Origin of the sequence: Denitromonas halophila, from assembly GCF_007625155.1 — a bacterium.
GTDB lineage: Bacteria > Pseudomonadota > Gammaproteobacteria > Burkholderiales > Rhodocyclaceae > Nitrogeniibacter > Nitrogeniibacter halophilus.
Window position 1 is genome coordinate 115344 of record NZ_VMNK01000015.1, and the last position, 56087, is coordinate 171430.

Annotated in this window: 51 protein-coding genes and 1 tRNA gene (3 of these 52 running past the window's edge); 29 read left to right on the forward strand and 23 right to left on the reverse strand. The window is 62.9% G+C overall.

All coding sequences use genetic code 11. The annotated features are described in order from the left end of the window. The 4 genes in view from FHP91_RS15020 to folE are tightly spaced (at most 11 nt apart) and all read right to left on the reverse strand, a layout consistent with a single transcriptional unit that may run on beyond the window. Nucleotides 1-329, reverse strand: partial view of an NYN domain-containing protein gene (locus FHP91_RS15020; RefSeq protein WP_222105222.1) — the 5' end (the start) only. The gene continues 424 nt to the left of window position 1, outside the view; only the first 329 of its 753 coding nucleotides appear in the window; the start codon lies at nt 327-329; its stop codon lies off the left edge, out of view. Further along, a complete protein-coding gene (locus FHP91_RS15025; RefSeq protein WP_144310362.1) occupies nt 329-1234 on the reverse strand; it encodes a histone deacetylase family protein in 906 nt (301 codons plus the stop codon). The genes FHP91_RS15020 and FHP91_RS15025 overlap by 1 nt, the downstream gene beginning before the upstream one ends. 11 nt (nt 1235-1245) lie before the next feature. Next, nucleotides 1246-2466, reverse strand: coding sequence for a DUF1615 domain-containing protein (locus FHP91_RS15030; protein WP_144310363.1), 1221 nt, complete (start codon nt 2464-2466; stop codon nt 1246-1248). A 4-nt stretch (nt 2467-2470) separates the two neighbouring features. Then, entirely contained in the window at nt 2471-3103 is a 633-nt protein-coding gene (folE, locus tag FHP91_RS15035; RefSeq protein WP_144310364.1) for a GTP cyclohydrolase I FolE, read from the reverse strand. A gap of 186 nt (nt 3104-3289) precedes the next feature. Between folE and FHP91_RS15040 the strand changes: the two genes are divergently transcribed. The 4 genes from FHP91_RS15040 (at nt 3290) to FHP91_RS15055 (ending at nt 7563) form a co-directional block, all read left to right on the forward strand. Continuing rightward, nucleotides 3290-3556 (forward strand): DUF4212 domain-containing protein, encoded by a 267-nt coding sequence (locus FHP91_RS15040; RefSeq protein ID WP_144177089.1) that lies wholly within the window; start codon nt 3290-3292, stop codon nt 3554-3556. 12 nt (nt 3557-3568) lie between these two features. Beyond that, on the forward strand, nt 3569-5347 hold the full coding sequence (locus tag FHP91_RS15045) for a sodium:solute symporter family protein (protein ID WP_144310365.1): 1779 nt from the start codon (nt 3569-3571) through the stop codon (nt 5345-5347). Nucleotides 5348-5497: 150 nt separating this feature from the next. Continuing rightward, complete coding sequence (locus tag FHP91_RS15050; RefSeq protein ID WP_144310366.1) at nt 5498-6184, forward strand: response regulator transcription factor; 687 nt, start codon at nt 5498-5500, stop codon at nt 6182-6184. A gap of 14 nt (nt 6185-6198) precedes the next feature. Then, nucleotides 6199-7563, forward strand: coding sequence for a sensor histidine kinase (locus FHP91_RS15055; RefSeq protein WP_246116327.1), 1365 nt, complete (start codon nt 6199-6201; stop codon nt 7561-7563). Here the strand turns inward: FHP91_RS15055 and FHP91_RS15060 are convergent. From FHP91_RS15060 to FHP91_RS15070, 3 genes are read right to left on the reverse strand one after another with little or no spacing between them, the layout of a single operon-like run. After that, nucleotides 7560-10022 (reverse strand): EAL domain-containing protein, encoded by a 2463-nt coding sequence (locus FHP91_RS15060; protein WP_144310367.1) that lies wholly within the window; start codon nt 10020-10022, stop codon nt 7560-7562. The two genes, FHP91_RS15055 and FHP91_RS15060, sit on opposite strands and share 4 nt — an antisense overlap. Next, nucleotides 10019-10462: a response regulator gene (locus tag FHP91_RS15065; RefSeq protein ID WP_144310368.1), complete on the reverse strand. Its 444-nt coding sequence runs from the start codon at nt 10460-10462 to the stop codon at nt 10019-10021. Before FHP91_RS15065 ends, FHP91_RS15060 begins: the two co-directional genes overlap by 4 nt. Further along, the gene (locus tag FHP91_RS15070) at nt 10459-14802 is read right to left on the reverse strand and encodes a PAS domain-containing protein (RefSeq protein WP_144310369.1); all 4344 of its coding nucleotides are present in this window, start codon (nt 14800-14802) and stop codon (nt 10459-10461) included. The genes FHP91_RS15065 and FHP91_RS15070 overlap by 4 nt, the downstream gene beginning before the upstream one ends. Before the next feature lie 332 nt (nt 14803-15134). On the opposite strand from FHP91_RS15070, the gene FHP91_RS15075 reads away from it, so the two are divergent. Genes FHP91_RS15075 through FHP91_RS15085 form a run of 3 tightly spaced genes read left to right on the forward strand, consistent with a single transcriptional unit; the run spans nt 15135 to nt 18968 of the window. Continuing rightward, a complete protein-coding gene (locus FHP91_RS15075) occupies nt 15135-15980 on the forward strand; it encodes an SH3 domain-containing protein (protein WP_144310370.1) in 846 nt (281 codons plus the stop codon). A gap of 2 nt (nt 15981-15982) precedes the next feature. Continuing rightward, nucleotides 15983-17935, forward strand: coding sequence for a hypothetical protein (locus tag FHP91_RS15080; RefSeq protein WP_144310371.1), 1953 nt, complete (start codon nt 15983-15985; stop codon nt 17933-17935). 16 nt (nt 17936-17951) lie between these two features. Beyond that, nucleotides 17952-18968: a hypothetical protein gene (locus tag FHP91_RS15085; protein WP_144310372.1), complete on the forward strand. Its 1017-nt coding sequence runs from the start codon at nt 17952-17954 to the stop codon at nt 18966-18968. A gap of 11 nt (nt 18969-18979) precedes the next feature. Here the strand turns inward: FHP91_RS15085 and FHP91_RS15090 are convergent, their stop codons facing one another. Beyond that, the gene (locus FHP91_RS15090; protein WP_144310373.1) at nt 18980-19375 is read right to left on the reverse strand and encodes a thioredoxin family protein; all 396 of its coding nucleotides are present in this window, start codon (nt 19373-19375) and stop codon (nt 18980-18982) included. Between the two features lie 110 nt (nt 19376-19485). Between FHP91_RS15090 and FHP91_RS15095 the strand changes: the two genes are divergently transcribed. Next, nucleotides 19486-20661 carry a methyltransferase gene (locus FHP91_RS15095; RefSeq protein WP_144310374.1) on the forward strand — a complete coding sequence of 392 codons (1176 nt, stop codon included), beginning with the start codon at nt 19486-19488 and terminating at the stop codon, nt 20659-20661. Between the two features lie 9 nt (nt 20662-20670). On the opposite strand, the gene FHP91_RS15100 is transcribed toward FHP91_RS15095, so the two are convergent. The 4 genes from FHP91_RS15100 to FHP91_RS15115 all read right to left on the reverse strand — a co-directional run bounded on the left by FHP91_RS15100 (nt 20671) and on the right by FHP91_RS15115 (nt 25062). Beyond that, nucleotides 20671-22470 carry a DEAD/DEAH box helicase gene (locus FHP91_RS15100; RefSeq protein WP_144310375.1) on the reverse strand — a complete coding sequence of 600 codons (1800 nt, stop codon included), beginning with the start codon at nt 22468-22470 and terminating at the stop codon, nt 20671-20673. 190 nt (nt 22471-22660) lie between these two features. Further along, on the reverse strand, nt 22661-24073 hold the full coding sequence (locus FHP91_RS15105) for a PhoH family protein (RefSeq protein WP_144310376.1): 1413 nt from the start codon (nt 24071-24073) through the stop codon (nt 22661-22663). Nucleotides 24074-24139: 66 nt separating this feature from the next. Beyond that, entirely contained in the window at nt 24140-24595 is a 456-nt protein-coding gene (locus FHP91_RS15110; protein WP_144310377.1) for a peroxiredoxin, read from the reverse strand. Between the two features lie 83 nt (nt 24596-24678). Further along, on the reverse strand, nt 24679-25062 hold the full coding sequence (locus tag FHP91_RS15115) for an Mth938-like domain-containing protein (RefSeq protein WP_144310378.1): 384 nt from the start codon (nt 25060-25062) through the stop codon (nt 24679-24681). A gap of 140 nt (nt 25063-25202) precedes the next feature. Between FHP91_RS15115 and FHP91_RS15120 the strand changes: the two genes are divergently transcribed. From FHP91_RS15120 to FHP91_RS15135, 4 genes are all read left to right on the forward strand, one after another. Beyond that, nucleotides 25203-26510 (forward strand): pyridoxal phosphate-dependent aminotransferase, encoded by a 1308-nt coding sequence (locus tag FHP91_RS15120; RefSeq protein WP_144310379.1) that lies wholly within the window; start codon nt 25203-25205, stop codon nt 26508-26510. Between the two features lie 126 nt (nt 26511-26636). Then, the gene (locus FHP91_RS15125) at nt 26637-27950 is read left to right on the forward strand and encodes a homoserine dehydrogenase (protein WP_144310380.1); all 1314 of its coding nucleotides are present in this window, start codon (nt 26637-26639) and stop codon (nt 27948-27950) included. 51 nt (nt 27951-28001) lie between these two features. Next, a complete protein-coding gene (gene thrC / locus FHP91_RS15130; protein ID WP_144310381.1) occupies nt 28002-29459 on the forward strand; it encodes a threonine synthase in 1458 nt (485 codons plus the stop codon). Nucleotides 29460-29461: 2 nt separating this feature from the next. Further along, nucleotides 29462-30091: a class I SAM-dependent methyltransferase gene (locus FHP91_RS15135; RefSeq protein ID WP_144310382.1), complete on the forward strand. Its 630-nt coding sequence runs from the start codon at nt 29462-29464 to the stop codon at nt 30089-30091. 66 nt (nt 30092-30157) lie between these two features. Here the strand turns inward: FHP91_RS15135 and FHP91_RS21175 are convergent, their stop codons facing one another. Further along, entirely contained in the window at nt 30158-30295 is a 138-nt protein-coding gene (locus FHP91_RS21175) for a hypothetical protein (protein ID WP_186300281.1), read from the reverse strand. A 31-nt stretch (nt 30296-30326) separates the two neighbouring features. Beyond that, nucleotides 30327-31175: a carboxylating nicotinate-nucleotide diphosphorylase gene (gene nadC, locus FHP91_RS15140; RefSeq protein ID WP_144177038.1), complete on the reverse strand. Its 849-nt coding sequence runs from the start codon at nt 31173-31175 to the stop codon at nt 30327-30329. Nucleotides 31176-31300: 125 nt separating this feature from the next. Here nadC and FHP91_RS15145 point away from each other — a divergent pair, with 125 nt between their 5' ends. Further along, the gene (locus FHP91_RS15145; protein WP_144310383.1) at nt 31301-32821 is read left to right on the forward strand and encodes an FMN-binding glutamate synthase family protein; all 1521 of its coding nucleotides are present in this window, start codon (nt 31301-31303) and stop codon (nt 32819-32821) included. Here FHP91_RS15145 and FHP91_RS15150 read toward each other — a convergent pair. Further along, nucleotides 32779-33723, reverse strand: coding sequence for a LysR family transcriptional regulator (locus tag FHP91_RS15150; protein WP_144310384.1), 945 nt, complete (start codon nt 33721-33723; stop codon nt 32779-32781). The two genes, FHP91_RS15145 and FHP91_RS15150, sit on opposite strands and share 43 nt — an antisense overlap. Nucleotides 33724-33875: 152 nt before the next feature. Here FHP91_RS15150 and FHP91_RS15155 point away from each other — a divergent pair, with 152 nt between their 5' ends. The 6 genes from FHP91_RS15155 to rpoS all read left to right on the forward strand — a co-directional run bounded on the left by FHP91_RS15155 (nt 33876) and on the right by rpoS (nt 39715). Continuing rightward, nucleotides 33876-35060 carry an acyl-CoA dehydrogenase gene (locus FHP91_RS15155; RefSeq protein ID WP_144310385.1) on the forward strand — a complete coding sequence of 395 codons (1185 nt, stop codon included), beginning with the start codon at nt 33876-33878 and terminating at the stop codon, nt 35058-35060. Between the two features lie 8 nt (nt 35061-35068). Further along, entirely contained in the window at nt 35069-36304 is a 1236-nt protein-coding gene (locus tag FHP91_RS15160; protein WP_144310386.1) for a CaiB/BaiF CoA transferase family protein, read from the forward strand. Between the two features lie 125 nt (nt 36305-36429). Beyond that, nucleotides 36430-37170, forward strand: a complete 741-nt coding sequence (gene surE / locus FHP91_RS15165; protein ID WP_144310387.1) for a 5'/3'-nucleotidase SurE — start codon at nt 36430-36432, stop codon at nt 37168-37170. Beyond that, on the forward strand, nt 37167-37832 hold the full coding sequence (locus FHP91_RS15170; protein ID WP_144310388.1) for a protein-L-isoaspartate(D-aspartate) O-methyltransferase: 666 nt from the start codon (nt 37167-37169) through the stop codon (nt 37830-37832). The genes surE and FHP91_RS15170 overlap by 4 nt, the downstream gene beginning before the upstream one ends. After that, on the forward strand, nt 37829-38767 hold the full coding sequence (locus FHP91_RS15175; RefSeq protein ID WP_144310389.1) for a peptidoglycan DD-metalloendopeptidase family protein: 939 nt from the start codon (nt 37829-37831) through the stop codon (nt 38765-38767). Before FHP91_RS15170 ends, FHP91_RS15175 begins: the two co-directional genes overlap by 4 nt. 12 nt (nt 38768-38779) lie before the next feature. Continuing rightward, nucleotides 38780-39715, forward strand: coding sequence for an RNA polymerase sigma factor RpoS (rpoS, locus tag FHP91_RS15180; protein ID WP_144177021.1), 936 nt, complete (start codon nt 38780-38782; stop codon nt 39713-39715). A 113-nt stretch (nt 39716-39828) separates the two neighbouring features. On the opposite strand, the gene mltB is transcribed toward rpoS, so the two are convergent. Genes mltB through FHP91_RS15200 form a run of 4 tightly spaced genes read right to left on the reverse strand, consistent with a single transcriptional unit; the run spans nt 39829 to nt 44705 of the window. Continuing rightward, nucleotides 39829-40869 carry a lytic murein transglycosylase B gene (mltB, locus tag FHP91_RS15185; protein ID WP_144310390.1) on the reverse strand — a complete coding sequence of 347 codons (1041 nt, stop codon included), beginning with the start codon at nt 40867-40869 and terminating at the stop codon, nt 39829-39831. Further along, a complete protein-coding gene (locus FHP91_RS15190) occupies nt 40869-42815 on the reverse strand; it encodes a transglutaminase TgpA family protein (protein WP_186301573.1) in 1947 nt (648 codons plus the stop codon). The genes mltB and FHP91_RS15190 overlap by 1 nt, the downstream gene beginning before the upstream one ends. After that, complete coding sequence (locus tag FHP91_RS15195) at nt 42799-43794, reverse strand: DUF58 domain-containing protein (protein WP_246116328.1); 996 nt, start codon at nt 43792-43794, stop codon at nt 42799-42801. The genes FHP91_RS15190 and FHP91_RS15195 overlap by 17 nt, the downstream gene beginning before the upstream one ends. After that, nucleotides 43791-44705, reverse strand: coding sequence for an AAA family ATPase (locus FHP91_RS15200; protein WP_144310392.1), 915 nt, complete (start codon nt 44703-44705; stop codon nt 43791-43793). The genes FHP91_RS15195 and FHP91_RS15200 overlap by 4 nt, the downstream gene beginning before the upstream one ends. Nucleotides 44706-44815: 110 nt before the next feature. Here FHP91_RS15200 and FHP91_RS15205 point away from each other — a divergent pair, with 110 nt between their 5' ends. From FHP91_RS15205 to FHP91_RS15220, 4 genes are all read left to right on the forward strand, one after another. Then, a complete protein-coding gene (locus FHP91_RS15205) occupies nt 44816-45742 on the forward strand; it encodes a histone deacetylase family protein (protein WP_144310393.1) in 927 nt (308 codons plus the stop codon). Nucleotides 45743-45860: 118 nt separating this feature from the next. Beyond that, on the forward strand, nt 45861-46739 hold the full coding sequence (gene dapA / locus FHP91_RS15210; RefSeq protein ID WP_144310394.1) for a 4-hydroxy-tetrahydrodipicolinate synthase: 879 nt from the start codon (nt 45861-45863) through the stop codon (nt 46737-46739). Nucleotides 46740-46759: 20 nt separating this feature from the next. Continuing rightward, complete coding sequence (bamC, locus tag FHP91_RS15215; RefSeq protein ID WP_144310395.1) at nt 46760-47899, forward strand: outer membrane protein assembly factor BamC; 1140 nt, start codon at nt 46760-46762, stop codon at nt 47897-47899. Beyond that, on the forward strand, nt 47896-48669 hold the full coding sequence (locus tag FHP91_RS15220; protein WP_222105223.1) for an MBL fold metallo-hydrolase: 774 nt from the start codon (nt 47896-47898) through the stop codon (nt 48667-48669). Before bamC ends, FHP91_RS15220 begins: the two co-directional genes overlap by 4 nt. Before the next feature lie 52 nt (nt 48670-48721). Here the strand turns inward: FHP91_RS15220 and FHP91_RS15225 are convergent, their stop codons facing one another. Next, nucleotides 48722-49126 carry a hypothetical protein gene (locus FHP91_RS15225; protein ID WP_144310396.1) on the reverse strand — a complete coding sequence of 135 codons (405 nt, stop codon included), beginning with the start codon at nt 49124-49126 and terminating at the stop codon, nt 48722-48724. A 330-nt stretch (nt 49127-49456) separates the two neighbouring features. Between FHP91_RS15225 and rlmD the strand changes: the two genes are divergently transcribed. From rlmD to FHP91_RS15255, 6 genes are all read left to right on the forward strand, one after another. Next, nucleotides 49457-50758 (forward strand): 23S rRNA (uracil(1939)-C(5))-methyltransferase RlmD, encoded by a 1302-nt coding sequence (gene rlmD, locus FHP91_RS15230; protein ID WP_144310397.1) that lies wholly within the window; start codon nt 49457-49459, stop codon nt 50756-50758. A gap of 67 nt (nt 50759-50825) precedes the next feature. Then, nucleotides 50826-50913: transfer RNA gene (locus tag FHP91_RS15235), tRNA-Ser, on the forward strand. Between the two features lie 179 nt (nt 50914-51092). Then, a complete protein-coding gene (locus FHP91_RS15240) occupies nt 51093-51614 on the forward strand; it encodes a hypothetical protein (protein WP_144310398.1) in 522 nt (173 codons plus the stop codon). Then, nucleotides 51611-51961: a hypothetical protein gene (locus FHP91_RS15245; protein WP_144310399.1), complete on the forward strand. Its 351-nt coding sequence runs from the start codon at nt 51611-51613 to the stop codon at nt 51959-51961. Before FHP91_RS15240 ends, FHP91_RS15245 begins: the two co-directional genes overlap by 4 nt. 109 nt (nt 51962-52070) lie before the next feature. After that, the gene (locus FHP91_RS15250; protein ID WP_186301574.1) at nt 52071-52646 is read left to right on the forward strand and encodes a PEP-CTERM sorting domain-containing protein; all 576 of its coding nucleotides are present in this window, start codon (nt 52071-52073) and stop codon (nt 52644-52646) included. Between the two features lie 66 nt (nt 52647-52712). After that, nucleotides 52713-53615: a hypothetical protein gene (locus FHP91_RS15255; protein WP_144310401.1), complete on the forward strand. Its 903-nt coding sequence runs from the start codon at nt 52713-52715 to the stop codon at nt 53613-53615. 14 nt (nt 53616-53629) lie between these two features. Here the strand turns inward: FHP91_RS15255 and FHP91_RS15260 are convergent, their stop codons facing one another. Continuing rightward, nucleotides 53630-53965 (reverse strand): phage tail protein, encoded by a 336-nt coding sequence (locus FHP91_RS15260; RefSeq protein ID WP_144310402.1) that lies wholly within the window; start codon nt 53963-53965, stop codon nt 53630-53632. A gap of 14 nt (nt 53966-53979) precedes the next feature. Beyond that, nucleotides 53980-56087, reverse strand: partial view of a phage tail tape measure protein gene (locus FHP91_RS15265; RefSeq protein WP_144310403.1) — the 3' portion only. 1 nt of this gene lie beyond the right edge of the window; only the last 2108 of its 2109 coding nucleotides appear in the window; the start codon is cut by the window's right edge — 2 of its three bases fall inside, at nt 56086-56087; it ends in the stop codon at nt 53980-53982. Then, nucleotides 56085-56087, reverse strand: the end of a protein-coding gene (locus FHP91_RS21355) for a hypothetical protein (protein WP_222105224.1). It continues 159 nt past the right edge of the window; the window shows 3 of its 162 coding nt (coding positions 160-162); its start codon lies off the right edge, out of view; the stop codon is at nt 56085-56087. Before FHP91_RS21355 ends, FHP91_RS15265 begins: the two co-directional genes overlap by 4 nt.

Consider the following 56087-nt stretch of genomic DNA (forward strand, 5'->3'; position numbering starts at 1 on the left):
CGCATGACCAGCGGGGTGAAGTCGGAATCGGACGAGGCGAGGCAGAAGCCGTCGAGTTGTTGGGTGTAGAGCAGGTCCATGGCGTCGATGATCATCGCCGAGTCGGTGGCGTTCTTGCCCTTGGTGTAGGCGAATTGCTGCACGGGCTGGATGGCGAACTCGTGCACTTTGTCGGCCCAGCCGTTGAGGCTGCTGCTTTTCCAGTTGCCATAGGCGCGGCGGATGTTGGTGACGCCGTATTTGGCCAGCTCGTCGAGCATCAGGTCGATCTTGCTGGCGGGGCAGTTGTCGGCGTCGATGAGTAGGGCGATTCGGGATTCTTCTTGCATCAGGTGCTCCGGAACAGCCGGGCGGCTGTGAGTAATGTGGTGGCGTGAATGGCGACGGTGTCGTTGATGTCATGACCATAGCCGCCGGCCATGGCGATGGCAACGGGAATGCGCAGGCTGTGGCACATGCTGAGTATCAGGGCGTCGCGTTGGGCGAGGCCGTCGAAGCTGAGGGACAGGCGGCCGAGGCGGTCGCCTTCGTGCGGGTCGGCGCCGGCGAGGTAAATCACCAGCTCGGGCCGGAAGTGGGTGACGATGTCGTCGAGCGCGGGGCCGAGGGCGGCCAGGTAGTCGGCGTCGCCGGTGCCGTCGGGCAGGGCGATGTCGCGGTCGGACACCGTTTTGCGGAAGGGGAAGTTCTTGTCGCCATGCAGGCTGAGCGTGAACACCTCGGGCGTGTTGGCGAGGATGGCGGCGGTGCCGTCGCCCTGATGCACATCGCAGTCGATGATGGCGACGCGCTCGATGCGGCCTTCGGCGCGCATCGCCAGCGCGGCCACGGCGGCATCGTTGAACACGCAGAAGCCGGAGCCGAAGTCGCGGTGCGCGTGGTGGGTGCCGCCGGCCATGTTGGCTGCGCAACCGTGTTCAAGCGCGCTGCGGCAGGCGGCCAGCGTCGCGCCGGCGGAGCGGCGTGAGCGCTCGACCATCTCGGGCGTCCAGGGGAAGCCGATGCGGCGCTGCTCGGCCTCGGTGAGCTGGCCGGCGACCACGCGCTCGAGATAATCGGCGCTGTGGGCGCGCAGCAAGGCGGTGTCGTCGGCACCGTCGGGTACGCAGAAATCGGTGGCCTCGAACTGCCCGCTGGCCATCAGCTGCTCGCGCAGTCGGCTGTACTTGGCCATCGGGAAGCGATGGCCCGGCGGCAGTGGCAAAACGAAGTGGTCGGCGTAGAAAAGTTGCATCCGCGGCTCCATCAGCGCTCGCGCGCCAGGCAGCGGTCGTAACGCCATTCGACCCGTTTGGCAAACCAGGCGGTGGTGAGTTTGCGCTGGATTTTCGGGCTCTTGAGCAGGATGTCCGGCATCTGCTGGCGCGGCAGCGTCCGCCCGGCCTTGCGCTCGGCCAGTTGCCAGAGGCGGTCGTAGAGTCGGGTGTGGCTGAAGTCGGCGGATTTTTCGCGCGTCAGATCGCTGCGGATCTGGCGGGCGCTGAGGTGAAGGTGGCCGGCGATCGCACGCAAGGCGGCCTCGGTGCTGCTGGCCTCGTTGCTGGGCGATTTGCCTTGGTAGCGCAGCAGGTCGCCATCCGGCGCGAGCTTGCGACCGGAGACGCGGGTGATCGCGCTCTGGAAGGCGGCGTTGCGGCTGCTGTATTGCCCAGCGTTGAAATCGGCGAAGCGGTAGCGCGGGTGCGGGTAGTCGGCGGGGTAGTCGAGCAGGTTGGCGATACCAAAGTAGAGCCCGCCACGGCGGGTGAACACTTCGTGGCGGACGCTGCCGGTGCGCGCGTAGGGGAAGGGGCGCTGGCGCAGGTGGTCTTCGGCGAAGGCGATGCTGACCTGCATGGGTCCGCCGGTGCGGATCGGGTTGAATCCCGACAGCAGGGTCTTGCCCAGCGGCAGTTCGGAGAGCATGTCTTCGAACAGCGTGTTCATCTGCTTTTCGGTGCGCAGGGCGGCGATGCGCCTGGCGTAGCTGCGGCCGTCGGGCGAGGATTTTTCGAGCGCCGCGCTGACGACGATTTTCGGAATGCCGTAGCGCTCGGCGCGGCTGTCGATTTCATTGCGCACGATGCGCGGCAGGCCGGCCACCACCGGGTCGGCCTGCCAAGTGGACTCCTGCTCGATCACGGCCATGGCGGCGCACAGATTTTCGGCGCTGCGGGGGACCTCGAGGTGGTCGAGTGCGGCGTCGATGTCGCGTGCCCAGCCCGGGCGATCGGTGATGCCGCCGGGTAGCAGATCGGCCGCGCTCAGGCGCGGGCCTGCGGGTGGCGTGAACGGCCACGGCGTGACTGGCGCCTCCTGCACCGGCGCTGTTGGCTGTGGCGGCTGGCTGGGGGTGGGCGTGGCTTGCCCCGGCACCGTCGGTGGCAGCGAGGGCGAGGGGCGGGATTCGTAAGGCGTGGTTTGGCAGGCCGCGAGAAACATCGGGGCTGCGATGAGCGCAATGCGCCGCAACAGGATCTCGGACATGGGGTCAGCGGGGGCCGGGTCCAATGGCGCGCATGAATTCGTTGCGCGCCTGCAGATCATTTTCGAAGCTGCCGGCAAAGGCTTGGGTGATGACGCGCTCGTCACCACGGCGATCCTCACCCAGCAGCAGGCACAGTTGCTCGGCTTCAATCAGGCACGCGGCGCCGGCGGCCTGGCCGTGCTGGACCAGTACGTCGGCGATGTCGCGGGTCATCCATTCCTGATAGGTGAAGCGGTGGCCGATGGCGTCGACCATGCGCGCGATGCGACCGAAGCCGTGTAGACGGCCGCCGGGAATGTAGGCCACGTGGGCCACGCCGCGAAACGGCACGAGATGGTGCGGGCAGATGCCATGCACGGCGATGCCACGCACCACCACCATGTCGCGGCGGGGGTCTTCAAAGCCATCGCCGAGGGCGTCGGCGGGGTCAAGCTCGTAACCGCCGAGCAGGCGTTTTTGCCACAGCTCGCGCACGCGCTGAACGGTGCGTCCGGTGTGCGGGCCGTCGGTCGATACGCCGCAGGCGCGCAGCATGTCACCGACGGCTTTCTCGAAGGCGATCGGGTCGAAATCGCCCTCGCGGGCGATGCCGATGCCGCGGCGCGGGGCGGGAGCGTGATGGCAATCGTCAGACATGATGGTTTTCCGATGGTGAGGTGTTCATGGTACCGAAAAGGGTTTCGACACGCCGCGCGGCGCGCTGGTGGCAAATTCAGCAAATCGTAAGCTTCGAGCAAGCATCGCGTAAGTGCTCTGGACATAAAGTGCTGCCAGCGCGTGCACCGCATGTGCGCTCAAGACACTTCGTGAGGAGACAACACAATGACATCCCCTGATAAAAAATCAGGTGAGGCTTACTGGAAGGCGACGCTCAGTCTGCTGACCGTGATTCTCATCCTGTGGTTTGTCGTGTCGTTCGGTTTCGGCATCATTTTGCAGCCGGCGCTCGACAGCATTCACCTGGGCGGCTATCCGCTGGGCTTCTGGTTCGCTCAGCAAGGCTCGATTTACGTATTTTTGATCCTGATCTTCTGGTACGCGGCGCGCATGAACAAGATCGACCGCGAACACGACGTTCACGAAGACTAAGGGGCGCAAGACATGGACTTGAAAACACTAACCTTCGTCGTCGTCGGCCTGTCCTTCGCGCTGTATATCGGCGTGGCGATCTGGGCCCGTGCCGGCAGCACCAGCGACTTCTATGTGGCCGGTGGCGGTGTGCACCCGGTGGTCAACGGCATGGCAACGGCCGCTGACTGGATGTCCGCCGCGTCGTTTATCTCGATGGCCGGCCTGATCGCCTTTCTGGGCTACGGTGGCTCGGTTTACCTGATGGGCTGGACCGGCGGTTATGTGCTGCTCGCCGTGCTGCTCGCCCCCTACCTTCGCAAGTTCGGCAAGTTTACGGTGCCCCAGTTCATTGGTGACCGTTACTACTCGAACGGCGCGCGTCTGGTGGCGGTGATCTGCCTGATCTTCATCTCCTTCACCTACGTGGCCGGCCAGATGCGCGGCGTCGGTATCGTGTTCTCGCGCTTCCTCGAGGTCGATATCGTCACCGGTCTGCTCGTCGGTATGGGTCTGGTGTTCTTCTACGCCGTGCTCGGCGGCATGAAGGGCGTGACCTATACCCAGGTGGCGCAGTACTGCGTGCTGATCTTCGCCTACATGGTGCCGGCGATCTTCATTTCGCTGAACCTGACCGGCAACGTCTTCCCGCAACTGGGGCTGGGTTCGTCGGTGGCCACGGGTGAGCCCTTCCTGGCCAAGCTGGACATGGTGGTGCACGACCTGGGCTTCCAGGAATACACCTCCGGCAACAAATCGATGATCGACGTGATCGCCATCACCATGGCGCTGATGGCCGGTACGGCGGGTCTGCCCCACGTGATCGTGCGCTTCTTTACTGTTCCGAAGGTCAAGGATGCGCGTTCGTCCGCTGGTTGGGCGCTGGTGTTCATCTCCATCCTCTACACCACCGCACCGGCAGTTGGCGCCATGGCGCGTTACAACCTGCATGCCACGATGACCCCGGGTGTGCTGACCGGTGAGACCTTCGCTGAAGGCAATGGCCTGAACTACGAGTCGCGTCCGGACTGGATGAAGCGCTGGGAAGCGACCAAGCTGATCAAGTTCGAAGACAAGAACGGTGACGGCCGCATCCAGTATTACAACGACAAGTCCAAGGATGCCGAATTCAACGCCAAGGTGGAAGCCGCAGGCTGGAAAGGCAATGAGCTGACGGTTGACCGCGACATCATGGTGCTGGCCAACCCGGAAATCGCCAAACTGCCTGATTGGGTGATCGCGCTGGTGGCTGCCGGCGGTATCGCGGCCGCACTGTCGACCGCCGCTGGCTTGCTGCTGGTGATCTCTTCGGCCATTTCGCATGACTTGATGAAGGGCATCCTGACGCCGGATCTTTCGGAAAAATCGGAGCTGCTGGCCGGTCGCCTGGCTGCTGCTGTGGCGGTGGGTGTGGCAGGCTATCTGGGTTACAACCCGCCAGGGTTTGTGGCACAGGTGGTGGCCTTTGCCTTCGGTCTGGCCTGCGCCTCGCTGTTCCCGACCATCCTCCTGGGTATTTTCTCCAAGACGATGAATAAGGAAGGTGCTATTGCCGGTATGTTGAGCGGCCTGATCTTCACTTTCGGCTACATCCTCTACTTCAAGGGGATTTTCATTACGCCGATGGCTGAGAACATTCCCGCCAACTGGCTGTTCGGCATTTCGCCGGAAGGTATTGGTACTGTCGGCGCGATCCTGAACATGCTCGTCGCTTTCACTGTGGCGAAGTTTACGGCCCCGTGCCCGGAGCATATCCAGCACCTGGTCGAAGACATCCGCACCCCGCGTGGTGCCGGTGCTGCGACGCACTAAGTGTTGTTGTGATGCTGTGCTGAAAAACTCCCGCTGCGGCGGGAGTTTTTCTTTGTGAATCGGGTGTGCGATGGCTTGCCAGCGCGCGTGGTCGGGCTACACTTTGCTAGGCGCGTGAGGTGCCAGGGTGTGAGGCGTAAGAGGATAAAGATGCGCGTACTGGTGGTCGAAGATGATGTCGAGTTGGCCCACGGCATGGTGACTCACCTGCAGGCGCAGGGTGTTGCCGTCGAGGCCGTAGACGATGGCGAGGTGGCGCGGCGCCGATTGGCCGCTGGCGGCATTGACATGGCGCTGATCGACGTGGGGCTGCCGGGCTTGTCCGGCTACGAACTGGTGCGCGGCATTCGCGCCGACAAGTTGCCCGTGGCGGTGATTCTGGTGACGGCGCGCGATGCTTTGTCGGACCGGATTTATGGCCTCGATCTGGGCGCGGACGATTACCTCGCCAAGCCCTTCGAGTTGGGCGAGCTGTCAGCGAGAATGCGCGCGGTGGCACGCCGAATCGGCCATCTGTCGCGCAGCGAGCGGGTGTTTGGCCCGCTCAGGATGGACGCCGAAGATCACCTGGCGACGCTCTCGGGCGAGCCGATGACGCTCACCGGGCGCGAGTGGACTGTGCTGGCCGCCCTGGTGGAGTCCGGTGGGCGGACCGTGCCCAAAGAGCGCCTGGTGGCCGATGGTTCGGCCAATGCGGTGGAGGTGTACATCTCCCGCTTGCGGCCCCGGCTTGAGGTCGCCGGCCTGGTGATCCGGAGCGTGCGCGGGTTTGGCTATCGCCTTGAGCTCCGGGGCGGCGCGCCGGCACCGGATGCCGGTGGCTCCGCCAATGCCTGAGTCGAGGATGTTGCGTGTCTAGTCTTCGCCGTCGACTGCTTCGCGCCTTGCTCTTGCCGGGTGTGGTTACGTTGATGGGCGGTGTGCTGGCGCACCGCACGGCGATCGACGTCATCGGCGCGGCTTATGACGCGAGCCTGTTGAATCTGGCCGATGGTGTGGCCGAGCGTATCCGGGGCGGCGAGCAGCGGTTGCGGATGGATATCGCCGACGGCGGGGTGGCGTTGTTGCGCTCCGATACGGTGGATACCATTTTCTATCGCGTGCGGGATGATGACGGCACGCTGGTTGCCGGAGAAGGCGATTTGCCCCCGGCCGATGCGATCAGCGTTGACGCACCGCCCGACTACTACGACACCGTCTATCGCGGCCAGGCCATTCGCGGCGTGCGCTTGCATCGGACGGTCGACGGCCGTGGCTTCTATGTCACTGTGGCTGAAACGCTGGGCAAGCGGCAGGCCGCACTTGAGCGGCTGCTGCTGGGCTTTGTTGCGGCGATCGCTGGCTTGGTGGTGGCGGGGGCGGCGATCGTGCGCATTGCCATCCCGTCAGGCTTGTCGCCGCTGGCCGGTCTGAGTGCTCGTCTTGCCGAACGAGATGGGAACGACTTAAGTTTGATTGATCCGGCCAGCGTGCCGCTTGAACTACGCACTTTGGTCGACGCACTTAATCATTTGCTGGGGCGTGTGGCCTCGGCACAGGCACAGCAGCGAGGCTTTCTGCAAGACGCCGCGCATCAGCTGCGCACGCCATTGGCCAATTTGCAGATGCAGGTTGAGTTGCTGGGGGCTGCGCCGGGGCCGCAACAACTCGATCATGTGACCCGTGCGACCGTGCGGGTGACGCGCCTGGCGAATCAACTGCTCGCACTGGCGCGCGCCGAGGCGGGTGAGCGATTGATTCTTGACGCCGCGCCAGTCGACCTCGCGCTCTTGATTGATGACATGCTGGACGACTGGTTGGCGCAGGCCGACCGCAAGCAGATTGATCTTGGTGTGCATCGTCAGTCGGCCAGGGTGGCGGGTGACGGAACGTTGCTTCGGGAGTTGATGGCCAATCTGGTGGACAACGCCCTTAAATACGCGCCGATCGGCGGTCGCGTCAGCCTGCATTGCGCGACGCATGACGGTGACGTGCTGCTGAGTGTCGAGGACGATGGACCGGGGATCGCGGCGCAAGAGCGCGAGCGCGTGTTCACCCGCTTCTATCGCACGCCGGGCAGTGCCGGTAGCGGGGTGGGGCTGGGCCTGGCGATTGTTCAGGAGATTGTGCGCGCCCACCACGGGCGGCTTGAGCTTGAAACGCCTGCGTCGGGGGCGGGGTTGCGGGTTCGGGTCAGCTTGCCGGCGGCGCAGCCCGACGGGGGGGCAGAGCGCTAGGTGTTCGCCGCCCGCGACGCCGTTGCATACCCGCGCGTCAGGGTGTCGGCACAGACCGCCTTGCTGAAGTGAAAACCCTGGCCGCGCTGGCAACCTTCGGCCAGCAAAAAGGCGGCTTGATCCGGTGTTTCCACGCCTTCGGCGATGACATCGAGCGACAGGCTCTTGGCCAGCGCGATGATGGCCCGGGTGATGGCCGCGTCGTCACGATCGTTGGGGATGTCGCGGACGAACGACTGGTCAATCTTGAGCCGTGTGACCGGCAGGCGCTTGAGGTAAGACAGTGACGAATAGCCGGTGCCGAAATCGTCGATGGCGATCCCGATGCCGAGCTCGCGCAGCTCGTTCAGGCGCGGTATGGCTTCGGCGGCCTGCTGCATGATGAAGCCTTCGGTGACTTCCAGTTCGAGCATCTCGGCTGGGAGTCCGGTGGCGGCGAGGGTGTCGCGGGTCAGGGCGACGAGGTCGCCTCGGCGCAGCTGTGAGGCGGCGATATTGACACCGATCCGGCCAAACGCCAGCCCGTCGTTTCGCCAATCGCTGGCTTGCCGGCATGCCGCTTCGAGAATCCAGCGACCGATGCGCGGCATCATGCCGCTTTCTTCGGCAATCGGGATGAAGGCCGATGGATAGAGCAGGCCTTTGTCGGGGTGGGCCCAGCGCACCAGAGCTTCGACGCCGGTGAGCTGGCCGGTGCGCAGGTCGACCTGCGGCTGGTAGTGCAGCAAGAACTGATCGAGATCCAGTGCTTTGTGCAGATCGTTTTCGAGGCGAACGCGCTCGGTGGCCTTGAGGGTCAGTTCCGGCGTGTAAAACGCAAAACCGAAACGTCCTTTGTCCTTGACCTGATACATCGCGGCATCGGCGTTGCGGATCAGTTCGGCGGCGTCGCCGCCGTCACGCGGGAACACGCTGATGCCAATACTGGCGGTGACAAACTGCTCGCGCTGCTCGATGGCGAAGGGCTGATTGAGCGCGAGCTGAATTTTTTCGGCTACCAGCACAGCGCTGTGGGGCTCCTTGACCTCTTCGAGCAAGACCACAAATTCATCCCCGCCGAGCCGGGCGACGGTGTCGTCGAGCCGGACGCAGTCGCGCAGCCGGCTGGCCACCTGGCGAAGGAGTTCGTCGCCGAAGGGGTGCCCGTAGACATCATTGATGTTCTTGAAGCGATCGAGGTCGAGGAACAGTAGTGCCAGCGACACGCCACTGCGCGTGGCGTGCTCGATGGCGTGCTTGAGGCGCGCATTGAGCAGCATGCGGTTGGGCAGATCGGTGAGCGGGTCGTGGTGCGCCAGGTGCTCCAGCTTCTGGGCAGATTGCTTGACGCGGGTAATGTCCGAGAAGACGCCGGTGTAAAATACGGGCTGGCCGTCATCGTCATAAACGGTGCTGAGCGTCAGCCATTCGGGGTAGATCTCGCCGTTTTTGCGTCGATTCCACATTTCTCCGCGCCATTGTCCGCTCTCTTGCAAGCTGCGCCAGAGCGATTGATAGAACTGGGGCGGATGCTGGCCTGAACGAAGGACGCTGCTGGATTTTCCGATGACTTCGTCGCGCTCGTAGCCGGTGATTTCGGTAAAGGCGCGGTTGACCTCAATGATGTTTGCCGACAAGTCGGTAATCATCATCCCTTCCGCGCTGCTCTCGAACACCGCGGCGGCCTGGCGCAGGCGGTCGTCGGCCTGGCGTTGTTCGGTGATGTCTTCCTGAATGCCGACGAAGTGCGTGGTCGCGCCAGCGCTGCTCTTGACCGGCCAGATGCTCATCCGGTTCCAGAATGCGCTGCCGTTCTTGCGATAGTTGCGAACCACCGCCTGGCAGCCTTCGCCTTGCGACAGGGCGGTGTATATCTTGGCGATTTCAGGCTGTTCTCGGTCGTCGCCTTGCAGCACCCGGCAGTTGCGCCCGAGCATTTCGTCGGCCCGGTAGCCGGTGATGGCTTCGAAGGCCGGGTTGAGATAGACCACGGGCATGTCGCCGTCGGCGCGGGTGATGACGACGCCGTTGGTGGCGGCCGATAGCGCACGATCGCGCAACTGGAGCTCGCGTTCGGCATGCTGCTGGGCGCGTCGCGTTGCGGCGGCGTCTACCGCCCGATGGATGGCGGGTACGAGCCGGGTGAGGTTGTCTTTGCTGACGAAGTCGGCCACCCCTGCGCGCAGCAGGTCAATGATGGTTTCTTCGCCGATGGTGCCCGAGATGATGATGATTGGCGTTTCAGGGTGGGCCTTTGCCAGCTGGCTGACCGTCAGGCGAACGTCGATGCCCGGCAGGTTGTAGTCGCTGAGGACGATGTTCCAGTGTGCGTCGGCTTTGGCCAGAGCCTGGGCAAGCGCGGCGGGGGTGTCGACCCGGGTGCAATGGCAGGACAGCTGGCTGCGCGCCAGATGACGGACAAGAAGCTGAAAGTCTTGTTCGTCATCTTCAATGACCAGAATTTGAAGCGCCTCCGTCATTCGGCGCTCTTGGGCGGTTCGTTGAGTAGCATCCAGTAAAGGCCGAGCTGGGCGACCGCCTCGGTGAATTCTCCGGGATCGAGCGGCTTGCGCACATAGCTGTTGGCGCCCAGGTCGTAGCTGCGCAGGATGTCTTGCTCTTCGTCGGAGGAGGTGAGCATGACGACCGGGATCTTGTCGGTGCGGGTGTCCTGGCGTAGCTGCTCGAGCACTTCCAGACCGCTGAGCTTGGGGAGGCGTATGTCGAGCAGCACCACGGCCGGGGCGTCGGCGGGACTGCGCTGGGCGTAGGTGTTGCGACAGAAGAGATAGTCGAGCGCTGCCGCGCCGTCGCCTACCACGTCGACTTCGTTGACCACGTTGATGCGCTTGAGCGCGCGCAGGGTCAGGCGCAGGTCTTGGGCGTCGTCTTCGACCAGCAGCAGTTTGCGGTGGTTCATTCCGTACTCCCTTCTTGCGGTCCCAGGCTGAACCGGAAACGGGCGCCTTCTCCTGGGCGCCCTTCGCCCTCAATCCAGCCGCCGTGGCGTCGTGTGATTCTTGCCACCGTCGCCAGCCCGATTCCGATACCTGGAAACTCGCTGGGATGGTGCAGGCGCTGGAATGGCTCGAACAGTTTGTTGGCAAAGGCCGGGTCGAAACCTGCGCCGTTGTCCTCGAGACAATATACCCGGTGCCCATTTCGCATGCTACTGGTGAAGTGTATGGTCGCGTGGCTTCGGGTGCTTGTGTATTTCCAAGCATTTTCGAGCAAATTTTGCATCACGGTGGCCAGTAGCCGGCGGTCACACAGGGCAACGATCGGGCCGTCACAATGCAAGCTGACCTGGCGCTCCGGCTGGTTGCGCGCGAGCCGGGTATGAATGGACTGTGCCATTTGAGCAAGATCCAGCGTTTGCCTTACCAGGCTCGCCCGGCTGCTGCGCGAGAGTTCCAGCAGGCCGTCGATGAGATCGCCCATCCGGGCGCTGGCCTTGGCGATTTCACCCAGAAAATCCTGGGCGCCTTCCGGTATCTGGGGGCCAAAGTCTTCATCAAGCGCACGCTGGAAGCCCTGGATGGCGCGAAGTGGTGCCCGCAGGTCGTGCGAGGCAGCGTAGGTGAAGGCTTCGAGTTCAGCATTGATGGCTTTGAGCTCTGCCGTGCGTTGCTCGACACGTTGTTCCAGTTCGTCGTGGGCGCGTTGCAGTGCTTTGGTCGCCAACACCCGGTCGGTGATGTCGAGCACCGTTCCGCGCATGAACACGGACCCGTCGGCGGGTTCGGTCTCGATCTGTCCTTGTGCAAACAGCCATCGGAGCTCACCGTTTGGCCGGGTGAGACGGAATTCTTCCTGAAACGGAATGGCATCGCGCAGGGCCCCCTTGAAGGCCGCATCGACACGCTCGGTGTCTTCGACGTGGACGGCGCTGAGAAATAAGCCATAAGTTGGAGGTTGTGCCTTGGCGTCGAGACCAAACAGTCGAAAAATTTCGTCGGACCAGCGAATTTCACCAGAGGTGATGTTCCAGACGAAACTGCCCAGATGCGCCTGCTCCTGAGCTTCGGCCAGCTCGCGTCGTTGTCGGTTGAGCGTTTGTTCGGCGTGCTTGCTCTCGGTGATGTCTTCGCCAAAAGCCTGGAATGTGATGACTTCCCCCTTGGTATTGCAGATGGCGCGGTTGGTCCAGCGCTGCCAGCGCACACTGCCATTGCTGTCGATCACCTTGTGCTCATGGGTCTTGAGCGGCGTGCTGGCGCTGAGCGACATGAAATGCTGGCGAACCTGGTTGCGATCCTCGGGGGGAATCAGGTCGAGCAGGTTGCGGCCGATCAGGGCTTCTCGTGGTTTGCCGAAGTACTCGCAGTAGGCGTCGTTGACGAATTCGATGGTGCCGTCGGCGCGATTTCGGCAGAGCAGGATGGGCAGGTCTTCGACCACCGAGCGGTATCGAATTTCGCTGGTGCGCAGGGCCTGAATGGCCGTATGCAGGTCGATGGTGGTGGTCATGCGACGCGCGGCTTCGGAAAAAAGGCGCTGTTCGTTGGGGGACCATTCGCGCGCACTGCGGCATTGGTGGAGGCCCATCGCCCAGGTGGGGCCGGTCGCCGGGTGCAGGGCCACGATCATCAGTGAGCACACATCGAAGTCGGCTTTCATGGCGGCCAGCACTGGCGAGCTTTGTTCGTCGACCAGCGTGACGGGGACGGCGCTGGTGAGTGTTGTGCGACAGAGTGCGGCAATCTCGGGCGTCATCGGCAGATCGGTGTTCCGTGCGCCGGCACCGGGATAGTCGGGGCGTGTGGCTTCGATCGGAATTCGCCACGTCAGGGCATCCGGATCACAGGGGGTGAGCAGCCAGCAGCGGTCGCAGTCGAACATATCGAGAATCGCGGTGGCGCCACGGTTGAGCATGTCGTCCATGTTGCTGCTGGTGTGCAGTGCGGAGTCGAGTTGCTCCAGCGATTCAAGAAAATGGATGTGTTCATGGCGGACCGCGTCGGCGCGCATCCGCTCGGAAATATCAAAGATGATGCCGAGGTGGCCGGTGACCTGGCCGTCGGCGTCACTGAGCGCTTCGGCTGCGCCAAACACCCAGGTGCTTTCGCCGCCCGGGCGTTGAAAGCGGTACTCGGCGTGAAATGGCTGTCGCGTGTCGACCAGTGACTGCCAGGCCGCGATGATGCGATCGCGATCTTCCGGATGCAGGGACTGCTCCCAGCCGTCGCCGAGGGCCTTTTCGAGGCCCATGCCGGCAATCGCGCACCATCGTGGGTTGCCGTAGGTCATTCGCCCTCGCGCGTCGGCGTGATAGATGCCGACCGGTGCGAGCGCCGTAATGGCGCGAAAACGTGCTTCGCTGTCGCGGATGCGGCGCTCGGCGAGTCTTTGTTCGGTTACGTCTATTGATGAGCAGAGCACGCGGACCGGAGTTTCATCGTGGCCGGAAACGCGTTGTCCCTGCACATGGAGCCAGGCCATCTGGCCGTCACGGTGTAACACGCGATGGTCGAGTTTGATGGTGTCGGTGTCGCCGTCGGTGATGCGCTTGAGCGCGTTGAGGAGTTCCTGGGCGTCGTCGCCGGGCAGGCGTGACAAAAACGCGCTGAGCGTGCCGGGTGGGGCGTTGGGCGCCTCACCAAACAAGCGTGCGAGATTGGCATCGGCCAGCAAACGGCCCTCGTCGGGCCAGATTTCCCAGGTTGCCGAGTTGCTGATTCGCGCTGACTGCGCATATCGCCGGCCCATGTCACGCAATTCAGTGATGTCGGCGGTGACGCCAAACAGCTTGACGGGTTGTCTGTGCGCGTCAAAAGAGACTTGGCCGATGGTTTTGAGATCGCGCCGCTCGCCGTTGTCGTAGCGATGAAGGGCGAACTCACATTCGAGAATACCGCTTTCGAAGGCGGCCTCCTGGGCACGTTGCACACGCTGGCGGTCTTCGGCGATGACATGTGTCAACCAGTCCTGGTGGCTTGGCGGGCGGGTCCCTATGGCGAGGCCGTGGATGCGCAGCAATTCGTCCGAAAAGCGTGCCTCACCCGTGGCCGGCGTCCACTCCCACCAGCCCACATGAGCGAGGGCCTGCGCATTTTCAAGCTTCTGGTTGAGCGCCTGGAGGGCGAGTTCGTCTGCTTTGCGCGCGGAGATGTCGCTGTGGGTGCCGACGACGCGCGCCGGACGGCCCGCACTGTCCCACTCGACGGTTTTGCCTTTCCGTCGAATCCAGCGGTCCTGGCCATCGGCGTGCCGCATGCGAATCTCGATGTCGAAGGGCGGTGCACCGACCTGGCGCTGCGCATTCATGTGCTGCTCGAAAATGGCTCTGTCGTCGGGGTGAATGAGGCTCAGGCAGTCTGCCAGTGTTATTGATTCGCTTTGTGCCGGGTAGCCCAGTTGTGTGAAATAGCGCGCACTGCCACGGCAGGTGTCGTGGGTCAGATCCCAATCCCAGACGCCGCCCTCGGCGGCATCCAGGGCGAAGCTCAGGCGGGCTTCACTGTCGCGCAGCGCTTTTGCCGTGGCATGGCTGTCGGTGATATCGCGCACCACGGCGATAACTTGCGCGCTCTCGTCGAGCTGGCACAGGCGTGCCTCGAAGTGCCGCGTCTGGCCGGCAACGTCCAGTGCGTAATTGAAGCTGACCATCTCGCCGCTGTCGGCCATCTGCGCCAGTTTTGCGCTGAACTGCCGGGCGGTGGTCTCGGGCATCACGTCCTGCATGCGTTTGCCGAGAAAGTACTCGGGCGGCGAGTACAGATCGTTGTCGGTTCGTGCGCGATAGTCGATGATCGTGCCGTCTTGGCGCATTCTGAAAAACAGATCGGGCAGGGCCGAGAAGACGGAGTCCAGCACGCGGTCGCTGTACCGCACCTCGTTGAGTGCCTTGCGTAGCGAGATGTCGCTGGACTCGAGCGCCGGCGCTGATCGGGTCATGCTCCGGCCCGAAAAGTGGCGCAGCAACTCGCGTTCACCGACCAGGCCGATCAGGCCGCCGGTTTCGTCAATCAGCACCAGCGCGTGGGCCGAGCTGTGCTGAAGACGGTGGAGGCTGGTGGCGCAGTCAGTACGGGCATCAATGCACTCGGCGGGCCCCATGCGCTCCCCCACCGTGCTCGTCGGCGTCAGGGGTGGGGCAAGCAACATCGCCGCAGTCAGCACACCGACCGGGCGGTCTCCGTCAATGACCACCAGAATGCCGCGCTCAGCGACCAGTCCGCAGACGTCGGTCGCAAGCGTGTCTGGCGTGGCGACCGGGAAGTCGCCAGTGCACAGTTCGGCAAGGGTAGATGCGTCCATGATGTCGGTCTGCGCCTCCTGGCGGCGAGTACACACCTAGGATAGTGCTATTCCACTGTGTTGGGCGAGACTGGTGGATCTCGCGATGTTGCCAATCCGCACGGGAGGCAGGCTTGTATTCGCGAATCGTGATTTCTATAGTCAATCTATAAGAAATCCGCGATGGTGTTCGGCGTCGGCGGTGTTGGGGGCGTTGCTCAAACCCTGATTCGTGCGCTTTCTGGTTATGACAGTCGAACGGGTGTGCGTCGACGGCGGCCTGAAGTCGCAAGGCGGTGGCGCCATCGTGTTTTTCCGGGCTGTGATGCTGGGTGTTTGAGGGAGGTGCACTGATGTCACCACAGAAACATCTCACCATTATTGCGACATCGATCGCGCTCGGATTGGGTGGCTGCGCCACCAACGGCGAAGGCGGCATGTCCAAGCAGACCATGGGGTCGGTGCTGGGGGCGGTGGGCGGCGCGATCCTGGGTAGCCAGGTCGGCAAGGGGTCGGGGCGTAATCTGGCCATCCTGGCCGGTGCTTTGGCCGGTGGCGCCTTGGGCAACTGGCTGGGCGCCAAGTTGGACGAGCGTGATCGTCAAGCCCTGGCCGCGAGCACGCAGGACGCGCTGGATTCGGGCAGGACCGTGGCGTGGCAATCCACGCATAGCGGTGCCAGCGCCACGATTACACCCGTGTCGAGCAAGACCGTGAGCTCGCAGCAGACCATTCGCCGTGCGCCAAAGATCGCGACGGTGCAGAACATGGCCGTCATCAACCAGCCCTACCAGGCCATTAAATCGTCCAATTTGCGCGCTGAGCCGGGGACGCAGGGCGAGAAGGTCGGCGGTTTTCTGGCCGGACAGACCTTTACCGCGCTCGGGCGCACCGACAATGACTGGATCGCCGTCGGCCGCAAGGGGGTGACAATCGGCTATGTCTATGGGCCGCTGGTCGGCCCGGTGCCGATGCAGGCCAAGGACGCGCCAACTGATCTCGATGCCATCTCGGCCGATACGGCCAGTGCGCAGGGCTTTGATCTGGACAGCATTGAACCGAGCGCCGCGGTGACCGAGCAGGTGGCGGTCAAAACAACGTGTCGGACGGTCGACTATCGGGTGAAGACCGCGGACGGTGAAGAAAGCAAAACCGTTGATGCCTGTCAGAGCGCCGACGGCGCTTGGCAGCTGAGCTGAGCATGCTTGGCGGGCGCAGCGTGCGGTGGTGGCTGGCGGCCGTGCTCGGTCTGGCGGCCACCAACGCACTGGCGGACAGCTACCGGCTGGCGTTCTCCAAATCAGAAAACATCGAAATTTTTGTCGAGCATGCCGCGGGCACACCATGGTGTGCACCGCATCTGTCCTTGCGCGCGGTGCATGGCGGCAGCCCCGATACGGCCGCGCTGGCCCGGTTGCTGCCCAAACTCGGCGCGCTGCTCAACAGCCAATGCCCCAAAGCCACCGCGCTTGATTGGGTAAGTACCGACACGAATGGTCGACCGGTGGCCAACGGGACAAGCACCAAGGCCGACCTGTGGGCGCTGCGTGTCACGCCCGCACCGGCGGTGCCGCCGGTTGCGGCGGCGCCTCCGACACCGCTGCCCGAACCGGCCCCTGTGCCGACGCCCGTCCCCATACCTAAACCCGAACCGCCCACGCCGATGCCGCAACCGACGCCGGCGCCGATGCCGCGCCCTGAACCCGTGCCGAGCCCGCCACCCGCACCGATTGCGGCGCCTGTGCCGGCCCCCGCAGCGGCAGCGCCAGTTGCGCCAGTTGCACCGGTCGCGGCGCCTGCAGCGCAGCCGACGCCCGCGCCGGTCGCCACGCCGTCCCCCGTCGTCGCGCCGATGCTCGCCGATTTCGATATCGGCGGCTGGAAGCCGGGCGATGGTTCGCGGACGGGGCCGCTGGCCGAGGCCTTGCGCGAAATGAAGGACCAGAACGGGTGTCGGGTGCTGACGCGGATTGATACGCGCACCGACATGAATTTCATCGCCTTGAAGTCGGTGGATTTGACCTGCGGTTCCGACGGCTATGCCAGCGGCCCGGGCCGGCTGACGCTGGAACGATCGGATGGCGTGCCGATCGCGCGAACCAGCCAGCTGTGGTTTTCCGGCGGCATTCCCTTCACGCAGGAGGTGAAGGCCCGCCGTCTGGCAGCGATAGATAAACAAAACACCTTGTGGTTCCATCTGGCCAGTGATGTCGACACACGCACGCACTTTTTGCTGCGTGCGCGGGCGACCCACTATGGCGGCATTGGGGTGTGGCAGATCGATCCGCAGATTGACGCACTGACCGATCAGGCCGATCGCTTCCGTCAGGCTGAGGCGATCCGTCACGCCGTGGATGCGGCCATCGTGGCGCTCGACGCGGCCGACGTGACGCGCGCGTCGCGGGCCAACGTGGTGTTTTCCAGCGATTTTGAACGGGGCACGGCCGCCGGGGACGCCAACCATCTGTTGTATTCGATCAGCGTCTGGCGCGGCCGGGACCGGCGCAGCAAGGCGTGGGGGTCGTGGCAATACAACTTGCAGCAGGCCAATAACTATCTGTTCCAGCGCGATGCCCGTCTGGCCCGGCAAAAACAGATGGAAGAACAGCGCGCCGAGCAGCAGCGCCGGTATGCCGAGCAGCGCGAGGCGCAGCGTCTGCGGATGGAGCAGGCGCGGGTGGTGGCTGAACAGCGCCGCAATCTGCAGACCTATCAACAACTGGTTGATGAAGCGACCCGCGACCCGCAGCGCCTGCGCAGTCGCTTGGAGTCGGACCTTGCCTACCAACCGTTGTCCGGCGGCACGTATGCCGCGCTGGTGGCCGGCGGCAAGCGCAAGATCCAGCGCATTGTGCGAGTCGATGGCAGCGACGGGCCGGACGCGGAAGTCGATTGGCCCTACGCCATGCGCCTGACCGGAAAGAGCGACCTGGCCTCGGGGTGGTACCGCGTCGATGGTGAAGTAACCCTGGACGCCAAGCGCCGCGATGACGAGGGCTTGCCGCTGACGCTGTTGAGCGCGCAGACGGTGATGCCGTGCAAGAACGAGGGTTGCACCGATCTGCTCGATCCCCTGGCCGTCACCCGCATGACGCTCGGCCAGCCCGAATGGACGCCCGAGGCCGCGCAGGCGGCTCTCCAGCGCCAGCAATGAGGCGCACGCAATGGCGATGGAACAACGCAAACTGATGATGATTGGCGGTGGCGCGGTGGTGGCGCTCGTGGTCGGCTGGTTGGTCTTGTCGAATGTGGCGGCGTCCAAGGCCGAAGCGGCGATCAACGGCGCGCTCGATCAGCACGGCATGCGCGGTCAGGTGTCGTGGCAGGGCGTCTCGGCGTCGCCGCTGGGCGGCAGCGTACATTTGGACGACGTGCGTATCGAAGAGGTACCGGGTGCGGGCGTGGTGCATATCGTACGGGTGGATATCGATGATTTTGTCGATGAGCCACGGCGCAAGCGGGCCGAGCTGCGGATGAGCGGTGTCGCTACCAGCGACGGGTTCAGCCCCTTGGGCGATGTGGCGTTCGTCCAGGCCAGCGGGCGTTCGCAGTTGCCGCCGGCCACCATCGTGATGCAGTGGCGCATGGATCTGGATGACGACACGCTGACACTGGCCTTGGAAGTGGATCAGCCCGAAGTGATGAAGGCGCGTCTTGACCTGGCGCTTGAGCGCGTTGCTGCGCTCGCGCGATTGTCCGACGGCGGGGCGGCCCCCTCCGCGTTCGCCATGCCTGGCGCGGGTGGGCCGCGCGGGCGTCGTGGTGGACCGCCGCCGGGGCTGGGGATGGCCTTCCAGATGCTCGAATTGATGGGTGAGGTGCGGCTCAAGCAGCTTGAGGCAGCCCTGCATGACGACGGCTACATCAAGCGCAGCATCGCGTTGCACAAGCGCTACGCGATTCCGGTGTTGCCGACCGAAGGCAAGGCAGCGACGCAGCGGGACGTGCGCTTCAAGTCCGATATCGACACGGCGCAACGTGATTGTGAAAAGGACTTGCCGGTGACCGATGTTGGTGATCGCAAAAAGGCCTGCGCCACGCTGATCGAGTTCATCAGCGGCGAGGACGACAGCATTCGGCTGACGCTCAGTCCGGAGCGTTCGGTGTCTTTCTCGGAACTGATCGAGCAGGCCATGCAGGCGCCGGCCCGGCTGGCGCCCCTGCTGCGTCCTGAAATCGGTTCCTGAGTCGCGCCCGTTCAGCCGGCCTGCATTCGCAGCAGTTCACGCAGATCAAGTGGCACGCTTTCACCGGGGCGGCGCGCGTCGCCAGAGGCGTTGAGCAGGGTCTCCAGCGTGCGTTGGAGATGGCCCGGGTAGGGCAGCATGGTGCCGAGAAAACGGACGGCATCGTCCTGCTGGATCATGATCGTCGGGAAGTTTTCGATGTCCATGTCGTCGGCCCAGTCGGCATGGGTTTCGATGTCCACCCACAGAAATGCCGCCTGCGGAAACTGCGCCTGCATGGAGGCGAAGCTGTCGTGATAGTCGCGGCAGGTGCCGCACCATTCGGCGCACAGGCAGGCCACCAGCCACTCGCACGAGAGGGCGTCGGTGACGGCGGCGGGGTCGGCTAGATCGACGAGGGCGTTCATGGGCTGTGTGGCGATGGGTCCGAGCCTCCCGCTTATACCGTATCTGCCGCGGGCGCGCCATGTTGCCGTCGGGCTTGCCAGCCGCTGCCAGGAGCGTATCGTTCGCCGCCATGAATCTTGCTGATCGTTTCTTCGCCCTGCAGCATTGTCTGGACGTCCATGCCGATCTCTGGCGCCCGCGGCCGTTTTGTGTCGAGGCGCCTGACTGGGTGGCGCGCTATCCGGCGCTTGAAGCAGATATGCTGGCCTTGTCCGATGATGACGTGGCCGCACTGGGCGCCGATGACACCGCACGCCTGGCCTGGGTGGCGTCGCGTGTGCCGGTTTTGGGCGATTTGCTGGCTCTGACGACGGTGCCACGATGCGAACCACGGCCGTTGCCACCCTGCGATGCGCATTTCGATTGGGCGATTCCGGGGCGCAAGCGTGAGCAGATTGAAGCCTTCGCGGCCGCGCTTGATCCTGTCGAGGCGCCGGTGCTGGAGTGGTGCGCCGGCAAGGGGCATCTCGGACGACGCCTGGCGATGCAGGGCGCGGGTTCAGTGACCAGTCTGGAAATTGATCCGGTGCTTTGCGCCCAGAGTGCCTTGTTGGCGACGCGCGCGCGGTTGGCACAACACATGGTCTGCGCCGATGCCTTGTCGGCGGACGGGCAGTCGCGCGTGGCGACGCACCATGTGGTGGCCTTGCACGCCTGTGGCGAATTGCATCGCAGCCTGGTGCGCGGCGCGGCGGCGGGTGTGGCAGCGGGGTTCAGTATTGCGCCGTGTTGCTATGACCGAGGCGTGACGGGCGACTTCCTGCCGGTGTCGACGGCCGCGACGCTGAGGCTGGATGCGGGCGATTTGCGTCTGGCGATCACCGAGTCGGTGACGGCCACTGAGCGCGAACGACGCCAGCATGCGCAGGACAGTGCGTTCAAGCTGGGTTTCATCGCGCTGCGTGCGGCGCTTGAAGGTGGTGGGTATCGTCCGTTCCGGCCGGTGCCCGCGGCATGGGTGCGCTCAGGATTCGAAGGTTTTTGTCGGGAACTGGCCGCACGCGAAGCAGTAGTGCTACCCGGCGCGGTGAATTGGGATGAATGGCAGGCTGTCGGCTGGGCGCGTCATGCGCAGGTGCTGCGCTACGACCTGGTACGCCATGTGTTTCGGCGGGCGCTGGAGTTGTGGCTGGTGAGCGATCTGGCGCTCGGCCTGGAAGCGGCGGGCTACCGGGCGAGAGTCGGGGTGTTCTGCGATCGGGCGATCACGCCGCGCAACCTGCTGGTGCAGGCTGCGCGCGCTTAGTTCGCCGGATTATTCCTTGGGACGCTTGATGAAGGGCTTGCCGCCTTTGAAGGGCTTCTTGCCCGGTGCGCCCGGTGCACCCGGCCGCTTGCTTGCGCCCGGTTTGGTGCCAAAACGCTTGGCCGGCATCGGTGTCGAGTCGTCGGCCTGAATCTGCAGCGCCTGCTGGCATACGCGGGTGCGCTTCAGCGTGGCGAGCGTTTCGTTGGACAGGTCGCTCGGCAGCTCGACCAGGCTGAAATCGTCGAACAGGTGAATCTGGCCGATCTGACCGCCCGACAAGCCGCCTTCGTTGGCGATGGCGCCGACGATTTCTTTGGGTGTGACGCCGTGCTGGCGACCGACTTCGATACGGTAGGGTCGCAGCTTGCCATCGGCGGCGTCGCGGCGACGGCCGGGGGCTTCGTCGCGTTTCTCGCGCGGCGCGCGGGCGTCCGGTGCGCGAACTTCACTGGTGGTGGGCAAATCGCTGCCTTTGGTGTTGTCGAGCTGCAGCGGCTTGTCGCGCTGGGCGATAAAGGCCAGGGCAGCGGCAATCGAGTGCGCTTTCAAGTCGTTTTCGTCACGCAACTGGCCGACCACTTCCATGAAGAAATGCAGCTCTTCCTTTTCCAGGACGTCGAGTACTTCTTGTTTGAACTTGGAGACGCGGCGATCAGCCATCTCGCTGCGCGTGGGCAGCGTGAGCAGGGCGATTTTCTGGCGGGTGGCGTGCTCGATGGCTCGCAGCATGCGTTGTTCGCGTGCGGTGATGAACAGAATCGCGTGACCGGTGCGCCCGGCGCGGCCGGTACGTCCGATACGGTGTACATAGGCCTCGGTGTCGTAGGGCACGTCGTAGTTGATGACGTGGCTGACACGCGGCACGTCGAGGCCGCGGGCGGCGACGTCGGTGGCCACGACGATGTCGATCTGGCCGGATTTGAGCTGGTTGACTACCCGCTCGCGAAGGCCTTGAGTCATGTCACCGTTAAGCGCAGCGGCGGCGTGGCCACGGGCTTCGAGCTTGTTGGCCAGCTCATCGGTGGCGACCTTGGTGCGCACAAAGATGATGGCCGCGTCGAGCTCGTCTTCGGCTTCGAGGATGCGGGTCAGCACGTCGAGCTTGTCGTGGCCGCGCACCATCCAGTAGCTCTGGCGAATGGCAGCAACGGTGCTGGTGGCCGATTTGATCTTGACCTCGATCGGATTGCGCTGGTGGCGCTGGGCGACGCTGCGGATGACCGAAGGCATGGTCGCCGAGAACAGCGCGGTCTGGCGGGTGCTCGGGGTGTGGCTGAGAATCCATTCCACGTCTTCGATGAAGCCCATGCGCAGCATTTCGTCGGCTTCGTCGAGCACCATGACTTTCAGTTCGTCGAGCTTGAGGCTGCCACGCTTGAGGTGGTCCATCAGGCGACCCGGCGTGCCGACGATGACTTGCGCGCCGCGCGACAGTTGGCGCAGCTGGACGACCATGCTCTGGCCACCGTAGAGCGGCACCACATGGAAGTCGCGCAGGTAACGGGCGTAGGTCTGGAAGGCTTCGGCCACCTGGATGGCGAGCTCGCGCGTGGGGGTCAGCACCAGCACTTGCGGGATGCGGCGCGAGGCGTCGATGAGCTCGAGCGCGGGCAGCGCAAAGGCGGCGGTTTTACCGGTGCCGGTCTGGGCTTCGCCGAGCAGATCGCCGCCGGCCATCAGGTGAGGAATACATGCCGCCTGGATGGGCGAGGGGGTTTCGTAGCCGATTTCTGACAGTGCGGTCAGAACGGGGGCGGATAGCCCCAGGGCGGCGAAGGTAGTGGGTGTCGGGTCGGACGTTGTCATGCGGGTCTCGTGGTTTCTGGCATCCCCGGACGCAACGGGCGACGGGAAAACCGATCAGTATCCTCGATAACGCGCTGAAAGTAAAATGAATTCCTGAGATGGTGCAGTGCACCGCGCCCGAGGTGCGCCGGGCGCTATTCCGTCGTCTTGACGGACGCACCGGCCGTGGTGGCCGGTGCGTTGCGCGGGTTTAGAGCACTTCTGCTGCGTGATCTGCCAGGCGCGAGCGTTCGCCTCGTTGCAGGGTGATGTGACCCGAGTGCGGCCAGCCTTTGAAGCGATCGACGACGAAGGTCAGGCCGGAGCTGCCTTCGGTGAGGTAGGGCGTGTCGATCTGGGCAATGTTGCCAAGGCAGACTACCTTGGTGCCCGGGCCGGCGCGGGTGACGAGCGTCTTCATTTGCTTGGGGGTGAGGTTCTGCGCTTCATCGATGATCAGATACTTGTTGATGAAGGTGCGCCCGCGCATGAAGTTGAGGCTCTTGACCTTGACCCGCGAGCGGATGAGGTCATGTGCCGCGGCGCGTCCCCACTCGCCGCCCTCGCTGGTGGCACCGTTGAGCACGTCGAGGTTGTCTTCGAGTGCGCCCATCCAGGGCGTCATCTTTTCTTCTTCGGTGCCGGGCAGGAAGCCGATGTCTTCGCCGACGGGTACCGTCACCCGGGTCATGATGATTTCGCTGTAGCGCTTCGCGTCGAGCACTTGGGTGAGGCCGGCGGCGAGTGTCAGGAGCGTCTTGCCGGTGCCAGCCTGGCCGAGCAGGGTGACGAAGTCGATCTCGGGGTTCATCAGCAGGTTGAGCGCGAAATTCTGCTCGCGGTTCCGCGCGGTGATGCCCCAGATGTTGTTCTTTTGATGGCTGAAGTCGGTGAGGGTTTCGAGCACCACGGTGGGGCCGTCGCACTCGGTGACCCAGGCGTCGAAGGGGGGCTCGGAGGTGGTGTCGAAAACGAATTCGTTGTGGCTGAGTGAATCGGCCAGGGGGCCGCGCAGGCGGTAGTAAGTGTGGCGTTCGTCCTTCCAGGACTCGAGGTTGGCCCCGTGGGTTTCCCAGAAGTCGGCCGGAAGCTCGCGCGCACCGGAGTACAGCAGATCGGTATCTTCAAGGACTTTGTCGTTGAAGTAGTCCTGCGCATCCAGCCCGAGCGCGCGTGCCTTGATGCGCATGTTGATGTCTTTTGACACCAGAATGACGGGCCGCTTGGGGAAGCGTTTGGCGAGGAAGCTGACCACCGCGAGGATGTGATTGTCGCCGCGTCCGGTGGGCAAGCCGGGCGGCAGATGCAGGTCGATGGCTTCGGTTTGCAGATACAGCCGGCCGGTGGCTTGTCGGCGAGACGGTTCGGTGAGGTCGATGCCTTCGTCGATACCGTTGGGGCAGGCGCGGACGATTTCGTCCATCATGCGGCTGGCCTGACGCGCGTTGCGGGCCACTTCCGACATGCCTTTCTTGTTTCCGTCGAGTTCCTCCAGCGTCATGATCGGGACGTAGAGGTCGTGCTCTTCAAAGCGGTACAGACTGGTGGGGTCGTGCATCAGCACGTTGGTGTCGAGGATGAACAGCTTGGTTTTCACAGACTTCGATGCGCGTTTGGTGACCATGCGGGCTCCGGCAGGGAATCGGTGTTCTGAGGCCCGGTCGACATCTGTGCCGGGCCGGCCATGAGGTTAAAGCGACTGGACGAAGTTGAGCACCTCCTCGGCGTGAGTATTCACTTTGACTTTGCGCCACTCGCGCCGCACGACACCTTCGCGGTCGATGACGAAGGTGCTGCGTTCGATGCCGCGCACTTGTTTGCCGTACATGTTCTTCATCTTGATGACGTCAAACGCCTGGCAGGCGACTTCGTCGGCGTCTGACAACAGATCAAACGGCACGTCGAGCTTGGCCTTGAAGTGTTCATGCGACTTGAGGCTGTCGCGCGAGATGCCCAGCACCACGCAGCCGGCCTCGGCAAACTTCGGGTGAAGCACGCCAAAATCGCGGGTCTCGGTGGTGCAGCCGGGAGTGTTGTCTTTGGGGTAGAAGTAGAGCACCACGGTTTTGCCGTGCAGGTCGGCGAGCCGGATGGTTTGGTCGCCAGTGGCGGGCAGGGTGATGTCGGGGGCTGCTTGGTCGATCATGCATGCTCCTGTCGGTGAAGGCTTCACCGCAGGGTAATCGACATTCCATCACGATGACAAACGCGCGTTGGCCCGCGCGTGCCTCAGGCCGGGTCGAACATCAGGGCGGCCGCGACCTTGCGGTTTTCGCCCATCAGAATGTTGTAGGTGCGGCAGGCGGCGGGGGTGTCCATGATCTCGAAACCCAGGCGCGCGTCAATCAGTGGCCGGAGCAGCGCGGCCGAGGGGAAGCGCTGACGGTTTCCCGTGCCGATGAGCACCACGACGCAATCGAGTTTGGCCAGGGTGGCAAAGGCTGCTTCGCTCAGGGCCTCGAAACCGCCTGGCGCGGCCCAGTCGGACTGGATCTGGTCCGGCAGGATGATCAGGCTGTTGCCGCGATGATCAACCCGATTGACCTGGACGTAGTCGGGGCCGTAACCGGTGATGACGTTCTGATCGGAAATGCTGTCTTGATGAAGGTTCATGGGCGGTGCACGATTTGGGCGGGATTTGCCCGGGGGCTGTGGCTTGGGGTAGATTACAATCTTTTGATTTTCTGGCCAAACGCAAGGCTTTTGCGTTGCAGCAATTATTGCGGTCAGTGTCCTTCGTACAGGGGAAGATGATGAGCAAAACGCCCAATCTCAAGGTGGCAGAGCCGATCGGTGAAATGCAGGGCGCTGCCCGCGCCGACGCCGCCGCCTTGCGGGCGGTTCGCAAGTCTCACAAGCTGGCGGAGGTCTGCTACGACATCCGTGGCCCCGTCTTGCAGCGCGCCAAGCAGATGGAAGATGAAGGGCATCGCGTCACCAAGCTGAATATCGGCAATCTGGCGCACTTCGGCTTCGAAGCGCCCGAAGAGATCGTGGTCGATGTGATCCATAACCTGCGCGGTGCGGCAGGCTATTCGGATTCGAAAGGCCTGTTTTCGGCGCGCAAGGCGGTGATGCATTACTCTCAGCAAAAGAAGATTGCGGGGGTGGGCATTGAAGACATCTACATTGGCAACGGCGCGTCCGAGCTGATTGTCATGTCGATGCAGGCCCTGCTCAATAACGGCGACGAAGTGCTGGTGCCGGCGCCGGACTATCCGCTATGGACCGCTGCGGTCAGCCTCGGTGGCGGTGCGCCGGTGCATTACGTGTGTGATGAGCAGGCTGGCTGGTTACCCGATCTGGACGATATCCGCCGCAAGCTCACGCCCAACACCCGCGCCATCGTCATCATCAACCCGAACAACCCGACCGGCGCGCTGTATCCCACCGCCTTTCTCGAGCAGTTGCTCGAGATCGCGCGTCAGCACCAGTTGATCGTGTTTGCCGATGAAATCTACGACAAGGTGCTCTACGACGGCGAAACCCACACCTCGATCGCCTCGCTGGCCGACGATGTGCTCTGCGTGACTTTCAATGGCTTGTCGAAAAACTACCGTGCCTGTGGTTATCGCGCGGGCTGGATGATCGTCTCGGGCGAGAAGCGTCATGCCCGCGACTACATCGAAGGGCTCGACATGCTGGCGTCGATGCGCCTGTGCGCCAACGTGCCGGCGCAGTGGGGTATCCAGACCGCGCTGGGCGGCTATCAGAGCATCGAAGAGTTGATCGCCCCGGACGGCCGGCTGACCCGTCAGCGTGATTTGGCTTACGAGCTGATCACCCAGATTCCGGGGGTGAGTTGCGTCAAGCCCAAGGCCGCGCTGTACCTGTTCCCCAAGCTCGACCTGAACATGTATCCGATCGAGGACGACCAGGAGTTCATCCTGAAACTGCTCGAAGCCGAGAAGGTGCTGCTGGTGCAAGGCAGCGGCTTCAACTGGAAGCAGCCGGACCACTTCCGTCTGGTCTTCCTGCCGCACGAAGAGGATCTGCGCGATGCGGTCAGTCGTATCGCCCGCTTCCTCGAGAGTTATCGCAAGGGGCTTCATCGTAGCTGATGGCCCGCCGCGTCTGATTTGAATCGCGCGGCCACCACGGTCGTCCGGCTGTGGTGGCCGCGCTTATGTTCCCCTGCGGTGCAGGGGGTGTTGACCACGTTGTACTGACTTCAAGAAAACTCTGCGATGAAACCGATCAATGTTGGCCTGCTGGGCATCGGCACTGTTGGCGGCGGCACCTGGACCGTCCTTACCCGTAACGCTGAGGAGATTACCCGCCGTGCGGGGCGTCCCATCAGTATTACTACCGTGGCGGACCGCAACATCGAGCGTGCCCAGGCGATGACGCAGGGCAAGGCCAAGGTCGTGGACGACGCCTTCGCGGTGGTGCGCGACCCCGAGATCGATATCATCGTCGAGCTGATCGGCGGCTGTACCGTCGCCAAGGATCTGGTGCTCGCAGCCATCGAAAACGGCAAGCATGTGGTGACCGCCAACAAGGCGCTGATTGCGACCCACGGCAACGAGATTTTTGCCGCCGCCCAGAAAAAGGGCGTGATGGTGGCGTTTGAGGCTGCGGTGGCGGGTGGCATCCCCATCATCAAGGCGCTGCGCGAAGGCCTTACCGCCAACCGTATTCAGTGGCTGGCCGGCATTATCAACGGCACGACCAATTTCATCCTGTCCGAGATGCGTGACAAGGGCTTGCCCTTCGACGCCGTCCTCAAGGAAGCGCAGGCGCTCGGCTATGCCGAGGCCGACCCGACCTTCGATATCGAGGGCAATGACGCCGCGCACAAGGCCACCATCATGGCCTCGATCGCGTTCGGTATCCCGATGCAGTACGAGCGTGCGCATATCGAGGGCATCACCAAGCTGCAGGCGACCGATATCGCTTACGCCGAGCAACTGGGGTACCGCATCAAGCTGCTGGGCATTGCGCGCATGCGTGAAGACGGCGTCGAGCTGCGTGTGCATCCGACGCTGATCCCGGCGCGCTGCCTGCTGGCCAATGTCGAAGGGGCGATGAACGCCGTGCTGGTGCAGTGCGATGCCGTCGGCCCCACGCTGTATTACGGCAAAGGCGCCGGCGACGAGCCGACCGCCAGCGCGGTGATCGCCGACCTGGTCGATGTCACCCGCATGCACACGGCCGACCCCGAGCACCGCGTACCGCACCTGGCCTTCCAGCCCGATCAGCTGGTCGACCTCAAGGTGCTGCCGGTGTCCGAGAGTCGCGGTGGCTACTACATGCGCATGCGTGTTGACGACAAGCCCGGCGTGCTGGCCGATATCACTCGCATTCTGGCGGACAACAACATTTCGATCGACGCGCTGATCCAGAAGGAACCGCGCGAGGGTGAATCGCAGGCTGACATCATTCTGCTCACCCACGAGACGGTCGAGAAGTTCGCCGACGCGGCGATTGCCAAGATCGAAGCCTTGCCGGTGGTGTCTGCGCCGATCACCCGTTTGCGCATCGAACAGCTCGATCGTTAACTCCTCCCCCTGGCGGGCGGCCTCTGTGTCGCCCGCCTTCTGGTGAAGCTCATGCGTTATCTCTCTACCCGCGGGCGCGCGCCCGATCAACAGTTCTGCGACATCCTGCTCGGCGGCCTGGCGCCTGACGGCGGCCTGTATCTGCCGGAGACCTATCCCAAGGTCAGCGCGGCGGATCTGGCGGCTTGGCGCACGCTGTCCTACGCCGACCTGGCGTTTGAAATCCTGTCGCGCTTCATTGACGACATTCCCGCAGCCGATCTGCGCGCGATCTGCCAAAAAACCTACACGCCGGCCGTGTACTGCAACACCCGCGCGGGCAGCGATGCAACGGCAATTACGCCGGTGACCTGGCTGGAGGCCGGCAACGGCCCCAATCACCAGGGCGGGCTGGCGCTGCTGGAGCTGTCCAACGGGCCGACGCTGGCCTTCAAGGACATGGCCATGCAGTTGCTCGGCAACTTGTTCGAGTACGTGCTCGACAAGCGCGGCGAGCAGACCAATATCCTTGGTGCCACCTCGGGCGACACCGGCTCGGCCGCCGAATACGCCATGCGCGGCAAGCACGGCGTGCGCGTGTTCATGCTCTCGCCGCACGGGCGCATGAGCGCCTTTCAGCGCGCGCAGATGTATTCGCTGCAAGACGACAACATCTTCAATATCGCCGTCAAAGGCATGTTCGACGACGCGCAGGACATCGTCAAAGCCGTCTCCAATGACCACGCCTTCAAGGCCAAATACAAGATCGGCGCGGTCAATTCGATTAACTGGGGTCGGGTTGTCGCGCAGATCGTGTATTACTTTGCCGGCTATTTTGGCGCCACGGCCAGCAACGAGCAGCAGGTCGACATGGCCGTGCCCTCGGGCAACTTCGGCAATATCTGCGCCGGCCATATCGCCCGCATGATGGGTCTGCCGATCCGGCAACTGATTTGCGCCACCAACGAAAACGATGTGCTCGACGAGTTCTTCCGCACCGGCGTGTATCGCCCGCGCAGCTCGGCCGAAACGCATGTCACCTCCAGCCCGTCGATGGACATCTCCAAGGCCTCCAACTTCGAGCGCTTCGTGTTCGACCTGGTCGGGCGCGACCCCGCCGTGGTGTGTCAGCTGTGGCAACAGGTCGAGTCGGGTGGCAGCTTCGATCTGAACGACACGCCGTATCGTGACGCGCTGGCCGGCTTCGGCTTTGTCTCCGGTAGCAGTTCGCATGCCGACCGCCTCGGTACCATTCGCGCCACCAAGAAAGCCTATGGCATCGTGGTCGACACCCACACCGCCGATGGCCTGAAGGTGGCCGCGGCGCATCGCGATGCCGCGGTGCCGGTGCTGGTGCTCGAGACCGCGCAGGCGGTCAAATTTGAAGAGACCATCCGCGAGGCGCTGAACGAAGAGCCGCCGCGCCCCGAGGGCTTTGCCCATCTTGAAAGCCTGCCGCAGCGCTGCGAGGTGATGGCGGTTGATGTTGACGTCATCAAGGATTTCATTCGCGCGCATGTGGTCGATTGACCGTGGCTGAGCAACACCCCAAGGCGTTCTGGGACGCCCGCTTCGCCAGCGCGGGCGAGTCTTTCGTGTTCGGGCGTGAGCCCAACGATTTTCTCGTCCGTGAGTCGGGGCGACTGTTTCCGGACAGTGCGGTGCTGTCGGTCGCGGACGGCGAAGGGCGCAACAGCGTATTTTTGGCCAAGGCCAGCCACCGCGTCGATGCGCTGGAGTTTGCGCCGGCCGCGGTGGCCAAGAGCCGGCAGCTGGCGCAAGAGCAGCAGGTGGCGGTCAATCTGATCGAGGCGGACGTGTTTGAATGGGCCTGGCCGGCGGATACCTACGACGCCGTGGTCGCGATCTTCATCCAGTTTTCAGCGCCGGCCGAGCGTCAGATTTTGTTCGACAAAATGATGGCGGCGCTCAAGCCCGGCGGCCTGTTGCTGTTGCAGGGCTATACGCCGAAACAGCTTGAATACGGCACCGGCGGGCCGTCTGCGGTCGAAAATCTCTACACCGAATCGGTGCTGCTCAATGCCTTCAAGGGGCACGATATTCTGCTGCTCCGGACGCACGAGTCGGTCATCGACGAAGGCGAGGGGCATCGTGGCATGTCGGCACTGGTCGATGTCGTGGTGCAACGCGCTGCGACCTGAATTGTTTCGATGGCTCCATGACAAAGGGCACCCGCGGGTGCCCTTTGTCATGCTGCGGTCCAGTTGCTACAGATACATCACCGCGGGAAAGACCGTGATGGCTACGACGTACAGCAACCACTCCAGATTCCTGCGGGCGAGAAAGCCGGTGAAATGCAGTACCAGGACGGTAATCGCAAAGATGTAGTAGAGCGCAAACAGCATGCAGGGTCTCCAGGTCGGCCGGGCAGGCAGCTTAATCTTCGATGTGGCGCAGCGACAGATCGATGGCGCGCACGTCTTTGGTGAGGCCGCCGATGGAGATGCGATCGACGCCGGTTTCAGCGATGGCGCGCACCCGATCGAGGCTGACGCCGCCCGAGGCTTCGAGTTCGGCCTTGCCGTCGGTGAGCCGGACCGCTTCGGCCATCTGATCGAGGGTCATGTTGTCGAGCAGGATCATGCGCGCGCCGGCATCGAGCGCCGCGCCAAGCTGTTCCAGGGTTTCGACTTCGATCTCGATGAATACATTGGACGGCGCGATGCGCTGGGCTTCGGCCAGTACCTCGGCCACACCGCCGGCGGCGATGATGTGGTTTTCCTTGATCAGGATGCCGTCGTAGAGGCCTATGCGGTGATTGGTGCCGCCGCCGATACCCACCGCGTATTTTTGCGCCAGTCGCAGGCCGGGCAGGGTCTTGCGGGTATCGACAATCTTGGCGCGGGTGCCGGCCACGGTCTCGACATAGCGACGGGTGAGTGTCGCGGTGCCCGAGAGCAGTTGCAGAAAGTTGAGCGCAGCGCGTTCAGCGGTCAGCAGGGCGCGGGCGCCGGCGACTACGTCGCACAGCGTCTGGCCGGCCTCAACGCGGTCGCCATCCTTGGCGTGCCACAAAATGGTGGCGGTCGGGTCGAGGGTCTCGAAGGCGGCGTTGAACCAGTCGGAGCCGCACAGCACCGCGTCTTCGCGGGTGATGACCCGTCCGCGTGCTTCGGAGGCGTTTGGAATCAGTCGTGCGGTCAGGTCGCCGGTGCCGATGTCTTCGGCCAGGGCGGCGGCCACGCTACGCTGGATTTCTACCCGGAGTTGCTCGATCGATTCCATGCGGCAAATGCTCTTTGTGGTCGGGTGTGCATTCTATCACTGCAAAACCCTGTGATAGGGCGCCTAAGCGCATTGCGCAGGCACCGTTTACACTCTTTGAAACAAGCGGCGGAATCGGAGACGGTATGGAGCGCGTGACCACGGTATTCTCGGTCAGTCTGGGCGTGATTGTGGTTGTCGTCCTGATGGCCGGCCTGGTGTTCTGGTATCTGCGCGATATCACCCAGAAGAAGCACGCCATCCTGCGCAACTATCCGATTGTGGGCCATCTGCGGTATTTCTTCGAGCAGATGGGTGAGTATTTTCGCCAGTACTTCTTTCTTGGCGATCGCGAGGAGATGCCCTTCAATCGCGCCACGCGTGGCTGGGTCTATCGGCTGGCCAAGGACGAAGGCGGCACCATCGGTTTTGGCTCGACCTATAACCTGCGCGAGCGCGGCGCGATCATTTTCGTCAATTCGCCGTTTCCGGTGCTCAAGGAGGACCAGCTGCCCACGCCCACGCTGACGATTGGCGAGGGGTATTGCACGACTCCGTTTGTGGCCGGATCGGTGGTGAACATCAGCGGCATGAGTTTCGGGGCTATTTCGCGCCCGGCCGTTCAGGCGCTGTTGCGAGGCGCCAAGCTGGCCGGGTGCTGGCTGAACACCGGTGAGGGCGGCGTGAGCCCCTATCACCTCGAAGGCGGTTGCGATCTGATCGTACAGCTTGGCACGGCCAAGTACGGCGTGCGCGACGAAGCAGGGCAGCTGTCGGAGGCGCGTTTGCGCGAGCTGGCCGCCATCGCGTCAGTGCGCGCCTTCGAGCTCAAACTCTCGCAGGGTGCCAAGCCGGGCAAGGGCGGTTTGTTGCCCGCGGAAAAAGTGACCGAGGAGATCGCGCGGATCCGGGGAATCACCGCCGGAAAAGCGTCGATCAGCCCGAACCGCCACCCCGAGATCAAGGATGTCCATGCCTTGCTCGACATGGTGGTGCGCATTCGACAAGTCACCGGCAAGCCGGTGGGTATCAAGGCGGCGATCGGCGGCTGGTACTTCATGAGTGAGTTGTGCGAGGCGATCGTGCTGCGCGGCCGGGAGTTCGCGCCGGACTTCATTACCGTGGATGGCGGCGAGGGCGGCTCCGGCGCCGCGCCACAGGCGTTGGCCGACCACATGGCGCTGTCGATTGATGAGGCGCTGCCGCGGGTGGTGGATTCGCTCATCGAGTATGGCCTGCGCGACCGAGTGCGCGTGGTCGCCTCGGGCAAGCTGGTGACCTCGGCGCGCATTGCCTGGGCGCTGTCGGCGGGCGCCGATTTTGTGACCTCGGCGCGCGGGTTCATGTTTTCCATGGGCTGCATTCAGGCCATGCGTTGCCACACCAATACCTGCCCGACAGGGATCACCACGCACGATGCCAAGCTGCAGCGGGGTCTGGTGGTCGAGGAGAAGTACGAACGCGTCGCCAATTATTGCCGCAACCTCAATCAAGAGGTCGACATGATTGCCCATGCCTGCGGCCTGAAGCATTCGCGCGAGTTCCAGCGCGAGCATGTGCGGATTGCGCAGGGCGACGGCGGCTCGATTGCGCTCAGCATGCGCTACCCCTATCCCAAGCCGCGCTATTCCAAGTCGGTATCGGAGTTCGCCCCGCTGGAGGATTGAGCTATCGGCGCGTCCAGAAAAGCGGCGATCTCGGTCATCAGCCAGTGACGAAAGGCGGTGAGCAGCGCGGCCTCGGTCTTGCGCTCGGGAATCATCAGGTAGTAGGCCTTGCCGCTGTCGTAGGTAGCGTCCACCGGCACCACCAGCCGGCCACTGGCCAGTTCGTCCTGAATCAAAAAGGGCGGAATGAGCGCCACACCCATGTCGTGCATGGCGGCCTGCGCGAGCATCGAGAACAATTCCATGCGCGGGCCGTGCAGATCGCGAGCGGCGCGCACACCTTGCGTGTCGAACCACTGCCGCCAGGCGTAGGGGCGGGTGCTCTGGTGGAGGAGGGGCGCGTCGGCCAGATCCGCTGCTGCCGTCGCGCCGCCCGCGAGCAGGCGAGGGCTGCACACCGGCACCGGGTTTTCGTGCATCAGAAAGTGCGCTTGCGCGCCCGGCCAGTCGGCATCGCCAAAGTAGATGGCGGCGTCGAATTCGGTTTGGGCAAACAGGAAGGGACGGGTGCTGGTCGCCAGATTGACGCTGGCTTCCGGGTGTGCTGCCAGAAACCCGGACAGCCGCGGGAGCAGCCAGCGCGTGGCGAAGGTAGGCACCACCGCCAGTTCGATGCTGCGCCCGCCGGCGTGGTGGCCCATGACCGACAAGGTATCGCGCTCAACCGCATCGAGCCGGCTGGCCACCTGGCGGCTGTAGCTCAGCCCGGCGTCGGTGAGTTTGACGCCGCGACGGGCGCGTTTGAACAAGGCGACGCCGACAAATTCTTCGAGGCTGGCAATCTGCCGGCAGATGGCGCCCTGTGTGAATGAGAGTTCTTCCGCTGCACGGGTGAAGCTTTCGTGGCGGGCGGCGGCTTCGAAGGCGACAAGCGCGCCGGTGCTGGGAATTTTGCGTCTCATGGGCTTTTTGTTTTGATCGTTCGGAGTGAGATTTTTGCACATAACGGTGCGAAATTCTCGGTTGTGCCCCGGCGTCGAGGCTTCTAAGATCGGAGACATAAACCGATGCGCTGCGGCGCTTGACACAACAACCCCCTGCTGGAGGAGATGCAATGAGCGCCAATCCGAGATTCGACTGGGTCGACCCCTTGCTGCTGGATGCACAGCTGACAGAAGAAGAGCGCATGGTGCGCGACGCCGCCCGTGCCTACTGTCAGGACAAGCTGATGCCGCGCGTGCAGGACGCCTTCCGCAATGAGCGCACCGACCGTGAGATCTTCAATGAGATGGGCGCGCTCGGCCTGCTGGGCCCGACGATCCCCGAGGAGTACGGCGGTGCCGGCCTCAACTACGTGGCCTACGGCCTGATCGCCCGCGAGATCGAGCGCGTGGATTCGGGCTATCGCTCGATGATGAGCGTGCAGTCCTCGCTGGTGATGGTGCCGATCAATGAATTCGGTACCGAAGCGCAGAAGAAAAAGTACCTGCCCAAACTGGCGACCGGCGAGTGGGTCGGTTGTTTTGGCCTGACTGAGCCGAATCACGGCTCCGATCCCGGTTCGATGGCCACCCGCGCCAAGAAAGTCGAGGGTGGCTATTCGCTGTCGGGCAGCAAGATGTGGATCACCAACAGCCCGATCGCCGATGTGTTCGTGGTGTGGGGCAAAGACGACGCCGGCAAGATCCGCGGCTTCATCCTCGAGAAGGGCTGGAAGGGCCTGAGCGCCCCGGCGATTCACGGCAAGGTCGGCCTGCGCGCCTCGATTACCGGCGAGATCGTGATGGACGAAGTCTTCGTTCCCGAAGAGAACATGTTCCCCGAAGTGACCGGTCTGCGCGGCCCCTTCACCTGCCTCAACTCTGCGCGCTTCGGCATCGCCTGGGGCGCGCTCGGCGCGGCAGAGTTCTGCTACGAGACCGCTCGCCAATACACCCTGGACCGCAAGCAGTTCGGCCGCCCATTGGCCGCCAATCAGCTGATCCAGAAGAAGCTGGCCGACATGCTCACTGAAATCACGCTCGGCCTGCAGGGCTGCCTGCGTCTGGGCCGGATGAAGGAAGATGGCTCGGCGGCGGTGGAGATCACCTCGATCATGAAGCGCAATTCCTGCGGCAAGTCGCTCGACATTGCCCGCATGGCCCGCGACATGCTCGGCGGCAACGGCATCTCGGACGAGTTCGGCGTGATCCGCCACGTGGTGAATCTGGAAGTGGTGAACACCTACGAGGGCACCCACGATGTGCACGCGCTGATCATCGGCCGCGCCATCACTGACATCCCCGCCTTCGCGAACTGAGGCCGATCATGGCTGGCGCACTGTCACACCTTCGCGTGCTGGATTTGTCCCGCATCCTGGCAGGGCCGTGGGCCAGCCAGTTGCTGGCCGACCTGGGGGCCGAGGTCATCAAGATCGAGCGCCCCGGCGTCGGCGACGACACCCGTCACTGGGGGCCGCCCTACCTCGCGGATGAGACCGGTGCGCCGACCAGCGAGGCGGCCTACTACCTGGGCGCCAACCGCAACAAGCGCTCGGTCACCATCGACATCACCACGCCCGACGGGCAGCAGCTGGTGCGCGATCTGGCGGCTAAAAGCGATGTGGTGATCGAGAACTTCAAGGTCGGCGGCCTCAAGCAGTACGGCCTCGACTACGACAGTCTGCGGGCGGTGAACCCCAAGCTGGTGGTTTGCTCGATCACCGGTTTTGGTCAGACCGGCCCTTACGCGCCTCGCGCCGGCTACGACTTCTTGATCCAGGGTATGGGTGGCCTGATGAGCCTCACCGGCCGGCCGGATGAGGTCGAAGGCGGCGGCCCGATGAAAGTCGGCGTTGCACTGACCGACATCCTGACCGGCCTGTATGCCTCCAACGCCGTGCTGGCGGCGATTGCTTATCGCGATCGCGACGGATTCCGTGCCGGCGACGGGCAGCATATCGATCTGGCGTTGCTCGACGTGCAGGTCGCCTGCCTGGCCAATCAGGCCATGAATTACCTCACCAGCGGCAAGGCGCCGCAGCGTCTCGGTAACGCGCATCCGAACATCGTGCCCTATCAGGACTTTCCGACCGCCGACGGCTACATGATTCTGGCCATCGGCAACGACGCCCAGTTCGCCCGCTTCTGCGAGAGCGCTGGGCAGCCGGCCTTGGCGGCGGATACACGCTTTGCGACCAATGCTGCGCGCGTGGCGAATCGCGATGTGCTGATTCCTAAACTCAACGCGCTCACCGTCACGCGCAGCACGACCGAATGGATCACTCGCCTGGAGACGCTGGCCGTGCCCTGCGGCCCGATCAATACCGTAGCCGATGTGTTCGACGACCCGCAGGTACAGGCGCGCGGCCTGCGCGTCGATCTGCCGCATCCGCTGGCCGGGACGGCGCCGCAGGTGGCGTGCCCGATCCGTTTGTCCGGGACGCCGGTCAGCTACCGCAATGCGCCGCCGGTGCTGGGCGCCGATACCGATGCCGTGCTGGCCGAGTTGCTTGATCTGGGCGCCGGGGCGCGGGCCGATCTGCACGCAAGAAAGATCATCTGATCGCGCCACACCAACGGCGTCGTACGCCCATGGCGTAGGCGGCGCCTGTGCTAAACTGCGGCGCTGATTCCGGCGCCAGCTCGCAGCGGGCGGCGCCCCCACCCCGCAAGCGAGAAAACGCGATCGTGCGAATCCTGATCAGCAATGACGATGGCTATTTTGCGCCCGGCATCGAGGCGCTGGCGGCTGCCTTGGCGCAGGTCGGCGAAGTCACCGTGGTGGCGCCCGAGCGCGACCGCAGTGGCGCAAGCAATTCCCTCACGCTGGACCGTCCGCTGTCACTGCGCCGCAGCGCCAATGGTTTCTACCATGTCAATGGCACGCCGACCGACTGCGTGCACCTGGCCGTCACCGGCATGCTCGATACGCTGCCCGACATGGTCGTCTCCGGTATCAATCACGGCGCCAACATGGGCGACGACACCATCTATTCCGGCACGGTTGCCGCCGCCACCGAAGGCTATCTGCTCGGTGTGCCGTCGATGGCCGTGTCGCTGGTGAGCAAGAACCCGCAAGATTTCACCGCCGCGGCGCAGGTCGCCGCCGAACTGGCCGCGCGCTTCAAGCGCCAGCCGATGCGCCAGCCCGTACTGCTCAACGTGAACGTGCCCGAAGGCGCGCGCGGCGATCTCAAAGGGATCAAGGTCACGCGCCTGGGGCGTCGCCACAAGGCCGAGCCCGTCATCAAGAGCCTGTCGCCGCGCAACGAAACCATCTACTGGATTGGCCCCGCGGGCGAAGCGCAGGACGCTGGCGAGGGCACCGATTTCAATGCGGTCGCCGAGGGATTTGTGTCGATCACGCCCTTGCAGATCGATCTGACCCACACCGGCCAGATGCCGTCAGTGGCGGCCTGGCTGGCATGATCGGCGCGCGCTCCCCGGCCCAGAACCTGGCCCTGGCCACGCGCGCCCGCGCGCGCATGGTCGATCGTGTGCGCGAGATGGGCGTGCGTGACGAAAAGGTACTCAATGCCTTGCTCCAGGTGCCGCGTCATGTCTTCGTCGAAGAGGCGCTGGCCTCGCGCGCCTATGAAGACACCGCCTTGCCGCTGGGCTTTCAGCAGACCATCTCGCAACCGTTCATCGTCGCGCGCATGGCCGAGATCCTGCGCGAGGGGCGAGAGATGGGCAAAACGCTCGAGATTGGCGCGGGTTGCGGTTATCAGGCGGCCGTGCTGTCGCATTTGTGTACCGACGTGTTCGCCGTTGAGCGAATTCGTCCGCTACTCGATCGCGCGCGCGACAATCTGCGACACTTGCGTCTGCCCAATGTACGATTGAAATACGCTGACGGCATGCTTGGCCTGCCTGAAGCGGCACCGTTCGATACCATCATCTCCGCCGCGGCCGCTGCCGACGGTGTGCCTGAGGCGCTCAAGGCGCAGCTGGCACCGGGGGGCCGGGCGCTGGTGCCGGTCGGTGGCCGACAACAATATTTGATCCTGGTAGAGCGCCAGGGCCGGCAGTTCCGCGAAACCCGCCTGGACGCCGTCCGCTTTGTGCCTCTGCTCGGTGGTACGGAATGACAACTATGCGAAGCCTGTTCCGATTGACCCTCTCTGTGGTGGTCCTGAGTCTGACCGGTTGTGCCGCCAATCTGTCGGCGCCGGTCAGTGACCGCAACATGCCGGTTGAAACCACGGGCGAGCTGCCCGCGGCCGAGGCGGGCACCTCGGCATTGCCGCCGCAGCCCACCACTTATGTGGTCCAGCCCGGCGACACCCTCAATCGCATCGCCCAGAAATTTGGTTACACATTCAAGGAGCTGGCCGAATGGAACCAGATGGCCGATCCGAACCAGATTTCGGTCGGGCAGACGGTTCGCGTGGCGCCGCCCGATGGCGTGACGGTGACGCCCATCTCGATCGGTCAGCCCAGCATCGGCAGCATGCCGGCCAGTTCGTCCAGCGCACCCGCGCCGGCGACCACCACCGGGGGGGTCAAGAATGGCCCCCTGGCCATCGTAGAGCCATACTCTGACGCGGCTTGGGCGCGAATCCGGCAGGCGCCGTCCGCAACCCCGGCGAGCAAGCCGGAAGCGGCACCGTCCGTGCCGGCCCCCGGCGTTTCGACCCCGCCGCCTGCCGCGGCAGGGAGCTCCGAATGGCTATGGCCGGCGAGTGGCAAAGTGGTGAGCACCTTCTCCAATGGCGAAACCAAGGGCATCGATATTGCCGGCAAGCTCGGGGATCCGGTGCGCGCGTCATCGAGCGGGCGCGTGGTGTATGCCGGCGCTGGCTTGCGCGGCTATGGAAAACTCGTCATTATCAAACACGACGCTGACTACCTCAGCGCGTATGCACATAACAAGAACCTGCTCGTGAAAGAGGGGCAATCCGTCACCCAGGGGCAGACTATCGCCGAGCTGGGTCAGACAGATGCAGATCGACCCAAATTGCATTTCGAGATCCGTCGTCGAGGCAAACCGGTCGATCCGCTGACATACCTACCCAAACGCTAGGAGGGCGAAGGAATGTACGATCCGGCATTGAACGAAGAAGTTGATGATCAAGCGCCGGATCTACCGCCCGAGGTCGAAGCATTTGTCGAGACCCCGGCCCCCTCCTTCGAAAGTGACTTCCTTACCGATGTCACTCAGCTCTACCTCAATGACATCGGCGCCAATCCGCTGCTGACTGCAGAAGAAGAAGCCGCGTTGGCGCGCCGTGTGCGCAAGGGCGATTTCGACGCCCGCCAGATCATGATCGAGCGCAACCTGCGCCTGGTCGTCAATATCGCCAAGCACTACCTTAATCGCGGCATCCCGTTGCTCGATCTGGTTGAAGAGGGCAACCTCGGGTTGATGCATGCGCTCGAAAAGTTCGATCCCGAGCGCGGCTTCCGGTTTTCGACCTATGCAACCTGGTGGATTCGCCAGAACATCGAGCGGGCCATCATGAACCAGTCGCGCACCATCCGGCTGCCGGTACATGTGGTCAAGGAGCTCAACCAGGTCTTGCGGGCCTGCCGCCGTGCCGAGGCGGCGGGCAAGCGTGACTCACTGGTGGAAGAGGTGGCGCGCGATCTTGGTAAAACCGAAGAGGCCGTGCGGGCCATGCTCGCACTGAACGAACACACCGCCTCGCTCGACGCACCGCTGGATGTCGATCCATCCTTGTCGATCGGCGAGTCTTTGCGCGACGACGACGTGAGCTCGCCGGACGCGCAGATTCACGATCACGAGGTCGAAGCCCTGGTCCGCGAATGGATCAATATGCTCAATGACAAGCAGCGCATGGTCGTCCGTTATCGTTACGGCCTGGATGGCGTCGAAGTGCAGACGCTTGAAGAGCTGGCCGGTGAGTTGAACCTGACCCGCGAACGGGTCCGCCAGATCCAGCTCGAAGCGCTCGGTCAGCTGCGCCGTATCGTCAAACGACACGGCATGTCGAAAGACTCCTTGCTTTGAGCCGCGGGCCGCTTTGGCCCTGCCGATGCATTGCGCGCACCCGTCCGGGCGTGTCGCTTACTCCGTCAGTCCTGCAGCGCCAAGTGCAAGTGCCGGACGTTTGAGCGGCGGTGCTACTGTCGTGGAACGCTGGCCACCGTGGTTTCGTTCTTCGCGTTGCGCAGCGCTTCGGAGAGTGCAAACACCGCCATGGCGTAGAAGCTGCTGCGGTTGTAGCGCGTAATCACATAGAAGTTACGAAAGCCCAGCCAGTATTCAGTGGCGGCGCCCGGCGTTTCGAGGTCGACCAGCGTGGACAGGGTGCTGGCCGGCACGTCGCCCAGCGGCAGGATCTGATGCTCGCTCAGCGTTTGGGCCGACACGCTCGGCTCAATGCCGAGTTCAACCAGGGTTTGTGCACTCGCGGCATCTTCGATATGCGCCCGCACCGCGACGGGTGCACCGGCAATCCAGCCGTGCGCCGCCAGGTAGTTGGCGACGCTGCCGATCGCGTCGGTCGGGCTACCTTCCAGGTCAATCTTGCCGTCACCATCGAAGTCGACCGCGTAGTTGCGGATGCTGCTCGGCAGGAACTGCGGGAAGCCCAGCGCGCCGGCGTAGGAACCTTCGTAGCTGAGCGGATCGCGGCCGCTGTCGCGCGCCAGCAGGAAGAGGTTTTCAAGCTCGCGGCGGAACAGCGGTGCGCGGGGCGGGTAGTCGAAAGCCAGGGTGGCGAGGGCTTCGGCCGCCACGAAGTTGCCGGTGTTGCGCCCGTAGATGGTTTCGACGCCGATGATGGCGACGATGATCGATTCGGGTACGCCGTACTTGAGGCTCGCTGCGCGCAGGGTGTCGGCGTGGTCACGCCAGAACTCGGTGCCGGCCTCAATGCGCACCGGCTCAATGAAGCGGCTGCGATAGCGCTCCCATGAGCGCACGCCGCGCTTGGTGGGCGGCGTGATCAGGCGGATGACGCGGTCATTGCGCTCGATGCGGCCGAGGGAGCCGAGGATGTCGCTGGCGGCGATGCCATGGGTTTGCGCCATGTCTTCGGCAAAGCGGAGGGCTTCGGGGTGGGTGTCGTAACCCGAGCCCGCCATCGCGGTGCCGGCGGTGGCGGTGAGGCCAGCGAGCACAAGTGCGCGAAGCGGGCGAAGCAGAGAAATCGGACGCATTAAATCGAGAACCTTTTGATCTGTGAGTGAAGCGCCTTGCCGTCGACTGCCGTCGGGTCAGCGCTGTAGCGCAGGCGGGCATAACGGTGCGCAATGGCGCGAATGGCGTCGGCGTGGTCGGGGCAGTGGCTGGCCGCGCGATTAGCATAGTCGGCCGGCCCCTCCCAGGGCAACCGGGGCACGCCCGCGCGGGCCAGTTTTTGCTCGAAGCGCTGCCATGCGCGTTGCAACGGGTCGCGCGGCGCGGCGTGGCGCTGCGCCCACCAGGCCAGCGCCGCTAGCAAGCCGCCGATTCCGATCGACATCGCCACGCCCATCTGGCGCCAGTCCTCGGTGTGCAGGCTGAGGCGGCGCAGGAGCGAGCGCTGGGTCTTCTGGTCGAAGCCGAGCACCCACTGGTTCCAGGTATTGCCGAGGAATTCCCAGCGGTCGCGCAGCGTTCGCAGCCAAGTCAGGTCGGGGCGCACGAGAAACGGCAGGGCGCTGTCCTCGGGCAGCGCCGCAGCGAGGCCGCCGTCGATCCGGCGTGGCGCGCTGGCGGCGGTGGGGTCGACCCGTCGCCAACCTTCGCCCGCGAGCCAGACTTCGGCCCAGGCGTGGGCGTCGGACTGGCGGATCACCATGCTGTTGTCGAAGGGGTTGATCTCGCCGCCCTGGTAACCGGTGACCACCCGTGCCGGCACGCCAGCGGCGCGCATCAGCACCACAAACGCGCTGGCGAAGTGTTCGCAGAAGCCCTGACGGGTGTCGAACAGGAAGGCATCGGCGGTGTCGATGCCCAGGCGCGGCGGGCGCAGGGTGTAGGCCAGGTCGGCCTCGCGCAGCCAGGTGATGGCCGCGGTGACGATGTGCTCGGGCCTTTGATTGCGGCTTTTGAGTTGCTCGGCCAGCGCGCGGGTGCGCGGGTTGCTCGCCTCGGGCAAGTTCAGTGCGCCGTCCAGTGAAGCAGGCACCTCGTTCTGGCCGACCTGACTGTGCGGATAGGCGCTGGCGGCGTAACGCATGCGTTGGCCAATTGGCGTTCGGCTGAGCACGGTGAAATCGGCGGCGTAGGTGGCGTCGGCGATGCCTGCGGCGGGATAGTCGAGCGCCAGCAGCCACCGGCGACTGTGCGCTTCGAGCGTCATGTCGTAGGTGTAGGCCGTGCCGGTGGTGGTGTAGGCGGGCTGGTCGGCGGTGGTGGTGCGGCGGGTGGTCCAGCGCTGGCCGTCAAAATCGGTCAGCACCGGGCCGCGCCAGTAGCGCAGCGCCGGGGGCGGTACTTCGCCGCGAAACGCAGCGCGAAAGGCAATCTCGCCCGATTGGCTCAGCTCACTGATGGCGCCCGGTTGCATGCTGTCGGAAAGCCCGGTTCGCCCCGAGAAGGCGTCGGCCGGCAGCCCCCACAACGGCCCGGGAATCCGCGGAAAGAGCACGAACAGGATGATCATGAAGGGCAGGGCCTGGAGCATCAGCACACTGGCGGTGCGCAGTTGGGCGCGCACGGGGTGGCGGGTGTGCAGGCTGAGCAGGCTGCCGGTGGCGAGGATGGCGCCGGCGAGCGCGCCAACACCGGTGAGCGGCGACTGGGTGTCGAAGAACAGGCCGAGCTGAAGGAAGAAGCACAACAGCACCAGCACCTGCACATCGCGCGGCCGCTGGCATTCGAGGTATTTGAGGCCGAGCAGCAAGGCGAGCAGGGCGATGCCCGCCTGCTTGCCAAAGAGCGTGCCGTATTCGAACAGGATCAGCCCGCCGGCGGCGATCGCCAGCAGCGGCGACAGAAATCGCGGGGCGGCGCTGGAGGCCTTGGTCTGGCTGAGCACACGCCAGAGCAGGATCAGCGCGGCGAGCGCGCCGAGCCAGATCGGCAGTCGCGGCAGGTGGGGCAATAGCGTGGTGCCGGCGCAGGCCGCCGCCCAACGCAGCGGGTAAGCCGAGAGTGTGGACTCAGGCGCGCGTGACATGCTCGGGCGTGCCATATAACGCGAGCGCTCGCAGGCAGCGGTGTCGGTGTTGCGTGCCGCGATCGGGACCGAGTTGCGTACCGGGGAGGATCAGCGTCCAGCGCGTGTCGTTTTGCGCCGCGTCCACCACCCAGCGCGCGAGGCGCTGCAGGCGGGTCTCGTCGGGCAGTGCGGGCGGGAGTTGATGCCAATCGAAGATTTGCGGACCACCGGCGCCGCCCTGGAAGTGCTTGGAGACGAGCGTGCCGCTGCGGGCGACGGCTTTCCAGGCAACTTGACGTGGTGAGTCGGTGGGTCGGTGGGCGCGCAGGCCGGCGAACTCATCATCGCCAGAGTCCGTATGCGTCTGGCCCGATGCGCCCGCGCTGGCCGGTGGTGGGGGTGGGCGGGATTCGAGTGCAGGGTAGACCAGCAGCGTGTGGTCAGGCGTCAGCACGCTCCAGGCGCGGATCAGGCCGAGTGGGAAGACGGTCTCGATCACCACACGCCCGATTGCCTGCCAGCCGCGCGCGGTGGTGGGAGCGTTGAGGGTGATGGTGGTGTGGCTGTCGGGCGGGAGGTCGATACGGGCCGTGGCGCTCGCGGTGCGAACATGGATGGCCTCGCGTGGGCTCTTGCCGTGGTGACCAATGATCAGTCCGAAGTGGGCGGGCTCGCCGCAATGCACCGGCGGCGCGGCGCCGGCTTTGATCTCGAGATGCAGCAGGGTGCGAAAGGCGTGAAAGATGCTGGCAATGCCCAGACCGGCGAGCAGAAAGGTGAGCGCAAAGCCGAGGCTCAGGGTGTAGTTGATCGACGCTAAAAGCATTGCGAACAGGGTGAGCGCAAACACGACACCGGCGCGGGTGGGCAGGACGAAGATGCGCCGCTGCGGCAAGCGGAGCGGCAGGGCTTCGGCGGGACGAATGCGGAACAGGCGGCGGTCGATGACTTGACGCAGCCCCGACCACAACCGGCGTGGCGCGGTGAATGTGGTCAAGGCAGCGGCACGCTTTCGATCAGCGCACGGCAGCGCGCGTCGGCGGCGCCGACCGAGTGTGCCAGGCCAAGGCGGTGGCCGGCGACCGATGAGAACACGTGCTGGATGTCTTCAGGCAGCACATGCTCACGTCGGTCCAGCCAGGCCCAGGCGCGCGCTGCGCCGATGAGTCCGAGGCCGGCGCGCGGGCTCAGACCCGGGCTGTCGTCGACGCCGTTCCGACTGGCTTCTAGCAGCGCCTGGACATAGTCGGCCAGTGGGCCCGAGACATGCACCTTGGCGCAGGCGCGCTGCATCTGGATCAGCATGTCGGGGTCGATCACCGGTTCAAGCGCGGCGAGCAGATCGCGACGGTTCTCGCCGAGCAACAGGGCGCGCTCGGCGGCGGCATCCGGGTAGCCCAGTTGCAGACGCATCAGGAAGCGGTCGAGCTGGCTTTCGGGCAGCGGAAAGGTGCCGACCTGGGTGCTGGGATTTTGCGTGGCGATGACAAAGAAAGGGGTCGGGAGGGGGTAGGTCGTGCCGTCGGCGGTGATCTGCTCTTCTTCCATGGCTTCGAGCAGGGCGCTTTGTGTTTTGGGCGTGGCGCGGTTGATCTCGTCGGCCAGAATCAGCTGGGCAAAGATGGGCCCGCGATGAAACTGGAAGCCATTGGCGCCGCGGTCGAAGATCGATACGCCCAGAATATCGGCAGGTAACAGATCGCTGGTGAACTGGATGCGCTGGAAGGCCAGGCCGGGCAGGCGCGCCAGCAAGTGCGCAAGTGTGGTTTTACCGACGCCGGGAACATCTTCGATCAGCAGGTGGCCACGCGCGAGCATGCAGCACAGCGCCAGGCGCAATTGCGGCGCCTTGCCAAGGAGAATTGTGTCTGCACGTGCGAGCAGGGTATGCGCGAGGTCAACAGTCATGTAAAGCCGGTTGGGAAAAAAGAGTGTTCAGAGGATAATGAATCGATAAAAAATAGTAGAACTTGAGAGCCCGACAGGTCACGGATGCTGGTTAACAGGGAAGGGGGGATATGACAGCTACGGCATTTATCACACACAAGGATTGCTGGTTGCACGAAATGGGGCCTTATCACCCCGAATGTGCGGATAGGCTTTCGGCCATCAACGACCGGTTGATCGCCGCTGGCTTGGATTTGTTCCTCGCGTTTCATGATGCGCCGGTTGCAACGGTCGAGCAGTTGTCGCGCGCGCATCCGCGTGCGCATGTCGAAGGCTTGCTGGCCAATGTGCCTGAAACTGGTATCCGCCACCTTGACCCGGATACCGCCGTGTCGCCGGGGTCGATGAAAGCTGCCGTTCGCGCGGCGGGGGCGGGCATTCTCGGCGTTGACCTGGTGATGTCCAAAGAGGTCGAAAATGCGTTCTGTGCGGTTCGGCCGCCGGGCCATCATGCCGAAAAAACCAACGCCATGGGTTTTTGCTTCTTCAACAACGCGGCGGTTGCCGCGCATCACGCCATGGAAGCCTATGGCATGAAGCGCGTCGCCGTGATCGACTTCGATGTGCATCACGGCAACGGCACCGAGGACATCTTCAAGGATGATCCGCGGGTGATAATGGCAAGTATCTTTCAGCACCCGTTCTATCCCTATAGCGGCACCGACAATCCGGCGCCCAACATGGTCAACGTGCCGGTGCCTGCGGGGACGCGTGGCGATGCTTTCCGCCAGATCGTCACCGACATCTGGATGCCGGCGCTGCGCAAGCATGCCCCGGAGTTGATCGTGATCTCGGCAGGTTTCGACTCGCACTACGAAGATGACATGGGCTCCCTGGGGCTGGTCGAAGCGGACTACGTGTGGGTCACCGAACAACTGCGTACGTTGGCCGCCGAGTGTGCCGAGAAGCGGATTGTTTCGATTCTGGAAGGCGGTTACGCCCTGTCGTCGCTGGCCCGTTCGGTGGTTGCGCACATCAAGGCGCTCGCCGACATCTGAATCGTCTGTCATGGCCGGGCCCGTGGGCGTTGATGCGCCCGCGGCCCGGCCTTATCACGCCGATGTTGCTTGGCGCGATTCGGGTACAATGCACTTTTGCTTTTTCGACCCGATACCCATGATTACCGGATCTATTGTCGCCATCGTTACCCCGATGCACGAGGACGGCAGCCTCGATTTCGACAGCCTGCGTTCTCTGATCGACTTCCATGTGCGCGAAGGCACTGACGGCATCGTCATCGTCGGCACCTCGGGCGAATCCCCGACCGTCGACGTCGATGACCACTGCGAACTGATTCGCGTGGCTGTCGGGCACGCGGCCGGGCGCATCCCCGTGATTGCCGGCACCGGCGGCAATTCCACCGCCGAAGCCATCGAGCTCACCCGCTTCGCCAAGGGCGCGGGTGCCATGGCGGGTCTGTCGGTCGTGCCGTATTACAACCGGCCGGGGCAAGAAGGCATGTACCGGCACTTCCGCGCCATCGCCGAAGCCGACGAACTGCCAATGATCCTGTACAACGTGCCGGGCCGCACGGTGGCGGACCTGTCCAACGACACGACACTGCGTCTGGCCGAGATCCCGAACATCATCGGCATCAAGGATGCGACCGGTAACATCGGCCGCGCCTGCGATCTGGTCGCACGCGCGCCGGAGGGCTTTGCGCTCTATACCGGTGACGACATGACCACGCTGGCTTTCATCCTCATGGGTGGCCACGGGTGCATCTCAGTGACCGCCAACGTGGCACCGAAAATGATGCACGAGATGTGTGTTGCGGCCCTCAAGGGCGACGTGGCCACCGCGCGCGCCATCAATCAGAAGCTGCTCGGCCTGCATGGCGAGCTGTTCTGCGAAGCGAACCCGATTCCGGTCAAGTGGGCGGTCAATCAGCTTGGGCTGATCGGCCCGACGCTCCGCCTGCCGCTGACGCCGCTTGGCGAAATCAACCACGACCGGGTGCGCAATGCCATGCGCGCTGCCGGGCTGTCCGTCTAATTCGATAGGTATTCATCACGATGCAGCGACGTCACACCGCGACTCTCTCCGTGCTCGCCGCCAGCCTGGTGCTGGCTGGCTGCAATGGCAGCATGATCGAAACCAAAAAGATCGACTACAAGAGCGCGGCCAAGGCGCCGACGCTGGAAATCCCCCCCGATCTGACCGTGCCCAATCGCAACGACCGCTATGCCGTGCCCGACTCGGGCGGCAAGGGAACGGCCACTTTCTCGACCTACAACACCGAACGCGTCGCAACCGCGGGTGCGGGTGAGTCGCGCGAAGTGCTGCCCGCCGAGGCCGGTATGCGCGTTGAACGCGCAGGCTCCCAGCGCTGGCTGGTGATCAAGAAAACGCCCGAAGAGCTATGGCCCGACGTGCGCAATTTCTGGATCGAGCTGGGCTTCATCCTGAACATCGATTCGCCGGAAATCGGCGTGCTCGAAACCGACTGGGCCGAAGATCGCGCCAAGATCCCGCAGGACATCATCCGCGGTACGCTCGGCAAGGTTCTTGACGGTCTGTACTCGACGCCCGAGCGCGACAAGTTCCGCACCCGCATCGAAAAGGGTGCGGAGCCCGGTACGGTCGAGGTGTTCATCAGCCACCGCGGCATGATGGAAATCTACGAAAACGAATCCAAGTCGACCACGGTCTGGCAGCCGCGTCCGGCCGATCCGGAACTCGAAGCCGAAATGCTGCGCCGCCTGATGGTGCATCTGGGCGCCGAAGAAAAGCGGGCCGAAGAGAGCGTCGCTGTCGCACCGCGACCCGAGCAAGCCACGCTAGCGACCGCCGGCGGGCAGACCCTGCTCAAGGTTGACGATCCCTTCGATCGTGCATGGCGTCGTGTCGGCCTGGCGCTCGACCGCATCGGTTTCACGGTGCAGGATCGTAACCGCTCGGAAGGCGTGTACTACGTGCGCTACATCGACCCCGAACTCGACAACAACACCAAGAAGCCCGAAGGCTTCCTGTCGAAGCTGGCCTTCTGGCGCAGCAATGACAAACCCGTGGTGTCGGGCAGCGAGTACCGGATTCAGGTGGCCGGCGAAAACGCCGACCGCAGTCGCGTCCGCGTGCTCACGCCGGAAGGCGGCGAGGACACCTCGCAGACCGCCACCAAGATCCTCGGCTTGCTGCACGAACAGCTGAAGTGATCCGGTTCGCCTCGCTGGGCAGCGGCAGTCGCGGTAACGCGCTGCTGGTCCAGTCGGGGCGAACGCGCTTGCTCATCGACTGTGGCTTCGGGCCACGCGCACTGGCGCAGCGTCTGGCACGGCTGGGCGTTGTGCCAGAGCAGATCGACGCGGTGCTCCTCACTCACGAGCACAGCGATCATGTGGCCGGGGTTGCGGCCCTCGCCAAACGGTTTTCCTGCCCGGTCTATGCTTCAGCCGGTACACGTCGCGCGTTGGCGCGCCGCAAGATTGCTGTGCCTTGTCTTGAAGACATCGATGGCACCACCGACTTCGTCGTCCAGGACCTCCAGGTTCGCCCCTATGCCGTTCCGCACGATGCGGAGCAACCCACCCAGTTTGTCGTGTCGGCCAATGGCTTGTCGCTGGGTGTGTTGACCGACGCGGGCAGCGTGACGGCATCCATGCGCGATGCGCTGCGCGGATGTGCCGGCCTGATGTTGGAGTTCAATCACGATTCAGCCATGCTCGCGCAAGGCCCGTATCCCGCGCGATTGAAAGCGCGGATCAGCGGTGGCCTGGGCCATCTGGAGAATCGCGTTGCGGCGGATTTGCTGCGCGCGATGCGAGGTGATGCGCTGCAAGTCGTGCTGGCCGCACACTTGAGCGAAACCAATAACGATCCCCACCATGTGGCGACCTGCCTCTCGAAGGTGCTCGCCGACACATCCACCGTCTGGCAGATTGCAACGCAGCAGGCCGGGTCCGACTGGATCGTATTGCGCGCTTGAAAACAAAAAACCCCGCCGAAGCGAGGTTTTTTGATTGCAGCAGAGAAAGCGCTTACTGCTTGGGCATTTCCGGCTTGGCATCGGCTGCGGCGTCCTTGGCAGCTTCAACGGCGTTGCCAGCGGCTTCTTTCGCAGCTTCAACGGCATTGCCAGCGGCATCCTTGGCGGCAGCAGCGGCGTCGCCCGTGGCTTCCACGGCGGCGGTTGCGCCTTCCTTGGCGGCTTCCATGGCGTGGCCAGCAGCATCCTTGGCGGAGTCGGCGGCAGCAGCGGCGCTGTCCTTGGCGGCCTCAGCGGCGCTCATCTCCTTGGCGGCCTCGGCAGGGGCTTCGGTGACCGGAGCAGCGGCGGGGGCTTCAACAGCCGGCGCGGCGACCGGTGCAGCCGGCTCTTCTTTTTGGCCGCAAGCGGACACGGCGAGAGCGACAAGGGCGGCGACGAGGAGAGAATTTTTCATGTTCGAGGACCTCTTTCTTGGGTTGGGTATTGCGTTGATGTTGATCCTGCGTTTTGCAGAACTCGCTGAAAATACTAGCATGCGCATGATCGCATACAAGTGTTTTGTTGCTGTGCCGCAACATCATTTAACGGCCTCAAACGCTAATTGCACTGCGGTTGTTGGGGTTTTGGCGGGATGTCTAAATTGTTTCAGATTGTGCGTTGTGTCGAAGTGTTTCGTGATTCGGTGATTGGCGCCCCTTCGCTTCGCCGAGGTCGTAGCGAGATGAAGGATTGATGTCGTCTGAGGGGTCGTTACAATACCGCCTTTCTTTACGATCAGCCGACCATGCCCATTGCCATCATCCAATCGCTCGACCACGAAGGTCGGGGTGTGACTCGCTCTGCCGAAGGGAAGGCGGTGTTTGTCGATGGCGCACTGCCCGGCGAAGAGGTCGAGTATTCGGTCGTCCGGAAAAAAAAGACCTTTGAGCAAGCCGAGATCACCAGGATCATTCGTGCCAGTGCGCAGCGGGTCACGCCAAAATGCGCCTTCTTCGACAAATGCGGTGGCTGCTCGATGCAGCATTTCGATTCCAACGCGCAAGCCGCGGCAAAGCAGCGCGTGCTCGAAGATGCGTTCTGGCACATTGCCCGACTCAAACCCGCCATCATCTACCCGACGGTTGTTGGCGCGCCCTGGGGTTACCGCTATCGCGCCCGCATCGGGGTGCGGCATGTCCCCTCAAAGGGTGGCGTGCTGGTGGGCTTTCATGAAAAGCGCAGCAGCTATATCGCCGACATGAGTTCGTGTCAGATTCTGCCGCCGCATATCTCGGACATGCTGCCGCAGATGCGTCGCGTGATTGCCGGATTGTCCGTGCCCGATCGTGTGCCGCAAATCGAGATCGCCGTGGGTGATACAGAAACCGTCCTCGTGTTTCGCAATCTGGTTGAATTGAGCGACGATGATCTGGCCCAGTTGCGGGCGTTCGCCGAGGCGAACGCGGTGCAGGTCTGGCTGCAGCCTGCCGGCCCGGCGACGGCGTACTGTGTACACCCCGACGCGGCGCCGGCCTTGACCTACAGCATGCCTGAGTTCGATGTGACAATGAACTTCCGGCCCAATGACTTTACGCAGGTGAATATCCCGATCAACCGGGTGCTCATGCGTCGTGCGATGCAACTGCTCGACCCGCAACCGGGCGAGCGCATTGCCGACCTGTTCTGTGGCCTGGGCAATTTCAGCCTGCCGATTGCCCGCTCCGGGGCCACTGTCATTGGCGTTGAAGGCAGCGATGCCTTGGTCGCCCGTGCCGCTGAAAACGCGCGCGCCAACGGCCTCGCGGAGCGCACCGAGTTCTATGCGGCCAACCTGTTCGAAGCCACCGAAGACAGCATGGCCGCCTTTGGAAAACTCGACAAATTGCTGATCGATCCCCCGCGCGACGGTGCCCATGCGGTGGTCAGTGCCTTGGGCGAAGACGCGCCGCGCCGGATCGTCTACGTGTCCTGTAATCCGGCCTCGCTCGCGCGCGATGCGGCGGTGCTGACCTATGAAAAGGGCTATCGACTCATAGGCGCGGGCATTGCCAACATGTTCCCGCAGACCTCGCATGTGGAATCGATTGCGCTCTTCGAGCGCGACTGACGGACGCGGCGCAATCGGCTATACTCCGGCCGCGTCAGCTCGCGAAGCCCGTGAGCGCGGACCAAACGGAAGCTTGGCAGAGTGGTCGATTGCACCGGTCTTGAAAACCGGCATACCGAAAGGTATCCAGGGTTCGAATCCCTGAGCTTCCGCCATATATAGAGATAATCCCTTGATTACAAGGGATTTTTTCTTTTCTAAGTTCAGTGTTCTACGTCTCTTTCTACAAAATTGGTTCGTTAGTTCACCGGTACAAATGCCTCATTTATCGGATGCGGGGCTCCCTCAGTGCGCGAACTTTGTCATACTCACATAAACCGTAAAGGGTGCAGTGATGGACATTGTCGACCAAGAGCCAAGCAAGCCAGTAGAGCGAAATACCAAGCGTCGCGCGCCTCAGGTCGATTTTGACGCGGATGGCAATGTCGTAGATTGGGTCTATCGAGTACACAGGGCATTTCGCCCCGCACTCGATATCGTCTTCTCAACTCGGGTCCGCACCAAGAAGTTGCCCGACGGCACAAAGATCAAGCAGACCTTTCAAGAATGGACCGAGGGCAATCCGCCGCTGTACGCGTTCGGTGACTTCGACACGGTCCCGTCACGCGAGATCGCGCATGGAACGACAAGTCGATTCATTGCGCAGATCGGACAGAGCACCCCAGACAGGCTAGAGAAACCGCTGATCGTTTCAGGGTCGGTCGGCTTTCGCCTGTATGAGTGGTCAGGGGGTGTAGGAGGCTCATACGCCGAGCGCGGCTGGTATCGCTGCACACAAGCAGAATTTGTTGAGTTTTTGAAAACTGGTTGCGTTCCAGAAGTGTCAGAAAATCCCAGCCCGGAGAAGGTGTCATGACCGATAGTGACGCTGTAGAGACTATCCAGTTTTTGGTCCAGGGGTCGTCGCCTCAGCCCTACACCGTGACGATACGGCGAATTGGGAAGAACCTTTCTGCCTACTGCACTTGCAATTCTGGGCTACGCGGCGGCGTTTGCTACCACCGCACCAGCATTTTTGAGGGCAAAGCGGATCGAATTGTGAGCGACAACGCTGAGCAGGTTGCGGACGTTGTGCGCTGGCTTCCCGGAACCGATGTCGCTGCTGCGTTGCGCGCTCATGAAGAAGCAAAGAGCAGATTGGAGCTTGCGAGGAAAGCGGAAGGTGAGGCGAAGCAGGCGCTCATTTCGGCGATGCGGGACTAGCAAGGCCGAATGACACAGTTTTTGGCTTCCCCAACTCGACGGGGAGAAATCGGCAGGCTGAACGCGGTTTGCCGCTCTCGTGATTTTTTATTTCTTAGTGGGAATGGACTTGCGTAAAACGATTGGCAGCACCCTATTGGCAGCGGCGTTACTGGTAAGTGCCCCCGCAAGTGCGTTCGTTATCGGTTTTGACGACATCAACGACTTCTCGGAGGGTGGGATCAGAAGTGCCCACCTAGCGAGCGGGTATCAAGGATTGGATTGGAGTAGCAGGTGGCTAGCCATAGGGTCTTCGCTAGCAGTGCCGCATTCTGGATCGAACTTCGCTATGAGCAACGGAAATAGCGATTTGATGATTTCGTCTGAAAGCAATTTCGACTTTCTCAGCATGTGGGCTCGCGGGGGCTCTGCTGGGTTTTCTGCGCGAGCCACTGGATACGACGACGGTGTAGAGGTCTACACCAAAATTTTCCGCGTTACGACGACGTTCCAGCCCTTCGAATTCGGCTTTCTTGATATCGATGAGCTTCGATTGACAGGTTTTTACGTGAACCTTTTTGTGGACGACATATCGGTGAACACGTATTTAACGAACAATGTTCCAGAGCCTTCATCTATTGTGCTTTCTGGGCTTGGACTTTTGGCGCTATCCGCAGCTCGTAAGAACCGTTTGAAAAAGCGCTAGCATCAGTTTTACTCGCCTAAATGAGGCGGATAAATTTGTGGTTTGGCACTATTTCTGAGGTGAAGAGTGACAAAAAAACAAGCAGAACACCAAGATGCCGAATCTCCAGTGTCGCCCAATGGAAAGGGTAAGTGCTTCGTCGTTACGCCGATTGGCCCAGATAGCTCGCCTACTAGACGGTCTGCCGATGGACTGTACAGATCGGTCATTAAGCCCGTTCTAGAGGAATTAGGCATGGAGCCGGTCGTCGCCCATGAGATCGCAGCGTCGGGTTCGATTACACGACAGGTAATTGAGCATGTTCTCTATGATGAGTTGGTTATTGCGAACCTAACTGACCTAAATCCTAATGTGATGTATGAGCTGGCAATTAGGCACTGTACAAGGCTGCCCGTTGTTGCGCTCGCGGAGCATGGTACAAAGCTTCCGTTCGATATCTCTGACGAGAGAACGATTTTCTACCGAAACGACATGCACGGTGCTGTGGAATTAGTTCCCGCGCTTCGAGATGCGATTTCTGCCACTTTGTCGGAACCTGATCAAGACAATCCTGTATATAGAGTGGCAAAATCAAAAATCATCCGAGAGTCAGTTGAAATAGATAGTGCACAACAGTACATAATAAGCAGACTTGATCAGTTGGCGGATTCGATTTCAGGTTTATCTTCTGTTGATCATCCTGATAAGCATATTTTTACCTACCTTTTGTCGGTTGAGACCCTAAAGACTTCAGGGATTTTTTTACGTAAACTTCCGGATATTTTGGGTAACATTGTGGGGATTGTGGATATTGAGGAAATTCGCGTTGGCGATTCTCGGTGGGCTAATCAGCCATCCATTAAAACAGCGCAAGTTCGCGGAATTAAGGCATGCATTTTTGTGACCTACAAATCTATTAGTCTTTCTAGTATTGAAAAGGTGCTGAATGCGAATTCTTTCAAGGTGATTGATTTTTATATTGTTGATTAGTTTAATTTTGATGTCTAGTTTTCGAACACCTCTTCAAAGGTGCCGGTGATTGATCGGTGCCGGGGGCTTGTCGGCTGAACCGACCACTCACGGCATACCCATTTCCCCAGCTCTCCATGGGGAGGCGTCCAGTAAAAGGCGGTAAGCGCACCGTGGGCCTTTAGAAACGCTTCTATGGCGTCCGCCACTGCTAGTGGCTTGTTGGTAAGCGTTAGCTGCCATTTCCGGGGTTGTGAATTGATTCCAATCGCCACGCGTACTTCGTACCCGTCGCCGAACTGAGTTGCGTTGACGTTTGGCTTGACCGTGAGGGCGCTGCCGTAGCTGGGCACCCATGTGAACGTGTTCATGTGTTGTCCCTGTGTTAGTTGTAGAGCAGGCCGCCCGGTCGCTTGTTGCGGACGATGACTTCGGTTACGACGCCTTCGATCTGTCGGGCTAGCTCCCTACCTGTTTTAGAGTCGTTGCCTGAGCCCTTTTCGTCTCGACTGCCTTCATTGATGGTGATCGACACGTTGACGTTTCCTGCGCCGCCGCTTGATGCGACACCTAGTTTTCCATCGGGGCCGCGCTTTAGCGGCATGATCGCTTCCGGTCCTGCTTCGCCCATTAGTCCGGTCTTGAATGAGCCGCCAGACGCGAATTTGAATAGCGTTGGCGAGTTGACTACGCCGCCATCCGCGAAGGCGCTGATTTGCCCCGATTGATTAAACGCGCCCCCGTCGGCGAACAGTGAGCCGAAAGCGCTGCTGTTCTTCATCGCGTTCAAGACCGCTTGTTGGACGACCATCTTCGCGATTGCCTTCAAGAACGATGCGAGCATGTCGCCTAGCGACTTGTTGAACGGGTCAAACAGGTAATCGACGAACGCGCCCGACATGTCTTGTGCTGCGTCTTGGGCAAGCTTCGCGAGGTCGATGAAAGATTCGCCCGCGCTGTCTGTGTGCTTGGGAATGTTGCCGAGCGAGGTTTGCGCGGCTTCTGTGAACTGCTCGGCACTGATCCGTCCTTGCTCGAACGCGGACGCGAGGAACAGCATCGTGTCGCGCTGTGCATCTAGTTGTGCGGTGGGTGTTGCTGCGATCAGCTCATTCAGACGTGTTTGCTCCGCAGCGACTTTTTCCGCGCTCAGGGTGTATTCAGCTTGCTGAGCAACCGCATTGCGCCACGTCTCGGGCATATCGAGAAATGCGGGGTCCGACATCGCCCGTGCTAGTTCTGCTTCGGTCGCGGTCAGGTTCAGTCCTGATGCGTTCGCGTCCCGTAGTGCGCGGTCCAGCAATCCCATCACGTCGGCGTACGCTTTTGCTGCGTCGGTTAGCGGGTCTTGCGTTGATGCAGCGTTCTTGCCGTTCAGCGCTTTGGGCTTCTTCTGGGTGTTCGGTAGTGCGGGTGCTGAGACTTTTTGCGTCGGCAGGGTTGGCTCCTGCGCGCTAGGGTTCATGACTCGTTGCTCGAACGCATCAAGGCGTGCGCGGGCTTCTTCGGCGTCGGCTTTCATCATGTCGCCGATTGCCGAGAATGCTTCAAAGTCGAGCGTTGATAGGGCCGACAGTTGAGCGGCTACACCCCCAACCTCGCGCCCGACACCCGCGAAGACAAATGCAACGTTTGCCCCGACGATGGCCAGCGTTTCGATGGTGGTCTTTGCAGCAGATGCAGCGGTGTCGAAAACTGACGTCTGGTCGCGAGCATTCAAGAACTCTTTCGCGACTTCGTTCAGTGCGGGAATTGTTGCAAGGGCAATCGTGGCGGCCAGCGTCTGGCCCTGCGTATCGATTCGAGTCATGTTGTCGTTGAACTCAACCGAGTAGGGGGCCAGGTCGCGTAGGGTTTCGCCCAACAGGCTGGCCTCGTCGCGCATTGCCCTGAGACCTGCTCGGCCGTTGTTCAGCGTCGGGATTAACCGGATGCCCGACTCTTCCATCAGCTTGTTTGCAAGGGCCGATTTGCCGGCGCCGTCTTCCATCGTGCTGAACGCATCAGCAATGTCTAGCACCACCGCTTCAACCGGGCGTAGTTTCCCGGCGCTGTCGGTGATGCTGATTCCCAATGCGCTGAACGCGGCGGCGGCTTCGCTGCTCCCGGCCTGAGCGGCGAGCATCTTGTTTGATACCCCTTTGATGCCGTTGCCGAGGTCTTGGAGCGTCGCGTCATTCAGGCTGGCCGCGTAGTTCAGGGCGGAAAGCTCTTGAACGGCAACGCCCGTACGCTGCGACATTTTGCTAAGTTGGTCTGAGAGGTCAGCAGCGCCCTTGACGCTGCTCGCGAGGTTCAGCGCTCCCCACGCTGTAGCAATGCCCGCTGCCATCGTTGTGAACGTCTTTTCGATAGCCTTCGCGCGCTCTTTCGCTTGCCGCTCGATTTGTCGCGTCTTCTTGTCCGCGACACGGGCGGCTTTGTCCATGCCCGATTCGAAGCCGCCAGTTTTGGCGATCAAATCGAGGGTGAGGGTGCCGAGTGATCTACTCA

Excerpts from the sequence above, each read along its gene's own strand:
- FHP91_RS15025 (WP_144310362.1), bottom strand. The coding sequence starts at position 1,234 with ATGCAACTTTTCTACGCCGACCACTTCGTTTTGCCACTGCCGCCGGGC.
- FHP91_RS15030 (WP_144310363.1), bottom strand. The coding sequence starts at position 2,466 with ATGTCCGAGATCCTGTTGCGGCGCATTGCGCTCATCGCAGCCCCGATG.
- folE (WP_144310364.1), bottom strand. The coding sequence starts at position 3,103 with ATGTCTGACGATTGCCATCACGCTCCCGCCCCGCGCCGCGGCATCGGC.
- FHP91_RS15040 (WP_144177089.1), top strand. The coding sequence starts at position 3,290 with ATGACATCCCCTGATAAAAAATCAGGTGAGGCTTACTGGAAGGCGACG.
- FHP91_RS15045 (WP_144310365.1), top strand. The coding sequence starts at position 3,569 with ATGGACTTGAAAACACTAACCTTCGTCGTCGTCGGCCTGTCCTTCGCG.
- FHP91_RS15050 (WP_144310366.1), top strand. The coding sequence starts at position 5,498 with ATGCGCGTACTGGTGGTCGAAGATGATGTCGAGTTGGCCCACGGCATG.
- FHP91_RS15060 (WP_144310367.1), bottom strand. The coding sequence starts at position 10,022 with ATGACGGAGGCGCTTCAAATTCTGGTCATTGAAGATGACGAACAAGAC.
- FHP91_RS15065 (WP_144310368.1), bottom strand. The coding sequence starts at position 10,462 with ATGAACCACCGCAAACTGCTGCTGGTCGAAGACGACGCCCAAGACCTG.
- FHP91_RS15070 (WP_144310369.1), bottom strand. The coding sequence starts at position 14,802 with ATGGACGCATCTACCCTTGCCGAACTGTGCACTGGCGACTTCCCGGTC.
- FHP91_RS15075 (WP_144310370.1), top strand. The coding sequence starts at position 15,135 with ATGTCACCACAGAAACATCTCACCATTATTGCGACATCGATCGCGCTC.
- FHP91_RS15080 (WP_144310371.1), top strand. The coding sequence starts at position 15,983 with ATGCTTGGCGGGCGCAGCGTGCGGTGGTGGCTGGCGGCCGTGCTCGGT.
- FHP91_RS15085 (WP_144310372.1), top strand. The coding sequence starts at position 17,952 with ATGGAACAACGCAAACTGATGATGATTGGCGGTGGCGCGGTGGTGGCG.
- FHP91_RS15090 (WP_144310373.1), bottom strand. The coding sequence starts at position 19,375 with ATGAACGCCCTCGTCGATCTAGCCGACCCCGCCGCCGTCACCGACGCC.
- FHP91_RS15095 (WP_144310374.1), top strand. The coding sequence starts at position 19,486 with ATGAATCTTGCTGATCGTTTCTTCGCCCTGCAGCATTGTCTGGACGTC.
- FHP91_RS15100 (WP_144310375.1), bottom strand. The coding sequence starts at position 22,470 with ATGACAACGTCCGACCCGACACCCACTACCTTCGCCGCCCTGGGGCTA.
- FHP91_RS15105 (WP_144310376.1), bottom strand. The coding sequence starts at position 24,073 with ATGGTCACCAAACGCGCATCGAAGTCTGTGAAAACCAAGCTGTTCATC.
- FHP91_RS15110 (WP_144310377.1), bottom strand. The coding sequence starts at position 24,595 with ATGATCGACCAAGCAGCCCCCGACATCACCCTGCCCGCCACTGGCGAC.
- FHP91_RS15115 (WP_144310378.1), bottom strand. The coding sequence starts at position 25,062 with ATGAACCTTCATCAAGACAGCATTTCCGATCAGAACGTCATCACCGGT.
- FHP91_RS15120 (WP_144310379.1), top strand. The coding sequence starts at position 25,203 with ATGAGCAAAACGCCCAATCTCAAGGTGGCAGAGCCGATCGGTGAAATG.
- FHP91_RS15125 (WP_144310380.1), top strand. The coding sequence starts at position 26,637 with ATGAAACCGATCAATGTTGGCCTGCTGGGCATCGGCACTGTTGGCGGC.
- thrC (WP_144310381.1), top strand. The coding sequence starts at position 28,002 with ATGCGTTATCTCTCTACCCGCGGGCGCGCGCCCGATCAACAGTTCTGC.
- FHP91_RS21175 (WP_186300281.1), bottom strand. The coding sequence starts at position 30,295 with ATGCTGTTTGCGCTCTACTACATCTTTGCGATTACCGTCCTGGTACTG.
- nadC (WP_144177038.1), bottom strand. The coding sequence starts at position 31,175 with ATGGAATCGATCGAGCAACTCCGGGTAGAAATCCAGCGTAGCGTGGCC.
- FHP91_RS15145 (WP_144310383.1), top strand. The coding sequence starts at position 31,301 with ATGGAGCGCGTGACCACGGTATTCTCGGTCAGTCTGGGCGTGATTGTG.
- FHP91_RS15150 (WP_144310384.1), bottom strand. The coding sequence starts at position 33,723 with ATGAGACGCAAAATTCCCAGCACCGGCGCGCTTGTCGCCTTCGAAGCC.
- FHP91_RS15155 (WP_144310385.1), top strand. The coding sequence starts at position 33,876 with ATGAGCGCCAATCCGAGATTCGACTGGGTCGACCCCTTGCTGCTGGAT.
- FHP91_RS15160 (WP_144310386.1), top strand. The coding sequence starts at position 35,069 with ATGGCTGGCGCACTGTCACACCTTCGCGTGCTGGATTTGTCCCGCATC.
- FHP91_RS15170 (WP_144310388.1), top strand. The coding sequence starts at position 37,167 with ATGATCGGCGCGCGCTCCCCGGCCCAGAACCTGGCCCTGGCCACGCGC.
- FHP91_RS15175 (WP_144310389.1), top strand. The coding sequence starts at position 37,829 with ATGACAACTATGCGAAGCCTGTTCCGATTGACCCTCTCTGTGGTGGTC.
- rpoS (WP_144177021.1), top strand. The coding sequence starts at position 38,780 with ATGTACGATCCGGCATTGAACGAAGAAGTTGATGATCAAGCGCCGGAT.
- mltB (WP_144310390.1), bottom strand. The coding sequence starts at position 40,869 with ATGCGTCCGATTTCTCTGCTTCGCCCGCTTCGCGCACTTGTGCTCGCT.
- FHP91_RS15190 (WP_186301573.1), bottom strand. The coding sequence starts at position 42,815 with ATGTCACGCGCGCCTGAGTCCACACTCTCGGCTTACCCGCTGCGTTGG.
- FHP91_RS15200 (WP_144310392.1), bottom strand. The coding sequence starts at position 44,705 with ATGACTGTTGACCTCGCGCATACCCTGCTCGCACGTGCAGACACAATT.
- FHP91_RS15205 (WP_144310393.1), top strand. The coding sequence starts at position 44,816 with ATGACAGCTACGGCATTTATCACACACAAGGATTGCTGGTTGCACGAA.
- dapA (WP_144310394.1), top strand. The coding sequence starts at position 45,861 with ATGATTACCGGATCTATTGTCGCCATCGTTACCCCGATGCACGAGGAC.
- bamC (WP_144310395.1), top strand. The coding sequence starts at position 46,760 with ATGCAGCGACGTCACACCGCGACTCTCTCCGTGCTCGCCGCCAGCCTG.
- FHP91_RS15225 (WP_144310396.1), bottom strand. The coding sequence starts at position 49,126 with ATGAAAAATTCTCTCCTCGTCGCCGCCCTTGTCGCTCTCGCCGTGTCC.
- rlmD (WP_144310397.1), top strand. The coding sequence starts at position 49,457 with ATGCCCATTGCCATCATCCAATCGCTCGACCACGAAGGTCGGGGTGTG.
- FHP91_RS15240 (WP_144310398.1), top strand. The coding sequence starts at position 51,093 with ATGGACATTGTCGACCAAGAGCCAAGCAAGCCAGTAGAGCGAAATACC.
- FHP91_RS15245 (WP_144310399.1), top strand. The coding sequence starts at position 51,611 with ATGACCGATAGTGACGCTGTAGAGACTATCCAGTTTTTGGTCCAGGGG.
- FHP91_RS15260 (WP_144310402.1), bottom strand. The coding sequence starts at position 53,965 with ATGAACACGTTCACATGGGTGCCCAGCTACGGCAGCGCCCTCACGGTC.